Genomic DNA, 42,278 nt, shown 5'->3' on the forward strand with positions numbered 1-42,278 from the left:
GGGAAACGCCCGGTCCCATTCCGAACCCGGAAGCTAAGACCCACAGCGCCGATGGTACTGCACCCGGGAGGGTGTGGGAGAGTAGGTCACCGCCGGACACTATTTATGGCTCAGGCCCCGACAACGTATGTCGGGGCCTGAGCCTTTTAACGGCACCTCGACCGTTTTCGACATGCACAACCAGTGCAGGAACCGGACGCTCTCTCAGTTCCTGTCGCCCGGAACGGGACGCTCTCCCACCACCCGCACCCTTTTGCGGGACGCTCCCTCAGTTCCTGTCGCGTGGGACGGGACGCTCTCTCACTACCCGCACCTTTCCGGGCATCGCTCTTTCACCACCCCCGGCCGGGCACACCAAGCCACCACCCGCCGTCGTCACCGGCAGGAAGTGAGAGAGCGTCCGTGATTTACCCGCGGGAAGTGAGAGAGCGTCCGTGATTTACCTGTGGGAAGTGAGAGAGGGTTTCTCGACAGGCTCAACCAGCGCCTCACGTGCCAGGCGCCGAATACCGGCTGCGGCTATGCCAGGTAACCAGCGCTAAGTTCGACACCGTGAGCCCTACGTGTGCCGGTAGAGTTGGTGCCCATGGAAAACCTCTTCAGCCACGCCGCCGGCCCCGGCGCCAATGAGCCCGTCCCCGCCGAGAGCCTGGACCCGGTGATCTGCACCGTAGTAGTCCCCGGACCGGTGTCGCGTGCCTTCATGGGCTTCACTGATCACACGCACTTGTGGTGGCCGATGGAGACCAACAGCGTGTACGGCCCGGGCTCCTACGTGGAGTTCGAGGAGAACATGATCCTGGAGACCGCCGACGACGGCAGGAGCACCACCTGGGGAACGATTGATGACTGGCAGCCTCCGCTGTCCTTCCATGCCTCCTGGTACCCCGGCACCACGGCGCTGTGGTCGACGGAGCTCAGGATTGCGTTCCGGGCGGTCGATGGCGGCACGGAGGTCCGCGTGGTGCATGACGGCTGGGAAGGCGCCGAGGACCCGGCGGGCACGCGCGCCAGCTACGAGAAGGGCTGGCCGGACGTCCTGGAACGGTTCGTACGGTTCATGGGCGGCGAAGGCGCCTAGCCAGGAAGCCTAGGCCGGCGGCACAGCAGTGCTCGACCGGATGACGAACTTCGTCGGATACTCGGTGTCGAGCACCGCCTGGTCCGTTCCGCCGTCGAGCCCCTCCAACAGCAGGCGAACCGCCAGCGCGCCCTGGCCACGCGGATCCTGGTCAATGGTGGTCAGGCCGAACAGCGCGCCGAGTTCGTGCCCGTCCATTCCGATGACCGACAGGTCATCCGGAACCCGGAGCCCGAAATCACGGGCGGCGAGGATGGCGCCGATTGCCATCTCGTCGGAAGCGGCGAAGACGGCAGTCGGCCGCTCTGCAACGCCACCCAGCAGCGTGCGGGCTGCAGCGTAGGCACCCTGGACCGTGAAGTCCGCGGACACTGTCCACTCGGGCCGCACACTGAGCCCGGCGCCCTGCATGGCCTTTTCATAGCCGGCAAGGCGGGTGCGGGGGATCTTGAAGTCCTGCTCGTACACTGAATCCCCGGTCAGGTGCGCGATCCTGGTGTGGCCCAGCCGGATCAGATGGTTCACTGCTGCCTGGGCGAGGCCGTGATCGTCGATGCGGATGGTGGAGGCTCCCGGCAACGGCCCGCCGATTCCCACGATGGGGCGGTGGATCGCCAGCATCTGCGCGATCTCGGACTCTGTGAGGGCGAGCGTAACCGCAATGACTGCGTCAACGCGCTTTCGCAGGAGAAAGTCGTTAAGGACGCTCTGTCGGCGCGCGGAGGCCTCGGTGGTGTTGTACAGGGTCAGATCGTAGCCGGCATCCAGCAGCGCCGCCGAGACCCCCTCCACCACCGAGGCAAAGTACCAGCGCTGGACGGAGGGCACCACGAGGCCGATGTTGTAGTTCCGGCCGGAGGCGAGGCTCGAGGCCTGGTAGGACGGCACGAAGCCAAGGTCCGCGGCTGCCGCCTGGGCACGCGCACGGCTCTTCGGCGATACGTGGCCCCTGCCGCTCAAGGCACGCGAAACGGTGGCTATGGACAGCCCGGCACGTTCCGCGACTTCCTTGATGCCGGCCATGAACCTAGCTTTCCGAGTCCTCTGCTGAAATCCGCAACCAAACGGTCTCTCCAGAGCTTATTCCATGCCAGCCGTCGGCCAATTCACGGTCCGCGGAGGAGCTGCGGAGCAACACCTCGCCGGCTGGCAGTTCAAGGGACTCGGTGCCCATGTTCATGACCACCAGGACGTCGCCGTTGAGGAACGCCAGCGAAGAGCCCGTGCACCATTCTTCGGCCCAGGACAGGGAACCGCGCCCGAGGCCGAGTTCGCGGCGGGCCGCCAGTATGCGCCGATAGAGATTCAGGTGCGACGACGGGTCCGCCGCCTGGGCGTCCCGGGCCAGCTCCGTAAAGCTCTCCGGCTGCGGGAGCCAGGGGTGCACGCCGTCGCCGAAGCCGTTGTGCCGCTCCGAGGCACGCCAGGGCAGCGGGACGCGGCAGCCGTCGCGGCCCAGCCGTGTGCCGCCGGTCCGTGTAAACGTGGGGTCCTGCCGCTGATGGCCCGGGATGTCGATGCCGTCAGGCAGGCCGAGTTCCTCGCCCTGATAGAGGTAGGCGCCGCCCGGCAGGCCCAGCATGAACAAGGACGCGGCCGCGGCCCGGGACCTGCCCAGCGCGTGATCCGGCTGGGGGTCCGCCGGCCCGATCCCGTCGCCTTCGCGCGGACCTGACCAGCCGTAACCGAAGCGGGTGGCGTGCCGGACGACGTCGTGGTTGGAGAGCACCCAGGTGCTGGGGGCACCCACGGCATCCAGCGACGTCAGCGACTCCGTGACAATGGTGCGCAGCCGGTGCAGGTCCAGTCCGGCATGCAGGTACGGGAAGTTGAACGCCTGGTGCATTTCGTCGGGCCTGACCCAGTCGGCCAGCCGGGGAAGCGGGTCCACATTGGCTTCTGCGCAAAGGATGCGATCGGGTCCGTACTCCTCAAGGATCCGGCGCCAGGCCCGGTAGATGTCGTGCAGCGCAGGCTGGCCGAACATCGGTGCTTCATGGCCGGGAAAACCGTCTGAGCTGCTGCCGTCCGCGCGCCCGCCCCATGCCGGAAGCCCGGGCGCTTTAACCAGGGCATGGGCCACGTCCACGCGGAAGCCGGAGACTCCCCGGTCAAGCCAGAACCGCAGGACGCGCTCAAACTCGTGATGGACGGCCCGGTTGTCCCAGTTGAAGTCCGGCTGCGAGGAATCGAACAGGTGCAGGTACCACTGTCCCGGTTCGCCGTCTGGCTCGGTGATACGGGTCCAGGCTGAACCGCCGAAGTGTGACTGCCAGTTGTTGGGCGGCTGTTCGCCCGCGGGGCCGGTGCCATCGCGGAAGATGAACATGTCCCGTTCCGGGCTGCCCGCGCCTGCGGCCAGGGCAGCCTGGAAATCGCGGTGCTGGTCGGAGCAGTGGTTGGGGACGAGGTCCACGATCACCCGAAGGCTCAGCCGGTTGGCCTCCGCGATCAGTCCGTCGAAGTCGCCCAGCTTGCCGAACAGGGGATCGACGTCGCAGTAGTCACTGACGTCGTAGCCGGCATCGCGCTGTGGCGAACGGTAGAAGGGGGAGAGCCACACCGCGTCTATGTCCAGTTCTGCCAGCTGCGGGAGCTCCGCCGTGATGCCGGCCAGATCGCCGATGCCGTCTCCGTTCAGGTCGCGGAAGGACCGGGGGTACACCTGGTAGATGACGGCAGAGCGCCACCATCCGTGGGCGTGGTCGGCTGCATGAACCGGTGTCAGGGAGCCGGCAAGGGGGCTGGCAACGTGAAGCAATGAGTCAACAGACATTGGGCCAGCTTAGAGGGGCGCAATGGCGAAATGAAAGCGTTTCCAGTCCACAGTGCCATGACAGTTTCCGTAAAGAGACCTACAGCATGCCACTTATGGCACACGGAACTGGAAGCGTTTGCAGCCGATGTGGGAGGGCGCCTCAATGGTTTTCGTCAAGCTGCTGAGGGAAGGTTCCGTGGTTCCGGGGCCTGATAGAGGGTTCCGTCTCTGAGCATGGCGAAGAGGGCGTCTGGGCGGCGGCGTGCGAGGGCGATGAGGGCTTGGTTGTGCCGTTTGCCTTCGGCTCGCCGCGCCGTCGTTGAATGCGGGAGCGGTGTCAGGACCGTTACCCGGCAGCAGAGGGACCTTTGCTGCCGGGTAACCAACCCCCACCCGATTCCCGATTCGGTAATGTCGAAACGTGCGGCGGTGCCTCCGGTCGTGTCCAGCCATTCTGTTGAACACGGTCCGTGCGGGACGGGCGCCGGGGACTTGTCCGATCCTGTGAAATCGCCATTGCGTGAACCATCATCGGAGTCAGTCAGTGGCTGCCGGATTCTTCCGTGCCTGGAAGGTGAGGTCCAGGCTCCAGTCTTGGGGGGCTGAGGGACCGAGTTGCCAAACGTACTCGTTCTTGAGCTTCGCGCCGTCAGACCTGAACGGGCCTGTGCGTAGCGGATAGAACGCAACCGTGGGCAGGCTTGTGTCAGGTGATGTAAGGATTGCGTTGTTGAAATCGCCGTTCATGCCTCTAAGTTGCTCAAGGATGTATTTCCTGTAGGCAACCTCGTCCAGGGTGCGCTCGTGAGTGGCTTTCGCGGTGAGCTGCAGCGCGATGTGAAGTTGTCGGTTTCCCTGCTCGTCTTCGAAACTGACGAGGCGGTGGTTCTCTACCGCCGCAAGAAGGGTCCGGTCGCCGCTGAGGACGTCGCGCAGTGCATCCGGTGCGACGACGGCTCCGTTGAAGTCGACGGACAGGTCGCTCCTGCCGTAGTGAAAGAGCAGGGGGAGATCGAGGAACTGCTGCCGAATGATGTGTTCGAGCCCGAATTCCTTGAGCACGGCGTTGAGGTCGCGCACGCGCAGCACGTGCCCGCGGTCATGAATGTTGTATCGGATCCGCGGATTGACGTTCTCTTTCCGCACGATCGTGACGACCAGTTCTCCGTCCTCGTTTGTTTCTATGAGGTAGTCGTAGGGGTTGAACTGGAAGATCATCGGCAGCACACCGTACTCTGCCTGCCTGGTGAGCCGCGCCGACAGTGCGGGGTTGGCCGCGATGGCCTGTCGGAGCTCCACTGTGTAGTCCGTCTCGATAGCCAGGTTGATCTCAAGGTCGGAGGCCCCGTAGGAGCCGAAAGCGCTGTGGGCGTACTTTGTGATGTGCGCGCGCATGTTCTCGCTGATGCCCTCGCCGCCGAACGCCGCCACGATGTCGTAGGCTTCCCAGTTGATGCGGTCATCTTCGAACAAAGCCTTCAGGAAGGGCGGGTAACTGAGGATGATGTATGTGTAATCCGTCCCGAACTCGAGCATCGTGGCGATTACCTTGTCACGGTCCGGGCCAATGGATTTGATCATGGTGACGTCCGTGAGGGAAGTACTAACGTTCATTCCTGTCGCCCACGCTCCGAGCGAGAAGCAGTTGAGCACGAACGGCTGCTTCTTGAGGGTCTCCGCAGTGCGCGAGAAGCCAACCTGGAGCAGCTGTCGGGTGGCGAGGCGTTCGTCGAGGCCACGCACCCAGCTGGTGGGCACGCCTGAACTCCCCGAAGATTCATCGACAACGACACCGTGGCGGGGAAGAACGCCGTCGACGCTGCGGGCCGGAATGGTCCAGCGTCTGATATAGCTGTCTTTGTCCATCTCTGGCAGTGCGGCGAAGGCCTCCGCAAGTGTCTTGCCCTTGAGGGAAAGCTTTCCAGGTACACCACGTTCGAAGAGGAAGTCGCGATAGGCCGGTACGCGTTTGGCTGCCATCTCAAAGGTTCGCCAGGCCCTCCAGCGTCCGGCGGCCCACCGAAACGGCTCAATGCCGGGCATCAGCAGTATCCGATGAGTGGAGACCCTTGGGGTGAAAAGCCCGACAAACCTGTCCATCAGAAAGACAAATGCGAAAATGAACGTTTTACTCAAGGAGTAGCTCCTGTCGGGACGTGTCCCTCGGGCAAAAAACCGAGCAGCATCGAGGTGGCGGGGCGGCGGTGTGCTGTTGGAGGGCTGGAGCTGTAGCCGAATCTGAAGAGCATCCACGCCATTCTGTTCGCGGATTCGTGGATTCCGGCCTCCAAAACGAATTCGGCGTGCGAGGCCGGGTTGGTGATCACAGTGCCGAAGGGATGCAGGTACACGCCTCTTTCAGAGAAGAAGAGCCAGACCCGCATGAAGGTACGCCCGGCTTCGAGAAAGTGGGAAGGCTCGGCGAATGGGCCTTCCAGCCACCCGAGCTGTCGCACCCCGCGCATCGTGCGCAGATACATGGTTCTAATGAGGCCGCCGATTACCGGGAAGGACCAAAGACTGCGGTTCCGCATCGCGAAGCGAAGCACCCGACCAGGCATGATCATGGTTTCTGCACTCAGCCCGTCCGCCTTTGCGGCCGCTTCATCCTTTGAGAACCTCAACCACTGCATGATCTCGGCGTAGACCGCGTCATTGCGCAAATCAGAAAAAAGAGTCTTCTGATTGATCCGCACTAGCGAAGAGACCATGCGGGCATCCACCGTCGAGCGGAAATCGAATCCTTGCTCGGTGGCGATCGAAGAAGCTGCCGACAGAATCTCATCGCCCACGATCCTGCTGTCATAGGGCCGGCGGGAAGTCTGTCTAGACCGGAATGCAGCCAGCCGACGTTGAGCCGCGGACCGGGCCTCGGCATCCGCGTCGGTGGGTTCCAATCGCACTGTGCCAATAAGATGCAAACGGTCTACGGCATCGAAATCCATTTCGGAGTGGTCAAGGGCCTCGATGGTGCGGTAGCCGCGGGCGGCGGCGACCACAGACAACGACTCCAGGAAGACGCCTGCACAAACGTGGGCGAAAGGGATGCCAAACGATTCGGCAGGCAGCCCGAGGTCAAGGTCATAATAAACCCGTGCAGCTGTCTCGCTGATGGCCCTCAGCTTGATGGGCTGGGAGTTATGGGGCGAGGGATACCATCGGACGTCCTCGACGATATCGAGCCACAGAGCCCCAGCATCCTTAAACATGTCGCCAATCTATGAGACACCAGTAACGATAGCCAGCCACGGGGAGCACTTCCCTTCGGTAAGTAGTTCGGGGAAACCAGCGAACTGAGCCAATAAGTCAGTTCAGTGGAGGGGTACGGCCAGATCGGGATAAAAAGCCCCGGCCTGAGTACGGCAACTATTGCACTCTGCGCCCCTCAGGTGATGCCGTACCGGGTGGTGTCGCGGTAGATATTGCTCCGACATGGTTGGCGGATCATTTGCGGGGCAGATTCCGTGGTTCGGGATCCTGGTAAAGCGTTCCGTCTCTGAGCATGGCAAAGAGGACGTCTGTGCGGCGGCGTGCGAGGGCGATGAGGGGTAACGGGGTGCCCCGGCGCCAAAAGGCCCGCAAACCACGCCATCCCGACATCTAGACTGGGAGCCATACGTGATCGAAACGGGAGAGCTAATGGGCAGCATTGCTGACGAACTCACATCAGTCCTGGGGCCAGGAAAAGTACTCCAGGACGAGTCCGCCCTGGCTGCCTACGCGGTGGACCAGGCGCCGGTGCTGGATTACCAGCTGCCGCTTGCCGTCGTCTTTGCCGGTTCGGTGTCTGACGTGCAGGAGACTGTCCGAACGTGCGCAGCCCACAACGTGCCAATCGTGCCACGCGGGGCCGGGACGGGGGTCTCGGGCGGCGCGCACGCCAGCGAGGGATCGGTTGTTCTCAGCCTGGAACGGATGAACCGGATCCTGGACCTGAATCCGGACGATGAGACCGCCGTGGTTGAACCAGGTGTGGTCAATGCCGACCTTAACGACGCCGCGGCGCGGCACGGGCTGATGTTTGCTCCGGACCCGGCCAGTTTCCGGACGTCAACGATCGGCGGAAATGTTGCCACTAATGCCGGCGGGCTACGGTGCGCCAAGTACGGGGTGACCCGGGATTCAGTGCTGGCGCTGGACGTGGTGCTGGCTGACGGCAGCCTGATCCACACCGGCCACCAGACCTTCAAGGGCGTGGCGGGCTACGACCTCACGGGGCTGTTCGTCGGTTCCGAGGGGACGCTGGGGATTGTGGTGGGTGTGACGGTGCGGCTCAAGTACCTGTCACGCGAGGTGCACACCATTGCCGCGTTCTACCCGGACTTCCGGCAGGCCGCCGCCGGGGTGCTCGCCGTGGGCAGGTCCCGCGTGCAGCCCGCCATCATGGAACTGCTCGACGGCGGGTCCCTCACCCAGCTGGACGAGATCCACGGCTCGGACCTGGCCTCCCGGGGCGCCTCGCTGCTCCTGATCCAGACCGACGGCTTCGGCGCGGCGGCGGAGGCCGACGTCGTGCGCGAAGTCCTTGCCGCGGGCGGTGCTGTGGTCACCACCGAGGCCAGCGCGGAAGCCGAGGATCTGGTGGAACTGCGACGCAACAGCAGGGGCGTTGAAGTCGATGACCAGTACCGGGTGGGCGAGGACGTCGCCGTTCCGCGCTCCCGGCTCGTGGGCTATGTGGCCGCCCTCGAATCACTGGCGGAGGTCCACGACGTGAAGCTGAAGGTGGTGGCGCATGCGGGCGACGGAAACCTGCACCCCACCTTCTGGGTGGACCGCGTGAACGACCAGGTGGACGCGGACGCCATGCGGCGACTGAACAAGGCCCTCGACGCGTCAATCGCGGTGGCGCTGGACATGGGCGGCACCATCACTGGCGAGCACGGCGTGGGGCAGTACAAGCTGCGCTGGCTCGGCCTGGAGCAGCCCGAGCCCATCCGCGAGCTGCAGCACCGGATCAAGGAGCTCTTTGACCCTGCGGGTCTCCTGAACCCGGGCAAAGCCATCTAGATTCTGGTATTCCAAAACGAGCTGTCCTAAAACGGATGGTCGCATTCGCCTCCACTAAAACCCCGGTTTACTTTGATCCGCCGCGCCCCTAGTCTTATTTGGTATACCAAATGGGATTAGTGGGAGGCAATCAATGGGAGCAGCACGCCCGCCGCGCCGCAGTCTGACGGGGCACGCCAGGGGGTTCGCCGCGGCCGGGATGCTGGTTGCCCTGGTCCTTGTCTCCGTCAATCTGCGCCCGGCCATCACCACCGTTGCGGGAGTCATGGGACAGCTGGAAGGGGGCTTCCGGCTGGACCCGCACCTGCTCCCGCTGCTGGGCGCCTTGCCCGTGCTGGCGTTCGGCGTCTCGGCTCCTTGCGGTCCCTGGCTGGCCCGGCGCCTAGGGACCGGCCCGGCTGTGGCGTTGGCGCTCCTGGTGCTGGCTGTTGCGTTGGTGGGGCGTGTGCTGGTGCCTGGACTGCTGCTTCCCGGTACCTTCCTTGCCGGAGCCTCGATCATGACGGCCAGCGTCCTGGTGCCGCAGATCGTCAAGGCCAACCGCGGGACGGGGTGGTGGACGGGGCTTTGCACCATGGGCTTCGGACTCGGGGCCGCGATGGGGGCAGGGCTGGTCCAGCCGCTGCAGCATTCCCTTGGCGGGAGTCTGGCTTGGGCATTGGCGGTCTGGGCCATCCCGGCACTGCTGGCTGCCGTCCTGATCCGCGGCGCCGGTATCCGCGGCGCCGGTATCCGCGGCGCCGGCGTCCGCGGCGCCCGGGGCCGGCCACCGCAGGCCGCGGGGTCAGTGACGGGCGTTTCGCCCACGGATATCGCGACAGAGGCCGGCGTCCGCCTTCCGGCTGTCCCGCTGTGGAAGCAGCGGACGGCATGGGCGGTGACCGCGTTCTTCGGACTGCAGGCCTTGCTGTATTTCGCCATCACCTCGTGGCTGGCAGTGTTCCTGGTCTCAAAGGGCGTGACCGCGGAAGCCGCGGCGGGACTGCTGGCGTGGTTCAGCATTGCCGGCCTCCCGGCGAGCCTGCTGGCGCCGGTCCTCGCCGGGCGCGCATCGGTCCTGAAGTACATGGCTCCGGGGCTCGGGCTGCTGGTGGCCGCGGCGATGCTGGGTGTTCTCGCGGCCCCCGCCGAGCTGCAGTTTGTGACGGTCGGCGCGCTGGGGGTCGTCCAGAGCGCAGGCTTCGGGCTGGGCATGGCCCTGATGGTCATCCGGTCCGCCGGGCCACAAAGCGCAGGACGGCTCTCCGCCATGAGCCAGGGGCTGGGCTTCGCGCTGGCGTCCCTGGGGCCCTTGGCCGCCGGCTTCCTGCACGAGTGGTCGGGAGGCTGGAACGCCACGTTCTGGGTGCTGGCAGCGGAAGCGGTCCTGCTGGCCGGGGCCGGCTACCACGCCGTGCGCGGGGCTCCGGTGACCACTGGCGCGCCAGCCGGGGAACTCCCCGGCATGCCGGCCGCCGTCGGGCGCTAAAGCCCGCGGCGCCGTGCCCGCCGGCACAACGAAAAGTGGCCGGTCCCTCAGCGGAGGGGCCGGCCACTTTCGCATGGCAGACCTAGACCAGCTCCAGCCCGTCGGCGACAACCCTGCCCCGGTGGATCACGGTGCGGTCGGTGCCGCGGTCCATGACCGCGGAGGCCACCGTCTCGCCGTCGAGCAGCAGCAGCTCGGCAGGATCGCCCGCATCAAGGCCGGGGCGGTGCGCCGTGCCCTTGAGCCGCGTCGCCGACGGGTCCAGGACGCTCGCGCCGCCCACCGTGGCGATGGCCAGGCAGTGTTCGATCAGCTCGTCCTTGCGGAAGCCGTGCGTGAAGGCGAGCTGCCACGTGCGGTCCAGCATGTCCGTGTTGCCGTACGGGGACCAGTAGTCCCGCTGGCCGTCTTCGCCCAGGCCCACGCGGACACCGGCCTCGGCAAGCATCGGGAGCGGGAGCTGGCCGGCTGCTGCCGGCGCCACCGATGCCATGGAGATGTCCAGCTCGGCGAACTCCTCGATCAGCCGGCGCGTGGTGGCCTCGGAGACTCTGCCCAGCTGGTAGGCGTGGGACATGGTGACCTTGCCCTGCATGCCCAAGGCGCGGGTGCGCTCAAGCACCAGGTCGGTGCTGAAGACACCGAGTTCGCCGGGCTCGTGCAGGTGGATGTCGATGGGGACCTGGTACTTCTCAGCCAGCCCGAACACGATGTCCAGGTGCCGGGCGGGGTCGCGGTCCAGGCTGCACGGATCGATGCCGCCCATGACGTTCGCCCCGGCCTTCAACGCCTCCTCCATCAAGGGGACGGTGCCCTCCTCAAGCAGGAGGCCGGCCTGCGGGAACGCGATGATCTCGACGTCGGCCTGGTCCCTGAACTGGTCCTTGGCCGCGGCGACGGCCTCGAAACGCTCCAGGCGGCAGTCCACATCGACCTGGGCGTAGGAACGGACACGGGTGGTGCCCCGCGCAATCATCCGGCCGAGCGTGTTGTTGACGCGTTCCTGCAGCGGGACTTCGGCGTTGCGCCAGTTCAGCCGGTCGTTCATCATCATTGCCCACACACCCGGCCCGCCCGTGTGCTCGCGGAACGGCAGCCCGATACGGGTGGAGTCCAGGTGGACGTGGACGTCGGAGAAGGACGGCACCAGCAGCCGGCCGCGGCCTTCGACGACGGCCGCCGGCTCGCGCGCGGCGCTCGCCGCCGGTCTCGCCGGGTCATGCGGTTCGACGACGGCGATCTTGCCCTCCGTGATGAGGACGTCGCTCAGCGCCTGTCCCCAGGGCCGGACGGCGCGGATCAGGGTAGTCAATGTAGTGCTCCTTTGTTGTGGGTCTATTGCACACCCGCGGCGACGGCGGCTGCCAGTCCCGCGTGGTGGCACGCAGGTGCGGCCGGGCCGGCCGGTGCGGGGATCTCGCTGATGCAGTGCTGCTGCTGCTCTTCGGGGAGCGTCCCGATGAGGGGACAGCGGGTGCGGAAGACGCAGCCGCTTGGGGGATTGGCCGGTGACGGCAGATCCCCGCGGAGCCGGATCTTCTGCTGCCTCCGGGCAGCCCTGGGATCCGGCAAGGGGACAGCCGACAGCAGCGCCTGCGTGTAGGGGTGCCGGGGATCGCGGAACAGCTCGTCCCGGGATCCTTGTTCGACGATCTTGCCGAGGTACATGACGGCCACCTGATGGGAGATGTGCCGGACCACGGAAAGGTCGTGGGCGATGAAGATGTACGCGACACCGGTGTCCCGCTGGATCTCCTGCAGGAGGTTGACCACCTGCGCCTGCACCGAGACGTCCAGGGCAGACACGGGCTCGTCGCACACAATCACCGACGGGTTCAGCGAAATGGCCCGGGCGATGCCCACGCGCTGCCGCTGGCCGCCGGAGAACTCGTGCGGGAAGCGGTTGTAGTGTTCCGGCTTGAGGCCCACCTGATCCAGGAGCTCCTTGACCCGGTTCTTCAGCCCGCCGGCGGGGTTGATCCGTTGCGCCACCATGGGTGCCGCGATGGCCGTCCCCACGGTCTGCCGCGGATTGAGCGACGCGAACGGGTCCTGGAAAATCATCTGCACCTTGCGGCGGAAGTTGTACAGCTCCCGGCCGCGCAGCTGGCTGATGTCGGCGCCGTCGACCATGATCCTCCCGCCCGTCGGATCCAGCAGCCGGGAGATCATGCGGCCGGTCGTGGACTTCCCGCAGCCGGACTCACCCACGAGCCCCAAAGTCTGGCCGCGTTCCAGGCTGAACGAGACGCCGTCGACGGCTTTGACGGCTTTTGCTGCACGGCTGCTGTCGGGGGAGAAGAGGCCGCCTTTGACGGGAAAGTGCTTCTGGAGGTTCTCCACCTGGAGAATTGCCTGGTTGTCCATGGCGGGTCCTAACGCGAATTCCGGATGGTGGTGATCTGCGGGCCGCTGAGATGGCAGCGCGTCCCGTGGCCGTTCTCGGCTTGGAGGGCGGGCCTCTGCTCACGGCAGACGCCGTCGCCGGCCAGGGCGGCGTATTCGCAGCGCGAGCTGAAAATGCATCCCGCGGGCAGGTCAAGGAGCGACGGCGGCTGGCCCGGGATGGGGCTCAGCCGGCCGGAGGAGCTGTTGAGTGTGGGCATGGATTTGAGCAGCCCCAGGGTATAGGGGTGCCGGGTGTCGTAGAAGATCTCGTCCACCGCGCCGGACTCGACGCACTGGCCGCCGTACATGACCAGCACGGAATCGCACACCTCGGCCACGACGCCAAGGTCGTGGGTGATGAGGATGAGCGCCGAGTTGGTCTCTGCCTGGAGCTCGGCCATGAGGTCGAGGATCTGGGCCTGCACCGTGACGTCCAGGGCCGTCGTGGGTTCGTCGGCGATGAGCAGCTCCGGTTCGCAGATGAGCGCCATGGCTATCATGGCCCGTTGCCGCATGCCGCCGGAGAAATGGTGCGGGTATTCATCGAAGCGCTGCTCTGGGCTCGGGATGCCGACCCGGCCGAGCATCTCGACGGCGGCGGCCCGGGCCTGTTTCCTGGTGGCACTGTTGTGGACGAGGTAGGCCTCGGCGATCTGGTGGCCCACGGTGTAGAAGGGGTGCAGCGCCGAGAGGGGGTCCTGGAAGATCATGCCGATGTTCCGGCCGCGCAGCCGGCGCATTCCGGACTCCGGCAGCGTGACGAGGTCCCTGCCCTGGAACAGGGCCTGGCCGCTGACCTGTGCGGAGGTGCCCTTGAGCAGACCCATCAGGGCCTGGCTCGTGACGGACTTCCCGGACCCCGATTCGCCGACGATGCCCAGGGTCTGCCCGCGTTGGAGCGAGAAGTCCATGCCGTTGACGGCCGAGACCAGGCCGTCGTCCGTGGGGAACTTCACCGAAAGATTGCGGACGTCCAGGAAGGGGATTGCCTCCTGTTCGGTGGCCGGCGTGCTGGGCTGGAGCTGGGTCATTGGAGCCTCACTCGGGGATCGATGGCGGCATAGGCGAGGTCGACGACGACGTTCGCGACGATGACGAAGAATGCGGCCAGCATGGTGATGGCCATGGTGACGGGGAGGTCGCCGGAGATGGCGGCCCGGACGGCAGTGAATCCAAGCCCGGGGACCGAGAAGATCTGCTCGGTCAGGACGGCGCCGCCGAGCAGCAGCCCGATGTCCATGCCCAGCATGGTCACGACCGGCGTGATGCCGGCCCGGACACCGTGCTTGAACGTCACTGTCCTCGGGGCCAGGCCCTTGGCGCGGGCCGTGCGGATAAAGTCCTCGCCGAACGTCTCGATCATGTTGGTGCGGGTGACCCTGATGTAGGACGCGCTGAACAGCACGGCGAGGGCAATCCACGGGAGAAGATAGTTCAGCACCCACGCCCACGGTCCCTGCGGGCCCAGCGGGCTGGCAATCTCGTTGGTGGTGAACGGCAGGAGATGGAGCTGGTTGACGAACACCAGCAGGAGAAACAGGCCCGTGACCGGGATGGGCAGCGAGACCCCCACCGAGGCGGCGCCGACGATGAACTTGTCCGTCGCGCTTCCCTTGCGAAGGGCGGCCAGCAAACCGAGTCCGACGCCGGAAACCGTCCAGAGCACAAGGGCGCCGATGGCCATGGACAGCGTGTAGGGCAGGGACCGGCCAATGATGTCCGAGACGTCCTCGTTGGTCTGGAACGACTTGCCCAGGCACGGCCATTGGCAGACGGATTCGGCGCCGGGGGCGCCGATCATCCGCGGCGCGACGAGTCCGCGCATGTAGTCGGCGTACTGGACCAGGAACGGCTGGTCCATGCCGAGGGCGACGCGTGCCTCCGCGACGCGTTCAGGCGTGCACTCCTGTCCGCAGGCTGCGGACGCCGGGTCCGCAGGCCCCAGCTGGAACAGCGTGAAGGTGATGAAGCTGACGGCTATGAGAAGCAGGATCAGGGAGCCTGACCGGCGAAGTATGAATCTGATCATTGTGCTGGTTGCGGGCCGCCCGGGTGGTGCCGGGCGGCCCGCGTCTCCTTCTGGACGAAGCCCGGTTAGTGCTCGACGCCGACGATCGAGAGGTCGATGCCGCCGAAGAAGTAGCCCACCTGGGCGTTGCGGATGTTGGAGCCGACCACGCTGTTGGTGTGGCTGCGGATGAGCGGGATGATCGGGTAGGTCTTCAGGGCCTTGCCGAATTCCTCGGACCACTTCCTGCCCAGTTCCTCAGAGGTCCCCGAAGTGTTCCGGAGCTCGAACATGGCCCTGGAGACCTGCGGATCGAAATACCGCGAGGTGTTGGAGAAGCCGTAGCTGGTGCCGTCGTTGTTGGGTCCCAGGATGGGATCGGCCGAGGTCCGGACCGAGGCAGGATCGGCGCCCCCGCACCAGCCGGAGCGCCCGATGTCCGGCAGCTGGTCGCTGGCCATGATCGAGTAGTAGTTAGGGGCCGGAATCGGCACAAGCTGGACGTCGATGCCCAGCGCCTTGAGGTTCTGCTGGACCACGGTGCCGGTGTTCTTGTAGGCGTCGCGGTTGTTGGCGTAGCCGAAGGTGAGGGACTTGGGGTAGGTCTTGCCTTCGAGGAGCTTCTTGGCTTCGTCGAGCTTGGGCTTTCCGCTGGGATCAAGTTCCAATTCCTGGGCTACGTAGCCGCGCATCTTGGCGTTGAGCGGAGTCTGCGTGATTTCGCCGAAGCGGCGCCCCCCGTACTGCACCAGGATGGACTGGCGGTCCAGGGCGAGTGCGATGGCCTTGCGGACATCCGGATCGGAGATTTTTTCCGTGTTCAGGCTCAGGACGTCGTTGCAGCCGAGCAGGCCGGAGGCCACCCTGTCCTTGACCTGCGCGTCGGCAAGCTTGGCCGAATCGGAGGTCTGCAGTGCACCGTTGGAGTCCAGCGTGATGGCGTTGGGGTCCGAGTTGGCCAGGAGCTGCTGGCTGATGGTGGCCTGCGAAGTGGAGAGCGAGAAGCTGAACGTGTCCGGCAGGGCCGTGCGGTTGGGGTCTGTGGCGGGATCCCAGTGCGGGTTGCGGACCAGCTTGAGTGACTTGCCGCGGTTGTACGTTTCCACCATGTAAGGGCCGGAGGACACCGGGTGGTTGGTGTAGTCCAGCCTGGTGTCCTTGTCCTTCGGGACGGGCGCGGTGTTGGAGCGCGAGGCGAGGGCCGGGAATTCGGCGAACGGCTTCTTCAGATGGAATACGACCGTGCGCTCGTCAGGGGTTTCCACTGCCTTGAGCACCGCGGAGGGATCCTTGTACGGCCCCTTGTAGCCGCCGGCGTCGAGCGCTGCATTGAGCTCTTGCGGGGCCTGGGTGAAGACGTCCTGGGCGAAGGTGCGTTCGACGCCGTACTTGATGTCGGCGGAGGTGATGGGGCGGCCGTCCTCGAACTTGACGCCCTCCTGCAGGGTGAACGTCCAGGTGAGCCCGTCCTTGGAAACCTGGCCGGTGTCCGTTGCGAGGTCCGGAACGATGGTGGGCGGCTGGCCGGCCGTCTCCTTGGCCATGGTCAGGGTCCGGTAGTACAGCTGGCCGACGTTGGCCGTCTGCACGTAGTTGCTGTTTCCCGGGTCCAGGGTCTGGAAGTCGGACGACATCAGGACGTTGATGTTGCCGCCCTTGGCATTGAAACCGGATTTCACCACGTGCGCAGCGATGTCGGTGACGGAGCCTCCGGGTTTGGCGGTGCCGGGCTGGTTCTGGCCTGCCGCGCAGCCGGTGGCCGCCGTGGCGATCAGCACGGCAAGTGCCAGTGCTCTGGTGCGGGTTTTCATAGTGCTCCTCAGAGGGGTGGATGGAACGGAGTTCGAGGGGATGGGTTAGTGGCGGGAGGCTTTGGGGTCCAGTGCGTCACGCACGGCGTCACCGAGCAGATTGAATGCCAGGACGGTGACGATAAGCATGGTGCCGGGGACAGCCAGGAACCAGGGATCGCTGAGGTACCAGTTGCCTGATTGGGCGGCGTTGAGCATCTGGCCCCACGACGGCGTGGGGTCCTTGACGCCGACGCCGAGGAATGACAGTGCTGCCTCTGCGGAGATGTTGGTGGGGATGAGCATTGTGCCGTAAACCAGCACCACGCCCATGACATTGGGGATGACCTGCCGGAACAGGATGCTCAGGTGTGAGGCGCCGAAGGACCGGGCAGCCTCGACGAACTCGCGCTCGCGGAGGCTCAGCACCTGGCCGCGGACGATGCGGGCAAGGTACGCCCAGCCGAAGAAGCCCAGGATGATCACCAGCGACGCCATGGGAAGGAAACTGCCTTGGCCGAGAGGGGTGTCACGGAGCCGCGACTGCAGGATGGGAGTCAGCGAGAGCACCAGCAGCAGATGGGGGAAGGCCAGGAAGAGGTCCATGATCCGGCTGATGATCGCGTCCGTTTTGCCGCCGAAATACCCGGCCGCGGCACCGAGCACGGTCCCCAGGACCACGGAGACGGCAGTGGACAGCAGGGCAATGGTCAGCGAAACCTGGCCGCCGTGGGCCAGCCTGGCAAACAGGTCCCTGCCAAGTCCCGGTTCCACGCCAAGCCAGTGACCGGCCGAGGGGTACATGTAACCGGGGAGCGGCAGGCCGGGGGTTTCAAAATCGTCCAGCACCTCGGGGCTGGTGTTGGAAGTGAAGGGATCGTTGCCGGACACGGCGCTGAGGAACGGGGCGAGGATGGCGAACAGCACGATGGCCACCACGACGCAAAGGCTCAGCAGCGCGATCCTGCTCCGGCGGATTCGCAGCCAGGCCGTTGCGAGGAGCGATCTCGCCTCGACCGGGGCGGCCTCGCCTGCGGGCCCTGCCTTGGGGGCGGCTTTGCTCCGGCCGGAAGGGGCGCCGTTGCCGGCGGGGGATGAACTCGCAGCGCCAGGTTCGGCGGTGGACTGTAGCTGGGTCAACGGGGGTGCTCGATTCATGGTCCAAGGAGCAAGCTCCGGAACGTTTTGTATACCAAAAATAGAGTAGGGCACGTTTGGTGCGATGTAAATCACAAATAATGCCGTATTTGGAATACCAAACAGGTAGAATCGCAGAACTGCCACCTTAGAAAGGACCCGCTGTGATCACGAAGGTAAACGCCCGGCATGTGCTCGGCTACCGTAACGGCAGGCACGTCCTCCTGGACGACGCCTGCGTGGTGTACCGGAACGCCACCATTGAGTTTGTCGGCAGGGACTACCAGGGTGCCTTTGACGCCGAGCTGGACCTGGGGGAGTCCCTGATCACGCCGGGGCTGATCGACCTGGATGCCCTTACGGATATAGACCACCTGCTCCTGGATAGCTGGGCAGATCCGGAACTCGGCAAGGGCTACCAGTGGTCCGAGGACTACTTCCGCAGCCGCCGCGCGGATGTCTTCACGGCCGGGGAACGCCAGCAGATTCGCGAATATGCCCTGATCCAGCTGGTCCTGCACGGCATCACCACGTACGTGCCGATCGCTTCCGAGGTCCATTCCGAATGGGCGGAAACATTCGACGAGCTCGCGGGGATGGCCGAGACCAGCAGCCGGCTGGGGTTGCGCGGCTACCTCGGACCGGCCTACCGGGCCGGGGTCAACGTGGTGCTACAGTGCGGCGAACGCTCCGTGCTGTTCGACGACGGCCAAGGAGCCGCCGGATTCGCCGACGCCGTGGCGTTCCTGGACCACGTCCGCGGCCTGGCCGACCCCTTGGTGGAAGGAGTCCTCCTTCCCTGCCGGATCGAGACCCTTGGGCTGGAGCTGCTCAAAGCCACCGCACAGCTCTCGGCGGAGCGGAATGTCCTGGTCCGGCTGCACTCCCTGCAGGGCCTGTTGGAACGCCGGCTCATCATGGACGAACACGGCGTAACTCCGTTGGAGCTCATCGACCAGGTGGGCCTGCTCAACGGGAGGCTCCTCATTCCGCACGCCACGTACACGGACCGGAACCCTGCAGTCCATGGCGAGGACCGTGGCGACCTCGCCCGGCTGGCGGACTCCGGAGCCAGCATCGTCCACTGCCCGCTGACCTCCCTGCGCTACGGAAGCACGCTGGACTCATTCGCGGCCTACAAGGCCGCCGGCATCAACATTGCCCTGGGCACGGATTCCTTTCCGCCGGACCTGATCCGCGGCATCGACGCCGGAGTGCAGCTGGCCAAGATCCTGGCCGGGGATACCGGCGCAGGGGACGTGGCCGGATACTTCGATGCCGCCACGCTGGGCGGAGCCCGGGCGCTGCGGCGTCCGGACCTGGGACGGCTTGAACCCGGAGCGCAGGCGGACATGGTGGCTTTTTCGCTCGACGATGTCCGGGACGGCGTCCGTGATGATCCCTTCCGTACCCTCCTGCTGAACGGCACGGCCCGCCAGGCGGTGCTGTCAGTGGTGGCCGGGAGGACCATCATGCGGGACGGGGAGATCGACGGCGTCGACCTCGGCTTCTGGCGCCGCAGGGGCCAGGAACTCTTTGACAAAATGCGCTCTGCCTATTCGCTGCGGGACGCGTCCCGTAGGACTTCCGGCGAGCTGTTTCCGCCCGTGTATGCTCGGGAGGAACGCTGAGCGGCAAGGCCCGCCCGGCTCCTGGGGCGACTGCACAGATGGGAATGGGATAGTGGCCAAGCCGATGCCTGAGACGCTGAACGGCCGCGACGACGAAGCCCGCGCCGAACAGGTCTACCAGCTGGTCCTTGAGGGGATCGTGGCCGGAAAATACGCGCAGGGCATGCGGCTGCGCGAACGTGAACTGTCCGAGCTTTACAGCGTTTCGAGGATCCCCGTGCGGGAGGCCATCCAACGCCTCGAGCAGGACGGGTTCGTGGAGACGTTCCCCAGGAGGGGTGCCGTCGTACGGCAGCTGACCCTCACGGACGTCAACGAACTCTTCGACGTCCGGCTCTGCCTGGAAACCTTCGCGGCCCGCATGGCGGCCATCCGCGTTTCCGCGGGCCAGCCGGGCGGCCGTCTGCAGGAACTCCTGGACGAAACCCGGCAGGCGATCGACGACGAACGGACCGACGACGTGGTTCGCCTCAGTGCGGAATTCCATGCCGAGATCGTCCATCTCTCGGGCAACCGGCTGCTCATTGATTCAGTCAAGCCGCTCTTCGGCCGCATGCGCTGGATCTTCGGCCTGGCCCATAACCGCAGCAACGAGCTCCAGCGCGACGAGCACATGGAACTGTGCAAGGCCATCCTCGGCGGAAAGGCCGATCTGGCCTATTCGCTCGCCTACTCACACATCGAACTCGGCCGCGAGCCGGTGCTCGCGGGACTGGCGGCGTCGCTGGAGCCCTGAGTGCGGTGCCTCAGTCGTCGGCGTCGGGGTACTCGTCGATGGATTCCTCGGCGCCGTACCGTGATTCCTCGGTTTCCACTTCCAGGATCTTCAGCAGCCCGGTGTCCGGGTTCAGCATGATGGCGGCCTCGTCGCGGCGGTGGCGCAGGATGGAATCGATGTAGGACTGGACGGCTTCCGCCAGCGGGATGTGGCGTTCCTGCTTTTCGGACATGTACCAGCGGTGTTCGAGCACCTCGTGCACGGCCTCGGCGGGTTCGAGCTTGCCGGACAGGTCGCGGGGGATCGAGCGGACGATCGGCTCGAAGATCTGGCTCACCCAGAGGTGCGCACTGTACTCCTCGTCCATCTCCGGGTTGTTGTCCGCACGGAACGAGTCCATGTCATTGAGCAGGCGGCGGGCCTGGTTCTCCTGGGCATCCAGCCCGGTGAGGCGCAGCAGGCGCCGCATGTGGTGGCCTGCGTCCACGACCTTCGGCTGGAGCTGGATGGTGGAGCCGTTCTGGGTGGTCTTGATCGCGTATTCCTCGACGTCGAAGCCCAGCTCGTTGAGGCGCCGGATGCGGGCACCCACCCGCCAGCGTTCGCCGAGCTCGAACGATTCCTTCTCGGTCAGTTCCGTCCAGAGGCGGCGGTAGCTTTCCATGATGAGTTCGCTCGTGGCCACCGGGTCCACCTTCTCCTCGATCAGGCCGCCGTCCAGGAGATCCATGAGCTCCCCGGCGATGTTGACGCGCGCAATCTCGAGGTCATACTCGCGCTGGCCGGTGGAGAGGTCAGGATAGAGCTCGCCGGTTTCGGCATCGACGAGGTAGGCGGCGAAGGCGCCGGCATCGCGGCGGAACAGGGTGTTGGACAGCGAGACGTCGCCCCAGTAGAAGCCGATCAGGTGCAGCCGCACCATCAGCAGCGCCTGGGCGTCGATGAGCCTGGTGAGGGTGTCCTTGCGCAGCATCTGGGAGAAGAGCGCGCGGTACGGCATGGAGAACTTCAGGTGGCGCGTGACCAGCACCGGGTTCAGCGGCCTGCCGTCGGGCGTGGTGCGCCCGGTGATGACGGCGACGGGCTCCACGCAGGGAACGTCCAGCCGGGCCAGCTTGCGGAGCATGTGGTACTCGTGGCGGGCAACGTGTTCGGACGTTTCCTTGATGGCGATGACGGAACCGCCGAGGTGCGCGAAGCGGACGATGTGCCTCGAGATACCTCGGGGGAGCGCGGCGAGGTTCTCCGCCGGCCAGTCTTCGAGCGCGACGTGCCACGGAAGATCGAGCAGTTCCGGATCAGCGGCGGCGGCCGTGATGTTCAGCGAACTGGCGACCGAGGACATTTTCTCGTCATTGGCGCTGGCGGGCTCGAACCGCGGCAGTTTGCCGATCTGCCCGTAGTCGGTGGGTTCGTCGTGCCACTGGGCGCTGTATTCCTCGGTCATGGGGTCAATTCTTCCGTACGTTGGGGCAGCGTACCTAACAGGAGGCAGGCAGCCGGTGCTTAACGGCCGACGGCGGCCCTTCCGGTTGAGAAGGGCCGCCGTCGGTTGCGGTGCCTGGGCCCACGCCGGCAGGGTTCCCTGGCCGAAGCGGAGCGAGGTTAGGGAGCCGGTGGGGACTAGGCGCCCAGGCGCTCGCCGGTTTTGGTGTCGAACAGGTGTACGTGGCCGGACTGCGGACGGACCCAGATGGACTCGCCCTTCATCGGGGGGCGGCGGCCGTCGACGCGGGCCACGATGTCGTGGATCTTGCCGTCGAGCGTGGTGTGGCCGTAGACGTAGGCGTCGGCGCCGAGTTCTTCGACGACGTCGACCTCAACCTGCAGGCCTTCGCCCTGGGGAGCGGTCTCGAGGTCTTCGGGGCGGCTGCCCAGCGTGACGGTCTGGCCGTGCGCCTCTTCGAGGACGTCGCGGGGCACCGGGTAGACGGTGCCGCCGAACTGGACGCCGCCGTCGACGACCGGAAGCTCGAGCAGGTTCATGGCGGGGGAGCCGATGAAGCCGGCAACGAAGACGTTCTTCGGACGGTCGTACAGGTTGCGGGGGGTGTCCACCTGCATCAGCAGGCCGTCCTTGAGCACTGCGACGCGGTCGCCCATGGTCATGGCCTCGACCTGGTCGTGGGTCACGTACACGGTGGTGACGCCCAGGCGGCGGGTGAGGGAGGCAATCTGGGTGCGGGTCTGGACGCGGAGCTTGGCGTCCAGGTTGGAGAGCGGCTCATCCATGAGGAAGACCTGGGGGTTACGCACGATGGCGCGGCCCATGGCGACACGCTGGCGCTGACCGCCGGAGAGTGCCTTCGGCTTGCGGTCCAGGTACGGCTCGAGGTCCAGCAGCTTGGCGGCTTCCCGGACGCGCTCGGCGCGCTCTTCCTTGCTGACGCCCGCGATCTTCAGGGCGAAGCCCATGTTGTCCGCAACGGTCATGTGCGGGTAGAGGGCGTAGTTCTGGAAAACCATCGCGATGTCGCGGTCCTTCGGCGGAACGTCGGTGACATCGCGGTCGCCAATGAGGATACGGCCGGCGTTCACATCTTCGAGGCCTGCGAGCATGCGCAGGGAAGTGGACTTACCGCAACCGGAGGGTCCAACGAGGACCAAGAATTCGCCGTCGGCGATTTCGATGTTGAGCTTGTCAACAGCGGGCTTTTCTGTGCCCGGGTACAGACGCGTAGCGTTATCAAAAGTAACTGTTGCCACAGTTATCAATCCCTTCACCGGCAGGTACGTGCCGGACGATCCGTTGTGAATGGTTCATGTAATTCAGTTATGTACTGCTTGATGTACTCCCCGGCCGAAGCCGAGGAGTATCGCGTGACGCCGCACGGTTCCTGTGCGCCACATCACACCTAGAGTATGTCAGATTTATCTTTAATGGGTGCAAATGTTACGGCTGTCACATATGAGATCTCCCACAGCCCGGCACGGCAGGGCGCCTGCCGTGCGCATCAGGACGCCGGTTCCACTGCCTTCCGGCGTTCCCGCAGCAGCGACTCCAGCAGTTCGGCGACGTGCACCGGTGCCTCCACCCGGAACTCCGCCTGGGTGAAGTCGAGCCCCACTTTGACCCCGACGTCGTGCCGGCCCAGGCGGGCCAGGGCGTCCTCGTCAGTGGTGTCGTCGCCGGCAAAGAAAACGCCCGTGGCCCCGGTGGCCTGCCGGAGGAAGTCCACGCCCTCGCCCTTGGAAGCGTGGACCACCGAGGTTTCAAGGACCCTCTTGCCGTTCTTGAGGAAGACCCCCTTGCGGTCCTGCAGCGCGGCCCGCGCAGCGGATACGGCGTCCTCTGCCACATCGTCCTGCGCAAGCCGCGTGTGGAGGACGACGCCCGCGGGTTTGTCTTCCAGGACCGTTCCCGGGGCGAGGTCCACAATCTCCTTCAGGACGCTGCGGACCTCGGCCAGGAGTTCCCGCTGATCGGGGTCGAGCGTGAGCGGGGCCGAGCCTGGGCCCAGCCAGGCTTCGGCTCCGTGGCTGCCGATGAGCAGCGTCTCTTCCGGCGGCGAGGCGACAGCGCGCAGGCTGTCGAGCGCCCTGCCGGAGATGAGGGCCGTCGTCGTCCTCGGTAGGGCCGCGAGCTCCGAAAAAGCAGCCGCGGAACGCGGAAGGGGGCGCGCGTCCCCGGCATGGTCCACGAGCGGTGAAATGGTGCCGTCAAAGTCCATGGCGACCAGCAGATGCTCGGTGCCTGCGATGCGCCGTACGGCGTCCAACAGCTCGGGTGGAAGCGAAAGCCGGGCGTCGCCCGTGCCGGGGCGGTCTGCCTCACGAGTCATCGCGGATCACCTTTTCATTGAGTGCGTGCAGGAACTCGGCCGACCAGTAGTCGACGTCGTGGTCCAGGATCTGCTTGCGCATGGAGCGCATGCGGCGGGCCGACTCCTTGGGGGACATTCTGACGGCCCGCATTACAGTGTCCTTGAGGCCTTCGATGTCGTGGGGATTCATCAGCAGCGCCTGTTTGAGCTGGTCCGCCGCGCCGGCGAATTCGCTGAGGACCAGGGCGCCGTCGTTGTTGGTCCGGGCGGTGACGTATTCCTTTGCCACAAGGTTCATCCCGTCGCGGAGGGCGGTGACCAGCATGACGTCCGCGGCCAGGTACAGCGCCACCATTTCTTCGATCGGGTAGCTGTGGTGAAGGTAGCGGACCGCGGTGTTCTGAATGGTGTCGTACGTGCCGTTGATGTGGCCTACAGTGCCTTCCACTTCCTCGCGCAGCAGGCGGTACTGCTCGACGCGCTCGCGGCTGGGGCTGGCCACCTGGATCAGCGTGGCGTCGCCGACCTGGAGCTTGCCCTCGTTGAGGAGCTCTTCGTAGGCCTTGAGCCGGTGGCGGATTCCCTTGGTGTAGTCGAGCCGGTCCACGCCCAGCAGGATGGTCTTGGGATTGCCGAGGTCCTGCCGGATCTGGCGTGCCCGTTCGATGATCTCCGGTTTCCGGGCCAGTTCGCTGATCTGCTGGACGTCGATGGAGATGGGGAAGGCCTGGGCGCGGGCGATATGCGTGATGCCGCCGTCTGCGCCTTTGACGTGGACCTGCTGCTGCTTGACGCTGGCGCCGAGGAAACGCCTGGCCGAGCGCATGAAGTTGCCGGCGTCGCTGCTGCGCTGGAAGCCCACCAGGTCCGCGCCCAGCAGTCCGTCGATGATGGCGTGGCGCCAGGGGAGCTGGGCGAAGATCTCCGGCGGGGGAAAAGGAATGTGGTTGAAGAACCCGATCCGCAGGTCCGGACGCGCCTCCCGCAGCATCCGGGGCACCAGCTGGAGCTGGTAGTCCTGGACCCAGACGGTGGCGCCGTGCCCGGCGTGGCGGACGACGGCGACGGCGAACCTTCTGTTGACGCTGCGGTAGGCCTCCCACCAGGTTCGGTGAAACTCCGGCGGCGCAATGACATCGTGGTAAAGCGGCCACAGGGTGGCGTTGGAGAACCCTTCGTAATACAGCTCAACGTCGTCGGTGCTGAGCTGCACGGGGACAAGGTCCATGCCGCCGTGGCTGAACGGCTTGACCGTCTCGTCCGGAGCGCCGTGCCAGCCGACCCAGGCGCCTTCGGTCTTGGTCATCATCGGGGCAAGGGCGGTCACCAGGCCGCCGGGTGACCTGCGCCAGCCGGACCCGTCGTCGCCCGGTTCGCCCGGTGCGCAGCGGTCCACGGGCAGGCGGTTGGACACCACCATGAAGTCGTATTTCGCAGCGTCGGAGTGTTCGCCCGACGCCGCCCCGGTTTCCGTTTTAGTATCGGATTTATCGTGGTCAGGTCGTTGCATTGCGGCCCCCTGGGGTTGCTTGTGACTCTCACTCAACCCTAACGGGCCGGAATCTTCCGTGCTATTCGTCCGTTGGGCACGCTGAAGGAATGCTTGAAAGCGCAAGCTCTGGGGCTTCCCCCTAAAATGGGAGAGTTGCCCCCGGGTGGTCCGCACCTGTCCGATCGACACGAGGAACTAATGAGCCCCGCAAACGAACCCCGCAAGTCCAAAGCAGAACGCACGGCAGAGGCCCGCGAGAAAGCACGCCAGATTCGCGAAGAGCAGCTGAAAAAGGACAAGCGGAACAAGCTGCTGATCGGCTGGGGCATCGTCGTAGCAGTGGTTGCCATCCTCGCTGTTGTGGCGCTCGTGGTCAGCACCAGCCTCAAGAACAACGCTCCCGTGGCGGACCAGGGCCCGACTCCTGCCAACGCCAACGTCCATGGCGGCGTCACCCTCCTGAAGGGCTCAGAGGTAGCAAAGTCGGAGCCCGGCACGGTGAACATCGCCGACCTTCCGTCGGCGCCGGCAACTCCTCCCGCCACGGTGAAGGCTCCCGGTGCGGATGCTGAGGCCGGCAAGCCGGTGAAGGTGGTGCTGTACATCGACTTCATCTGCCCCGTGTGCAAGAACTTCGAAGCCCAGTACAACGAGACCCTTACGAAGCTCCGCGACGAAGGAAAGATCACCGTGGAATACCGTCCGCTGGGCTTCCTGGACAGCCGCTCCACCACCAACTACTCCTCCCGCGCAGCCAATGCCGCGGCGTGTGTAGTGAATGAATCCCCGGAGAAGTACTCGGATTTCGTCAACGCACTGTTTGACAAGCAGCCGGCTGAAGGCAGCGCCGGCCTGTCCGACGACGACCTGAAGAAGATGGCCACGGAAGTCGGCGCCAAGAGCATCGACTCGTGCATCGATCAGAAGACCTACCGTCCCTGGGTGAAGTACGCCACCCAGGAGGCGTCCATCATCGGCGTCTCGGGCACACCGACCGTCATGGTGGACGGCAAGCAGTGGGGCAAGGGCGACAGCGCGCAGACCGAATTCCCGGCCTTCGTCGAGGCAGCGATCAAGGCCAAGGCCTAACCGCCGGCGGCCTGCCCGAATGAGCCGATGGCCCGGTTCCCGGATTTCCGGGAACCGGGCCATCGCCGTTTTTACCAGCAGGCCGTCCTTGGGCTAACCTTATCTAGCGCCTTCGCGGCGCCAGCCCTGACGGGCGCGCCTCCTTAGCTCAGTTGGCCAGAGCACCGCTCTTGTAAAGCGGGGGTCGTCGGTTCGAATCCGACAGGGGGCTCCACAGCGGCCGGGACCGGCCTGCGGCATTAGTCCGCGTCAATCTGCTCCAGCAAATCCTTGGCCGCCTTGCGGATGTCCTCGTGATCGTGCTGCGCGGCCCGGCTCTCCAGCGAAATGACGGCGCAGCGGTGGACTTTCTTGAAGTCGCCGAACGGGAAGCTGCCCGCCAGCCCCGCCAGAGATTTACTCGGCGGAGACGCCGCCGAAACGTGGCCACAACACGGGGCGCCTAACTTTGCTCCATGACCACGACATTGACCCCGGCCAGAGCCCTGCTGGAGAGGCTGCGCGGCACCGTCGCGGACGCATTGTTCCTCGCCCGTCTTCCGGCCACCGAGGAGCAGGCCGCGGACGCCCTTTCGGAGGTCACGCGCTGGGCCTGGCTGCCTGCCCTGAGCGGGATTGCGGTCGCGGGAGACCACGCGCGAAAGGCCCATGACGCCGCCGCCGGCGGGGGAGCGGAATAGCCCTGACACGCTGGCAATGTCGCGTTGCGCACACTATTCTTCAACCTCCTGCTTAATGACCTAAACTGCTTCACTGAGGTGCCTGAAATGGCGCTGCGCAGCAACGAAAGTGAACAACGCTATGGCTACCGATTACGACGCCCCACGCAAGACAGAAGAAGAGTCTCCCTCCGAATCCCTGGAGGCCCTGCAGGCGTCTCGTGGCGGCGGCGCCCAGACCGCAGTTATCGACGTCGATGAGAACGACACCGCCGAGGGCATCGACCTTCCGGGCGCTGATCTTTCCGGCGAGGAACTGACGGTCATTGTTGTTCCCGAGCAGTCCGATGAATTCACCTGCTCCTCCTGCTTCCTGGTCCGTCACCGCTCCCAGGTGGCCCGCGAAAAGAACGGCATGAAGTACTGCCGCGACTGCGAAGGCTGATACTGCCCCCCCAGGCGCTCGCCCTTCCTTACAGCAAGCTACGCGAGACGCCGGCGGCCCCCTCAGGGGTAGCTGGCGCCTCGCTTTTTTGTGCCCTTTTCTTGTTCACCATGGCCGTTGCATTCCCGGTTGGAGGCGCTGTCCGCAAGTACAGTGCGGTCCCGGAGGATAACCTCCGTTATGAGCGATAACGGCCAAATGGAGGAACGGCCACAAACGCCTCTCGATGCCACTAAGAAAGCCCCGGGAATCACGGTCCTGTGATCGGCGTAGGGCGAGATTAACGGTTGCGCTCCGAACCGGATACACCCCTCGTTTGGGGGGTTCTGCGCTCCTACGCTTGAGCTATCCAATCACTCGAGGGGGTGGCCAAAAATGAAAAAAATTCACGCTTGGCTGACAGCTATCCTTATGGCTGTCGGACTAGGCCTTCTGGCTCCGGGGGCCGCCTCCGCAGCCTCTTACTGTGGACTGGTCTGGGGCTCGTTGGAGGAGTCCAACCAGACCATGAGCACCGCATCCGTATCCAATGTAAGGACGGGGCAGCACTATTGCTTCGACCGGCTGGTAATCGATCTCAAGGGAAAGGCCCAGGGCTACAACGTCCGCTACGTCTCCAAGGTGGTCCAGGACGGCTCCGGCCTGCCCATCAAAATGAGGGGCGGCGCGTTCCTGCAGATCACCGCCAACTCACCCGCCTATGACAATGAAACCGGCAAGGCCACCTTCATTCCGGCCAACAGGTCCGAGGTGACCAACGTTTCCGGTTACCAGACCTTCCGACAGGTTGCCTGGGCAGGAAGCTTTGAGGGCTACACCAGCCTGGGTCTCGGTGTCCGCGCGCGGCTTCCGTTCCAGGTATTCACCCTGGACGGACCGGGCTCAGGCTCCCGCCTGGTCATCGACGTTGCCCACTACTGGTGACATCCCGGCGTCGCGAGCCAACGGCGTCCCTGGACCGGCGACGCACTGACTAGCACAGCGAATGCCCCGCCCCCGGGAAACCGGGAAGCGGGGCATCGCTGTGCTGCTTTCTCTGAGCTGTGCTGCTTTTCTGAATCTGCTGCTATTCCGGAACCACAAGCGCCGGGGTGTCCTTGCGGATGGTTTCGCCGCGGAAGAACCCGGGGTGCCTCCGGGCTGCGACCAGCATCACCACCACACCCGCGGCCAGAATACCGATGCCCAGGATGAACACCAGCCCCACACCGAAGATCTCGGAACCGCTGCCGAAGTCGGGAGCCCAACTGTCAACCGCCGTCTGGAAGAACACCACGGTGAGCACCAGGCCGCCCAGGACCGGGAACAGCAGGCGCATCAGGAAGTTGCGGACGCTGGAGAACAAGCTGTGCCGGAAGTACCAAGTGCAGGCGAACGCCGTCAGGGCGTAGTAGAAGCAGATCATCAGGCCCAAAGCCATGATGGTGTCGTTGAGGACGTTTTCGCTGACCACCTTCATGATTGCGTAGAACCCGCCGGAGATCAGACCGGCCATGAGCGTGGCATAGCCGGGCGATCCGAACCGCTTGCTGACCGTGGCAAAGCGCGCCGGCAGGGCGCCGTAGTGGCCCATGGCCAGCATGCTGCGGGCCGGGGATGCCATGGTGGACTGCAGCGATGATGCGGTGCCGGACAGCACAGCCAGGGACATCAGGATGGCCAGCGGGCCCATTACCGGAGAGGCCAGCGCAGCAAAGACGTTCTGCTGGTTGTCCGGATTGTTCAGCCCGATGCTGTCGGCACCGACGCCGGCCACCATCATGGTTGCCAAGATCACCGCGATGTACAGGCCGAGAACGGCGATCGCCGTCGTCGTGCCAGCCTTGCCGGCAGTTCCCTTACCGCCCTTGGTTTCCTCGTTCACGGTCAGGCAGACGTCCCAGCCCCAGTAGACGAAGACCGCCAGGGACATGCCGGCAGTGAACTGTTCAAAACTTTCGATCTTCGCGGGGTTGAACCAGTCCCAGCTGAAGCTGATGGCGGTGGGGGAATCACCGGAGGTGGCGTGGGTGACGGCCATGACGATGAAGACCGCTAGGACGACAACCTGGAACCCGACCATGCTGTACTGCACGAGCTTGGTGGCGTGCAGGCCGCGGTAGCTGATCCAGACGGCCAGCGCAACGAACACCAGGCAGGTAGCGATGTTCAGCGCCTTGTTGGAGGTCAGGTCCGCGAGCTCGGGATTGCCGAACACCTGGGCCAGGAAGAGGTAGAAGAAGTCCACTGCGACGCCCGCCAGGTTGGACAGGACGATGATGTTCGCGGCGAGAAGCCCCCAGCCGCCCATCCAGCCCACGAACGGGCCGAAAGCCTTGGTGGCCCACGTGAACGTGGTGCCGCTGTCCGGGGAATCGGCGTTGAGCTCGCGGTAGGCGAACGCCACGAGGATCATGGGGATGAACGCGATGATGAAGATCGCCGGCAGCTGCACGCCCACGGCGCTCACGGCAGGCCCGAGCGAACTGGTCAGACTGTAGGCTGGCGCGACCGAGGAGATGCCAAGCACGACGACGGCGAGGAGGCCCAGCTGCCCGCCCTTGAGGCCCTTGCCGGTAATGCCGTGCGGGGCATCATCGGCCGTAACGGGTGCACCAGGCGTTGAGCTTTGGCGGATGGTTTGAGTCATGTCCGGCCCTTTCTGGGAGTGAACAGGTTCTAGGAGGCAGCAGGCTGCTGCTGGGTGATGCAGTGGATGCCGCCGCCCCTGGCGAAGAGTTCGCGGGCGTCGATGCCCACGATCCGGCGGCCTGGGTAGGCGTCTGCAAGGATGCGCAGCGCCTTCTCGTCATTGGGGTCCGAGAAGGTGCAGGCGATGACGCCGCCGTTGACCGCCACATGGTTGATGTAGCTGTAGTCCACGAAACCTTCCGGATCCGTGAGCGTTTCCGGGGCCGGAACTTCGATGATGTCCCACTCCCGCCCGGCGGCGTCTTTCGTGGAGGACAGGAAACTGATGATTTCGCGGCTGACGTCGAAGTCGGGATGTGCCGGATTCTGCTGCGAATGGACCAGCAGGGTGCCCGGTGACGGTATGGTGGCGACAATGTCCACGTGGCCCCGCGTGCCGAACCGTTCGGAATCGCGCGTAAGGCCGCGGGGAACCCAGATCACGTGCGTGGCGCCGATGGTCCGGGCCAGCTCGGCTTCGATCTCGGCCTTGCTGAGGCCGGGGTTGCGGCCCGGATCCAGCTGCACGGTTTCGGTGACCAGCACGGTTCCCTCCCCGTCCACCTGGATCCCGCCACCTTCGTTGACCAGCCCGGATACGAGGTGGTGGGCGCCGGACCTGCCGGCGACCTCGGCGGCGATGAGCGAGTCCTTGTCCCACCTGGCCCAGTCCTGCGCGCCCCAGCCGTTGAAGACCCAGTCCACGGCGCCGAGCCGGCCGCCGCCGTCCAGCACAAAAGTGGGGCCAATATCGCGCATCCAGGCGTCGTTCAGTTCGGCGGTGAGCACCTCAACGGCCGGATCCAGGTAGCGGGCGGCGGTCCCGACGTCGGCCGGGTCAACCACCACGGTGACCGGCTCAAATTCGACGGCGGCATTGGCAACTGCGGCCCAGACCGAACGCGCCGCGTGGGCCTCTTCCGCTGTGTCGCCCAGTGTGTAGCCGGCGGCGGGGAACGCCATCCAGAGCCGCTCCTGGCGTGCCGTCTCGGCGGGCATGCGCCAGTTGCTCATGCGGTCACCTCCGCGGGTACGTAGCCGGTGGTTGGGCTTGTCGAAATCCCGAACGGCGCATCGCGGCGGACCGGTTCGGTGAGCCGGGCGTAGGTGTCGGGACGCCGGGTGGTCAGGAAGGGGAACAAGGTGAGCCAGTCACGCCGCTGGTCCAAGTCAAGGTCCGCGACAAGCACTGCCGATTCGTCGCGCGGCGCCTGCACCAAAATCCGGCCGTAGGGATCGGAGATGAAGGAGGAACCGTAGAAGTTCAGGCCCCCCTCGTGGCCCCAGCGGTTGGGGACCACCATGAACAGCCCGTTTGCGATGCCGTTGCCCACGATGACCTGCTGCCACAGGGGCTGCGTATCGAAGTCCGGGAAGAGCGGCTCGGAACCGATCGCCGTCGGATATACGAGCAGTTCGGCACCGCCCAGCGAGTACATCCTGGCGAGCTCCGGGAACCATTCGTCCCAGCAGGTGGGCATCCCGAGCCGCGCGCCGCCGAGTTCGACGGGGGAGTGGACTTCGTAGGCGTCCCCGTCAGCCGGGCCCTGACGGAAGAACCTGTCCTCGTAGTAGCCGGCAGTCACGGGGATGTGGAGTTTGTGCGTCCGGGCCAGGAGCTCGCCGCCCGGGGAGACCAGAATGGACGTGTTCAGGCCCAGGCCGTCGTCCGTGCCGTCCGGGTTCTCGGCCCGCTGGTAGAGCGAGGCATGGACGCTGATGTTGTTCCGGCGGGCAGCTTCGGCGGCGAAGCGGAAGGTGGGGCCGGTGAGCAGGTCTTCGGCATTGTCCGAGGGACGCGGCCGGGTTTGTCCGGACCTGCCCAGGTCATTGTCCGGAACCTGGTCCGCCGGATAGCGGGACAGGGTGAGCTCAGGCAGGAAGACCACGGTGGCGCCGAGCCGGGCCGCGCGGTCGATGCCGTCGTTGAGTTCGGCGCGAAGGGCAGCGGCGCTGCTGTGCCAGCGGTGCTGCACAACGCCTACCCGCAGGGCGGGGCGCGTGGACGGCGTTGTCCGTGCGGGCGAGGCGGGCGAATCGAGGCGGGTGATTTCAATCATGATGACTACTCCAGTGAGACGACCGTCACTAAATGAATGACGTTCATTTAGTATGCACAGTGAGGATGCGTCTGGCAAGGGTTATGTGAATACCGTTCATTTATGACTGGATAGTAAGTAAGCTGATCGTGAAATTTGCAACGCGTCCTCCCCGCCCGCGGGGCCCCTGCGGTAGCGTCGAAACCACTGGACCAATCGAGGAGGATTCATGAAAGCTTCACCGACACTGACCAACAACATGCAGGCCGTGCTGGCCGATCTGATCGAGCTGCACCTTCAGGGCAAGCAGGCCCACTGGAACATCGTGGGAACCAACTTCAGGGACCTCCACCTCCAGCTGGACGAGATCGTCGACGCCGCGAGGGCGTTCGCGGACGACATGGCGGAGCGCATGCGGGCGCTGCATGCCCTCCCTGACGGCAGGAGCGAGACTGTGGCAAAGTCCACGAGTCTTGCCCAGTTCCCCCAGGGGCTCATCAATACCAAGGATGCGATCGACCGGATCGTGGCCGCGCTTGAAGCGGCCGTCGGCACCATGCGCAAGGTTCATGACGAGGTGGACGAGGAGGACCCCACCACGGCAGACCTGCTCCACGCCTTCATCGAGAAGCTCGAGCAGTACGCCTGGATGGTTGGCGCCGAGAACATGAAGGCTTCGGCGAGCGTCACGCGGCCTGACGGCAAGTAGCAGGCAGCAGCAAGCAGCCGTCAGCGGCGGGCAGGCGCTGCTGGCCGACATGCGGACGGCCCCGGAGTATCTCCGGGGCCGTCCGCATGTCCACTTAATCCCTTGACATCTCGCTCCTTCGGGGAATACTTAAGCATGTGCTTAACAATTCATCACCGGCAGACGCGGAGCTCGACGCCGTGTTCCAGGCGCTCGCCGACCCCACGCGGAGGGCGATCCTGATCCGCTTGTGCGAGGGCCCGGCGTCGGTCTCGGAGCTGGCCAGGCCCTTTGCCATGAGCCTGCCCGGAATTGTGCAGCACCTTCAGGTCCTGGAAGGCAGCGGCCTGGTGCGCACCGAAAAGATCGGCAGGGTGCGCAGCTGCAGCATCGTCCCGGCCACCGTCCGCCTCGCGGAAGGCTGGCTCAGTGCCCGCCGGACCGCCGCTGAGCGCCGGCTCGACCGGCTGGAGTCGTTCCTTGATTCAGATGATCCACCCACAACAACCAGGAGTACGTCATGAGCACCCCCATCACGCATGCCAGCTTCACGTTGTCACGCAAACTCAACGCGCCGCCGTCGCGCGTTTTTGAAGCGTTCTCGGACCCTGCCAGCAAGAAGAAGTGGTTTGCCGGGCCACCGGAATGGAGCCAGGGCGAATCAGGCCTTGACTTCCGGGAGGGCGGCAGCGAAACGGACGTCGGAGGTCCTGAGGGCGGCTTCGTTTCCACGATGCACGCCAGCTACTACGACATCGTTGAGAACGAACGGATTGTCTACACCTACGAGATGCTGCTGGACGGCAAGCGCACGTCTGTTTCGCTCAGCACGGTGGAGCTCCAGGCCGACGGCGACGGAACCCTGCTGACGCTGACGGAACAGGGCGCCTACTTCACCGAGGAAGATCAGGTGGCCGGACGCAAGGAGGGGACCGAGGGGCTGCTCGACGCCCTGCAGGCCTTCGTTGAAGGCGACTGAGAACCCGGCCCGCTGCGTCGGTCCGCCACCGCAGCCGCGGTGACGGACCGCCGTCGGGCAGTGCGCGCTTACTTGGCCTTCGGCACTCCCCGCAGCACGACGGCGGCGAGGGCCGCCGCTCCCGCCATCAGCACCAGCGCGATGGCCGCCGTGATGTGGACGCCGGAGTCGAACGCCGCGCGGGCCGCCGCCGCGAGGGCCTCCGAAAGCGGCGCGGGCAGCGTTCCCGCCAGCTCCATTGCGCCGGCGAGCGTTTCCCGGGCCCGCTCCGCGGAATCGCCCGGGGATGTTTGGGCAACGGCGTCGGGCAGCACCAGGTGCCGCTGGTAGGACGCGGTCAGAATAGATCCCAGAACCGCCGTCCCCAGGAGGGATCCCACTTCATAGCCGGTCTCGGAAATCGCCGCGGCCGCGCCGGACTTCTCCGGCGGGACGGCGCCCAGGATCAGGTCATTCGAGATGGTTTCGGCGGCTCCCACACCCAGGGCCAGGATGAGCAGGGCTCCCAGCAGCAGGGCCGGTCCGGCCGAATGATCGCCAAACGCCACGACGCTGTAGCCCGTCGCGCTCAGCGACAGGCCGCCGGCCACGACGAACCCCGGCCGGACCTTCCGCACCAGCGGCACCACGAGAAGGCCCGCCATTACCGTGGCGGTCAGGGCCGGGAGCATCGCGGTCCCCGACGCTGACGGTGACATCCCGTCGAGCAGCTGCAGGTGCTGCGCGAGGAACAGGATGAAGCCGTTGAAGGAGAACAGTGCCAGCACGTTTGCCGTGATGGCCGTGCTGAACACCCGGTTCCTGAACAGGGACATGTCCAGGAGGGGCGATTCCAGCCGCTGCTGGCGCCGGACGAAAAGGAACCCCATGGCAGCGCCGAGCGCGATGACGGCCAGCGGCTGCACGCCCGGGCCCTCGGTGGCCAGTTCCTTGATGCCGTAGACCACCGGCACCATGGTCAGCAGCGACAGGAAGATGCTGGGCAGGTCCACGCGGCCGGGGCTGGGATCCCTGGACTCCGGAATGAAGGAGGGGCCGAAGACAAGCAGCGGCAGCATGATGGGCACCGCCACGAGCAGCACCGCGCCCCACCAGAACTGTTCCACGAGCCAGCCGCCGAAAATCGGGCCGAGGGCAGCGCCGCCGGAGAAGCCGGCGGCCCACACCGCCACGGCCAGCCGTCGCCTGCCCGGATCCGGAAAAATGTTGCGGATCAGGGACAGCGTGGACGGCATGAGCATCGCGCCGAACAGGCCCAGCGCGGCGCGCCCGGCGATCAGCCATTCGGCGCTCGGAGCGAACGCGGTGGCGGCCGAAACCGCGGCAAAGCCCGTGGTGCCGATGAGAAGCAGCCGGCGGCGACCGATTCTGTCGCCCAGGCTGCCCATGGCCACCAGCAGGCCTGCCAGCACCAGGGCATAGGAGTCCACGATCCACAGCAGCTGCACTCCCGACGGGTCCAGGCTGCGGGCGATGGCCGGCAGGGCAAAGGTTAGTGCGGTGTTGTCCACGGCCACGAGGAGGACCGGGAACATGAGCAGTCCAAGGGCCGTCCAGTCGCGCACGCCGCCGTTGGCGGGGGTTGGGTGCCTGGTGTCGCCGGAGGTGTTCTGGCTGTGCTGATGAAGGAATGGGACGGTGGTCATCACATAACTATACCGTCTGGACGGTATAGTTATAAAGTCGCCTGCAGGAACAGGCATGATGGGAGCCATGGCCAGAAAACCAGTCGCCCGCGGCGCCGTCCTCGATGCCTTTGAATCGCTCCTCATTGAGGTGGGCGAGCGTGCTGCCACCCTGGACGCCGTCGCCGGCCGCGCGGGCGTGTCCAAGGGCGGGCTGCTGTATCACTTCCCGAACAAAGAGGCCCTGATCGGCGTCCTGCTGGACCGGCTGGACGAGTACACGGAGGCGGATACGCGGGCCATGGCCAAGGCGCCGGAAGGTGCCGCGGCCTACTTCATCAAATCGTCGGTGTGGGCGGACACCCCGCTGGACCGCGTCATCGTGGCAGCCACCCGCCTCGCCGAAGTGGCCCATGAGGAGACCCGGCGCCGTTTCGCCCACATCCAGCAGCGGTGGCTCGACGAGATCGCCAAAGACGTGGGCCCCGGCCTTGCGAAGGCGGTGCTCTACATGGGGGACGGTCTGTATTTCAATGCCATGCTGTCGATCGGGCCGGCGGCCACTCCCGCGGAGAGGGCTGCCGACGTCGAGAGCCTGCTCGCCGCGCTGGAACGGCTCCGCGGCTAGCGCCCACCACGCCGCCGGGCCCCTTCGAGACAGTTTGCGGAGGCCTTCCGGACGTAGGAGAATAGCCCCTGTGACTGTTGTCATCGCTAATTGAATATGCCTTTGATCTGCGGCGGGAGAGTTCTGCAAGTAGGTACAAGCAGGCGCCGTAGGAGCAAAGCCTCCCCAGGAATCTCACAGGCCCATGTACCGCCGCGGCAAGGCAACTCTGGAAAGCAGCAGGCTGCCCATCTGGAACGTTCCGTAACTACCTGGAACGTGTTCAGGGCATGCTGTGCTCACCGACGGTGCAAGCGGGGCTGTGCGAAAGCACGGCTGCGCGGAAACTCTCAGGTCCAATACAGAGCGGGGAGGAACCCGAATCAATGTGGCGTACCCTGCGTCGCCTTAGTTTATGGAGTTCCTTTTGACTGTCTACCCGGCCTCCGCCACCCCAGCCTCCACGTCCTTCGTTGACCGGCACATCGGCACCCGCCGTGCAGCCGACGTCGACGCCATGCTCAAGGCTGTCGGCTACGACACTGTTGATGCGCTGGTTGACACGGCAGTACCCAAAGACATCCGGCAGGATTCGCCGCTCCAGCTCGCCCCGGCATTGAGCGAAGTCGAAACGCTCGCCGAGCTGCGCAAGATCGCCGCCAAGAACAAGACGGCCGTGCAGATGATCGGCCAGGGCTACTACGACACCGTGACCCCGCCGGTGATCCGCCGCAACATCCTCGAGGCTCCGGCCTGGTACACGGCCTACACCCCCTACCAGCCGGAGATCTCCCAGGGCCGGCTCGAGGCGCTGCTGAACTTCCAGACCATGGTCCAGGACCTCGTGGGCCTGCCCATCGCCAACGCGTCGCTGCTGGACGAAGCGACCGCCGTGGCCGAGGCCGTGCTGATGATGCGCCGCGCCAACAAGAACAAGGAAGCCCACGACGGCAAGACCGTCCTGGATGCCGACTGCCTGCCCCAGACCATCGCAATCGTCAAGGGCCGCGCCGAAGCGCTCGGCTTCGAGGTCGAGGTTGCGGACCTGTCCAAGGGACTGCCCGACGGCGTCATCAACGGTGTGGTCCTGCAGCAGCCGGGCGTCTCCGGGCGCGTCTTCGACCACTCGGAGGTCATCGCCGCCGCCAAGGAACGCGGTGCGCTCGTGACCGTGGCCGCAGACCTCCTGTCGCTGACCCTCATCACGCCCCCGGGCGAACAGGGCGCGGACATCGCCGTCGGCTCGGCGCAGCGCCTAGGCGTTCCGCTCTTCTACGGCGGCCCCCACGCTGCCTACATGGCCGTCCAAAAGGGCCTTGAGCGGTCCATGCCGGGCCGCCTCGTTGGCGTCTCCAAGGACTCGGCCGGCGTACCTGCGTACCGCCTCGCGCTGCAGACCCGCGAGCAGCACATCCGCCGTGAAAAGGCGACGTCCAACATCTGCACCGCCCAGGCGCTGCTGGCCATCGTCGCATCCATGTATGCCGTCTACCACGGACCCGAAGGCCTGAAGGCGATTGCCGAAACCGCCCACGGCCACGCCAAGACCATTGCCGCCTCGCTGAAGGCTGCCGGGCTGGACGTCCTGCACACCAGCTTCTTCGACACCGTGACCGTGTCCGTCCCGGGCAAGGCTGCAGGCATCATCGCCGCGGCCGAGGCCCGGGGGATCAACCTCCGCAGCATCGACGCCGACACCGTGGGCATCTCCACCGATGAAACGACGACGGCGGCTATCGTCGAGGACGTCCTCGGCGCCTTCGGTGCCAAGGTTGTTGACGCGACGGACGCCTTCTCCCTGGACACCGCCGTCGAACGCTCTTCCGGATATCTGCAGCACCCGGTGTTCAACACCCACCGCTCCGAAACCCAGCTGCTGCGCTACATGCGCCGGCTCTCCGACCGCGACCTCGCGCTGGACCGCACCATGATCCCTCTGGGTTCCTGCACCATGAAGCTGAACGCCACGGCCGAGATGGAGGCCATTTCCTGGCCCGAGTTCGCCTCGATCCACCCGTTCGCGCCTGATTCCCAGACCGAGGGCTGGCGGGAACTGATCGCCGACCTCGAGGCACAGCTGACCGAGATCACCGGCTATGACCAGGTCTCCATCCAGCCGAACGCCGGGTCCCAGGGCGAGCTCGCGGGCCTGCTGGCCATCCGCGGCTACCACCTCTCCCGCGGTGACGCCCAGCGCAACGTCTGCCTCATCCCGGCCTCGGCCCACGGCACCAACGCGGCCTCGGCCGTCCTGGCCGGCATGAAGGTCGTGGTGGTGGCCACCGCCGCCGACGGCACCATCGACCACACCGACCTGAACGCCAAGATCGAGCTGCACAAGGACGCCCTGTCCGCCATCATGATCACCTACCCGTCTACCCACGGGGTGTACGACGCCGACGTGCGCGAGGTCTGCGACGCCATCCACGCCGCCGGCGGCCAGGTCTACATCGACGGCGCCAACCTCAACGCCCTCGTCGGACTGGCCCAGCCCGGCAAGTTCGGCGGCGACGTCTCCCACCTGAACCTGCACAAGACCTTCTGTATCCCGCACGGCGGCGGCGGCCCGGGCGTGGGCCCCGTCGCGGCCAAGGCCCATCTGGCGCCGTTCATGCCGGGCAACGCGGCAACGTGGACCGAGGGCAACGACGTGCCGATCTCCGCTTCGCGCTACGGCTCCGCCGGTGTCCTGCCGATCTCGTGGGCCTACGTGAAGCTCATGGGCGGCAGCGGCCTGACCGAGGCCACCAAGTCGGCGCTGCTCGCCGCCAACTACGTCGCGGCCAGCCTGAACGACTTCTTCCCGGTCCTGTACACGGGCGAGGGCGGACTTGTGGCGCACGAGTGCATCCTCGACCTGCGCGCACTCACGGCCAAGACCGGCGTCACGGCCGAAGATGTGGCCAAGCGCCTCATCGACTACGGCTTCCACGCGCCCACCCTGGCGTTCCCGGTTGCCGGCACTTTGATGGTTGAACCCACCGAGTCCGAGGACCTGGGCGAAATCGACCGGTTCATCAAGGCCATGATTTCCATCCGGGCCGAAATCGACCAGGTGGCAAACGGTGACTTCACCGTTGAAAACAGCCCGCTGCGCAACGCACCGCACACCGCCGCCGCCGTCATCAGCTCGGACTGGGCCCGCGAATACCCGCGGGAGCAGGCAGTCTTCCCCGTCCATTCCCTGAAGCAGGACAAGTACTTCCCGCCCGTGGGACGGATCGACGGCGCCGCCGGTGACCGGAACCTGATCTGCTCCTGCCCGCCCATCGAAGCCTTCGAAAGCTGAGGCCCGCACCATGTCTGAGAACTACACAGCCCTTTACGAAGAGCACAAGAAGCTGGGTGCGTCCTTCACCGACTTCGGCGGCTGGCAGATGCCGCTCAAGTACAGCTCCGAACTGGCCGAACACCACGCGGTCCGCAAGGCTGCCGGCATCTTCGACCTCTCCCACATGGGCGAAGTCTGGGTGACCGGCCCCGATGCGGCAACATTCCTGGACTATGCCCTGGTGGGCAAGATTTCGGCGATGGCCGTCGGCAAGGCCAAGTACTCGCTGATCTGCAACGAGGACGGCGGCATCATTGACGACCTCATCGTGTACCGCCGGCCGGCAGACGCCGAGGGCCACGACCGGTTCCTGGTGGTGCCGAACGCAGGTAACGCCAAAGTGGTGGCCGCGGCTCTTGCCCAGCGTTCGACCGGCTTCGAAGTTGTCGTCGACGACGTATCCGCCGGCACCTCGCTTATCGCCGTGCAAGGACCGAAGGCCGAGGAGATCCTCCTCCGGCTCGTTCCCGCGGCCCAGCACGAGCTCGTCACGGGCCTGAAGTACTACGCCGCCGTGGAGGTCCCGTTCCTGGTGGCTGGCGCCGGCCAGGAACTGCTGCTCGCCCGGACCGGCTACACCGGCGAGGACGGCTTCGAGATCTTCGTGAACAACGACGGCGCCGCCGCCCTCTGGCAGGCTATCGTCGCCATTGCGGATGAAGGGGAGCTGACGCCCGCCGGCCTCGCCTCGCGCGATTCGCTGCGCCTCGAAGCCGGCATGCCGCTCTACGGCAACGAGCTGTCGCTCGTAGGTGACCCGTTCGCCGCCGGCCTCGGTCCCGTCGTCGCGCTCTCCAAGGAAGGCGACTTCGTGGGCAAGGCGGCCCTGGCCGCCAAGAAGGAAGCAGGGGCCGGCGCCACGTCGGGCCGCAGGCTCGTCGGCCTCAAGGGCCGCGGCCGCCGCGCAGGCCGCGGGCACTACCCGGTGCTCAAGGACGGCAACGTTGTTGGCGAAGTGACCTCCGGACAGCCCAGCCCCACGCTCGGCTACCCGGTCGCCATGGCGTACGTCGACGTCGAGTTCACCGAGCCCGGCACTGCCCTGGACATCGACCTCCGCGGCAAGGCGGAGCCGTTCGAAGTGGTCGCACTGCCTTTCTACAAGCGCGCCAAGTAGCCCCGACTCCGCTGGTTGAGGCTGTCGAATCGGCACTTGGCCCCGTCGGGGCTGACATCCTCCGCGTGCTCGGTCGCGTGGACGCCCGCTGGGCGGACGTGACGCTCCCTTAGACGCACGCTTCCGGATGCCAGCCCCGAAGGGGGGCCGCAGCTCACCTTCGGACAAACGGAAAGGCAAGACCGCTCCGGCTTTGCCGCCTTCGAAAGCCAAAGGTGCTGGGGGGTGAAGCGCTTACCGGGGCTCGGCTCCACGCATAACCCAAAGCCACAGTTTCTTCCGGGGAACCGTTGGTTTCTCGGAAAACTGTTGGCCCCCAAGACTGAAACCGGCGGTCGGCGGGTGAGGGGATTCCGGAAGCGTGCGTCTGTCTAAGGGAGCGTCGCGTCCGCTCAGCGGGCGCCTTCGCACGCGGAGGAATTGCCTCTCCGCCACCCAACCCCACCGCGGTCGCCGCTTGACCCAGCCACAACTGATTTAGCACCAAGATTTCAAACGTAAGGAAAAAACATGGCAAAAGTTGCCCCTGAACTGCAGTACTCCGACGAGCACGAGTGGGTTGCGCGCGAGGCCGGGAATGTTGTGTCCATCGGCATCTCGGCCGTGGCCACGGACGCCCTCGGCGACATCGTGTATGTGGACCTGCCCGAGGTGGGCTCGGCCGTGACCGCGGGCGAGACGTGCGGCGAGGTGGAGTCCACCAAGTCCGTCTCGGACCTGTACGCCCCGGTGACGGGCGAGGTGGTCGAGATCAATGACGACGTTGTTTCGGATCCGGCGCTGATCAACAGCGATCCGTACGGTGCCGGCTGGCTGTTCAAGGTGGCAGCCGAGTCCGAAGGCCCGCTGCTCTCCGCGCAGGACTACGCCTCCAAGAACGGCGGCGAGCTGTGAGCGGGGTCGCTGCCGTAACGGCCGCGTTTGAGCAGGTTGTGTCTCCGTCCCTTGACGCGGAGTTGTCGGCGCTGGATCCGGAGATCGCGGCGAAGATCGATGACGAGCTGACGCGGCAGCGCAGCGGGCTGGAGATGATCGCGTCGGAGAACCACACCGCGGTTGCGGTGATGCAGGCGCAGGGCTCGGTGCTGACGAACAAGTACGCCGAAGGGTACCCGGGCAAGCGGTACTACGGCGGCTGCGAGCACGTGGACGTGATCGAGCAGCTGGCGATCGACCGGGTCAAGGCCCTGTTCGGCGCGGAATACGCGAACGTGCAGCCGCACTCCGGGGCGCAGGCGAACGCTTCGGTGATGCACGCGCTGATCAAGCCGGGCGACACCATCATGGGCCTGAACCTGGCCCACGGCGGGCACCTGACGCACGGGATGCGGATCAACTTCTCCGGCCGGCTCTACAACGTCGTTCCGTACCAGGTCCGCGAGGAGGACCACCGGATCGACATGGCCGAGGTGGAGCGCCTGGCCCTGGAGCACCGGCCGGCGCTGATCGTGGCCGGCTGGTCCGCCTATGCCCGGCAGCTGGACTTTGCGGAGTTCCGCCGGATCGCCGACTCCGTGGGCGCGTACCTGATGGTGGACATGGCGCACTTCGCCGGGCTCGTGGCCGCCGGGCTGCACCCGTCCCCGGTGCCGCACGCGCACGTGACGACGTCGACGACGCACAAGACCCTGGCCGGTCCGCGCGGCGGGATCATCCTGTCCAACGATGCCGACATCGCCAAGAAGATCAACTCGGCGGTGTTCCCGGGCCAGCAGGGCGGGCCGCTGGAGCACGTGATCGCGGGCAAGGCCGTGGCGTTCAAGATCGCCGCCTCGGCCGAGTTC

At 65.7% G+C, this 42,278-nt stretch carries 35 protein-coding genes, 1 tRNA gene, 1 rRNA gene, 1 pseudogene and 1 riboswitch; of the genes and pseudogenes, 19 read left to right on the plus strand and 19 right to left on the minus strand.

Going from position 1 to position 42,278, the window contains the following annotated elements; translation table 11 throughout:
* Both rrf and ASG92_RS10110 read left to right on the plus strand, forming a co-directional pair.
* A 5S ribosomal RNA gene (gene rrf / locus ASG92_RS10105) occupies positions 1-98 on the plus strand; the annotation flags it as partial.
* Between the two features lie 488 nt (positions 99-586).
* The gene (locus tag ASG92_RS10110; RefSeq protein ID WP_056627465.1) at positions 587-1,081 is read left to right on the plus strand and encodes an SRPBCC domain-containing protein; all 495 of its coding nucleotides are present in this window, start codon (positions 587-589) and stop codon (positions 1,079-1,081) included.
* Between the two features lie 9 nt (positions 1,082-1,090).
* Here the strand turns inward: ASG92_RS10110 and ASG92_RS10115 are convergent, their stop codons facing one another.
* The 5 genes and pseudogenes from ASG92_RS10115 to ASG92_RS10130 form a co-directional block, all read right to left on the minus strand.
* Positions 1,091-2,104 (minus strand): LacI family DNA-binding transcriptional regulator, encoded by a 1,014-nt coding sequence (locus ASG92_RS10115; protein ID WP_056627469.1) that lies wholly within the window; start codon positions 2,102-2,104, stop codon positions 1,091-1,093.
* A 4-nt stretch (positions 2,105-2,108) separates the two neighbouring features.
* Complete coding sequence (locus ASG92_RS10120; RefSeq protein WP_056627474.1) at positions 2,109-3,857, minus strand: glycoside hydrolase family 13 protein; 1,749 nt, start codon at positions 3,855-3,857, stop codon at positions 2,109-2,111.
* Between the two features lie 155 nt (positions 3,858-4,012).
* Positions 4,013-4,150 (minus strand): annotated as a pseudogene (locus ASG92_RS28245) (IS110 family transposase); the annotation flags it as partial.
* A gap of 226 nt (positions 4,151-4,376) precedes the next feature.
* Positions 4,377-5,819, minus strand: a complete 1,443-nt coding sequence (locus tag ASG92_RS10125; RefSeq protein ID WP_240987079.1) for a CoF synthetase — start codon at positions 5,817-5,819, stop codon at positions 4,377-4,379.
* 152 nt (positions 5,820-5,971) lie between these two features.
* A complete protein-coding gene (locus ASG92_RS10130) occupies positions 5,972-7,048 on the minus strand; it encodes a hypothetical protein (RefSeq protein WP_056627477.1) in 1,077 nt (358 codons plus the stop codon).
* Positions 7,049-7,478: 430 nt separating this feature from the next.
* Between ASG92_RS10130 and ASG92_RS10135 the strand changes: the two genes are divergently transcribed.
* Together ASG92_RS10135 and ASG92_RS10140 are read left to right on the plus strand one after the other, a co-directional pair.
* Positions 7,479-8,849, plus strand: coding sequence for an FAD-binding protein (locus tag ASG92_RS10135; protein WP_056627480.1), 1,371 nt, complete (start codon positions 7,479-7,481; stop codon positions 8,847-8,849).
* A gap of 133 nt (positions 8,850-8,982) precedes the next feature.
* A complete protein-coding gene (locus ASG92_RS10140) occupies positions 8,983-10,317 on the plus strand; it encodes an MFS transporter (RefSeq protein ID WP_240987080.1) in 1,335 nt (444 codons plus the stop codon).
* Positions 10,318-10,399: 82 nt separating this feature from the next.
* Here ASG92_RS10140 and ASG92_RS10145 read toward each other — a convergent pair whose 3' ends face one another.
* From ASG92_RS10145 to ASG92_RS10170, 6 genes are all read right to left on the minus strand, one after another.
* The gene (locus ASG92_RS10145; RefSeq protein WP_056627483.1) at positions 10,400-11,629 is read right to left on the minus strand and encodes an amidohydrolase family protein; all 1,230 of its coding nucleotides are present in this window, start codon (positions 11,627-11,629) and stop codon (positions 10,400-10,402) included.
* Between the two features lie 23 nt (positions 11,630-11,652).
* Positions 11,653-12,684: a dipeptide ABC transporter ATP-binding protein gene (locus tag ASG92_RS10150; protein WP_056627486.1), complete on the minus strand. Its 1,032-nt coding sequence runs from the start codon at positions 12,682-12,684 to the stop codon at positions 11,653-11,655.
* A gap of 8 nt (positions 12,685-12,692) precedes the next feature.
* Positions 12,693-13,736: an ABC transporter ATP-binding protein gene (locus ASG92_RS10155; RefSeq protein ID WP_056627490.1), complete on the minus strand. Its 1,044-nt coding sequence runs from the start codon at positions 13,734-13,736 to the stop codon at positions 12,693-12,695.
* A complete protein-coding gene (locus ASG92_RS10160) occupies positions 13,733-14,734 on the minus strand; it encodes an ABC transporter permease (RefSeq protein ID WP_056627493.1) in 1,002 nt (333 codons plus the stop codon). Before ASG92_RS10160 ends, ASG92_RS10155 begins: the two co-directional genes overlap by 4 nt.
* A 65-nt stretch (positions 14,735-14,799) precedes the next feature.
* The gene (locus ASG92_RS10165) at positions 14,800-16,524 is read right to left on the minus strand and encodes an ABC transporter substrate-binding protein (protein ID WP_056627496.1); all 1,725 of its coding nucleotides are present in this window, start codon (positions 16,522-16,524) and stop codon (positions 14,800-14,802) included.
* A gap of 45 nt (positions 16,525-16,569) precedes the next feature.
* Positions 16,570-17,643, minus strand: a complete 1,074-nt coding sequence (locus ASG92_RS10170; RefSeq protein WP_082579431.1) for an ABC transporter permease — start codon at positions 17,641-17,643, stop codon at positions 16,570-16,572.
* 161 nt (positions 17,644-17,804) lie between these two features.
* On the opposite strand from ASG92_RS10170, the gene ASG92_RS10175 reads away from it, so the two are divergent.
* Entirely contained in the window at positions 17,805-19,271 is a 1,467-nt protein-coding gene (locus tag ASG92_RS10175) for a chlorohydrolase family protein (RefSeq protein ID WP_056627498.1), read from the plus strand.
* Positions 19,272-19,335: 64 nt separating this feature from the next.
* A complete protein-coding gene (locus ASG92_RS10180; protein ID WP_240987081.1) occupies positions 19,336-20,007 on the plus strand; it encodes a GntR family transcriptional regulator in 672 nt (223 codons plus the stop codon).
* 10 nt (positions 20,008-20,017) lie between these two features.
* Here the strand turns inward: ASG92_RS10180 and ASG92_RS10185 are convergent, their stop codons facing one another.
* From ASG92_RS10185 to ASG92_RS10200, 4 genes are all read right to left on the minus strand, one after another.
* Entirely contained in the window at positions 20,018-21,436 is a 1,419-nt protein-coding gene (locus tag ASG92_RS10185) for a DUF4032 domain-containing protein (protein WP_056627504.1), read from the minus strand.
* Between the two features lie 176 nt (positions 21,437-21,612).
* The gene (gene ugpC / locus ASG92_RS10190; protein WP_056627507.1) at positions 21,613-22,695 is read right to left on the minus strand and encodes a sn-glycerol-3-phosphate ABC transporter ATP-binding protein UgpC; all 1,083 of its coding nucleotides are present in this window, start codon (positions 22,693-22,695) and stop codon (positions 21,613-21,615) included.
* A 248-nt stretch (positions 22,696-22,943) separates the two neighbouring features.
* A complete protein-coding gene (gene otsB, locus ASG92_RS10195) occupies positions 22,944-23,771 on the minus strand; it encodes a trehalose-phosphatase (RefSeq protein WP_056627510.1) in 828 nt (275 codons plus the stop codon).
* The gene (locus tag ASG92_RS10200) at positions 23,761-25,173 is read right to left on the minus strand and encodes a trehalose-6-phosphate synthase (RefSeq protein ID WP_240987085.1); all 1,413 of its coding nucleotides are present in this window, start codon (positions 25,171-25,173) and stop codon (positions 23,761-23,763) included. Before ASG92_RS10200 ends, otsB begins: the two co-directional genes overlap by 11 nt.
* Before the next feature lie 270 nt (positions 25,174-25,443).
* On the opposite strand from ASG92_RS10200, the gene ASG92_RS10205 reads away from it, so the two are divergent.
* The 5 genes from ASG92_RS10205 to ASG92_RS10225 all read left to right on the plus strand — a co-directional run bounded on the left by ASG92_RS10205 (position 25,444) and on the right by ASG92_RS10225 (position 28,362).
* Entirely contained in the window at positions 25,444-26,334 is an 891-nt protein-coding gene (locus tag ASG92_RS10205; protein WP_056627514.1) for a DsbA family protein, read from the plus strand.
* A gap of 137 nt (positions 26,335-26,471) precedes the next feature.
* Positions 26,472-26,548, plus strand: a tRNA-Thr gene (locus tag ASG92_RS10210).
* A gap of 241 nt (positions 26,549-26,789) precedes the next feature.
* The gene (locus ASG92_RS10215) at positions 26,790-27,014 is read left to right on the plus strand and encodes a hypothetical protein (protein WP_240987082.1); all 225 of its coding nucleotides are present in this window, start codon (positions 26,790-26,792) and stop codon (positions 27,012-27,014) included.
* Between the two features lie 121 nt (positions 27,015-27,135).
* Positions 27,136-27,438, plus strand: coding sequence for a DUF4193 domain-containing protein (locus tag ASG92_RS10220; RefSeq protein ID WP_056627517.1), 303 nt, complete (start codon positions 27,136-27,138; stop codon positions 27,436-27,438).
* 375 nt (positions 27,439-27,813) lie between these two features.
* The gene (locus ASG92_RS10225) at positions 27,814-28,362 is read left to right on the plus strand and encodes a hypothetical protein (protein ID WP_056627520.1); all 549 of its coding nucleotides are present in this window, start codon (positions 27,814-27,816) and stop codon (positions 28,360-28,362) included.
* A gap of 142 nt (positions 28,363-28,504) precedes the next feature.
* On the opposite strand, the gene ASG92_RS10230 is transcribed toward ASG92_RS10225, so the two are convergent.
* The 3 genes from ASG92_RS10230 to ASG92_RS10240 are packed head-to-tail and all read right to left on the minus strand — an operon-like array spanning position 28,505 to position 32,168.
* A complete protein-coding gene (locus tag ASG92_RS10230) occupies positions 28,505-30,067 on the minus strand; it encodes an APC family permease (RefSeq protein ID WP_056627523.1) in 1,563 nt (520 codons plus the stop codon).
* Between the two features lie 29 nt (positions 30,068-30,096).
* Positions 30,097-31,122 (minus strand): agmatine deiminase family protein, encoded by a 1,026-nt coding sequence (locus ASG92_RS10235; RefSeq protein ID WP_056627526.1) that lies wholly within the window; start codon positions 31,120-31,122, stop codon positions 30,097-30,099.
* Positions 31,119-32,168, minus strand: coding sequence for a nitrilase-related carbon-nitrogen hydrolase (locus ASG92_RS10240; RefSeq protein WP_056627529.1), 1,050 nt, complete (start codon positions 32,166-32,168; stop codon positions 31,119-31,121). Before ASG92_RS10240 ends, ASG92_RS10235 begins: the two co-directional genes overlap by 4 nt.
* Positions 32,169-32,376: 208 nt before the next feature.
* Here ASG92_RS10240 and ASG92_RS10245 point away from each other — a divergent pair, with 208 nt between their 5' ends.
* The 3 genes from ASG92_RS10245 to ASG92_RS10255 all read left to right on the plus strand — a co-directional run bounded on the left by ASG92_RS10245 (position 32,377) and on the right by ASG92_RS10255 (position 33,814).
* On the plus strand, positions 32,377-32,856 hold the full coding sequence (locus ASG92_RS10245) for a DNA starvation/stationary phase protection protein (protein WP_056627532.1): 480 nt from the start codon (positions 32,377-32,379) through the stop codon (positions 32,854-32,856).
* 137 nt (positions 32,857-32,993) lie between these two features.
* Positions 32,994-33,359 (plus strand): metalloregulator ArsR/SmtB family transcription factor, encoded by a 366-nt coding sequence (locus tag ASG92_RS10250; RefSeq protein ID WP_056627535.1) that lies wholly within the window; start codon positions 32,994-32,996, stop codon positions 33,357-33,359.
* Positions 33,356-33,814: an SRPBCC family protein gene (locus ASG92_RS10255; protein WP_056627538.1), complete on the plus strand. Its 459-nt coding sequence runs from the start codon at positions 33,356-33,358 to the stop codon at positions 33,812-33,814. The genes ASG92_RS10250 and ASG92_RS10255 overlap by 4 nt, the downstream gene beginning before the upstream one ends.
* A 68-nt stretch (positions 33,815-33,882) precedes the next feature.
* Here ASG92_RS10255 and ASG92_RS10260 read toward each other — a convergent pair whose 3' ends face one another.
* The gene (locus tag ASG92_RS10260) at positions 33,883-35,460 is read right to left on the minus strand and encodes an MFS transporter (RefSeq protein WP_082579432.1); all 1,578 of its coding nucleotides are present in this window, start codon (positions 35,458-35,460) and stop codon (positions 33,883-33,885) included.
* A gap of 67 nt (positions 35,461-35,527) precedes the next feature.
* Here ASG92_RS10260 and ASG92_RS10265 point away from each other — a divergent pair, with 67 nt between their 5' ends.
* The 5 genes from ASG92_RS10265 to glyA all read left to right on the plus strand — a co-directional run.
* Positions 35,528-36,067, plus strand: a complete 540-nt coding sequence (locus ASG92_RS10265) for a TetR/AcrR family transcriptional regulator (RefSeq protein WP_056627715.1) — start codon at positions 35,528-35,530, stop codon at positions 36,065-36,067.
* 103 nt (positions 36,068-36,170) lie between these two features.
* Positions 36,171-36,269: riboswitch (glycine riboswitch) on the plus strand.
* Between the two features lie 192 nt (positions 36,270-36,461).
* The gene (gene gcvP / locus ASG92_RS10270; RefSeq protein ID WP_056627541.1) at positions 36,462-39,335 is read left to right on the plus strand and encodes an aminomethyl-transferring glycine dehydrogenase; all 2,874 of its coding nucleotides are present in this window, start codon (positions 36,462-36,464) and stop codon (positions 39,333-39,335) included.
* Between the two features lie 10 nt (positions 39,336-39,345).
* Positions 39,346-40,494, plus strand: a complete 1,149-nt coding sequence (gene gcvT / locus ASG92_RS10275; protein WP_056627542.1) for a glycine cleavage system aminomethyltransferase GcvT — start codon at positions 39,346-39,348, stop codon at positions 40,492-40,494.
* A gap of 510 nt (positions 40,495-41,004) precedes the next feature.
* Positions 41,005-41,388 carry a glycine cleavage system protein GcvH gene (gene gcvH / locus ASG92_RS10280; RefSeq protein ID WP_056627545.1) on the plus strand — a complete coding sequence of 128 codons (384 nt, stop codon included), beginning with the start codon at positions 41,005-41,007 and terminating at the stop codon, positions 41,386-41,388.
* Positions 41,385-42,278 (plus strand): serine hydroxymethyltransferase (gene glyA / locus ASG92_RS10285; protein ID WP_277308759.1); only part of this gene is annotated, 894 nt, incomplete at its 3' end. The genes gcvH and glyA, both read left to right, overlap by 4 nt.

Source organism: Arthrobacter sp. Soil736, assembly GCF_001428005.1.
Classification (GTDB): domain Bacteria; phylum Actinomycetota; class Actinomycetes; order Actinomycetales; family Micrococcaceae; genus Arthrobacter.

Coding starts and splice junctions, on each gene's coding strand:
- ASG92_RS10230 (WP_056627523.1), bottom strand. CDS start 30,067: ATGACTCAAACCATCCGCCAAAGCTCAACGCCTGGTGCACCCGTTACG.
- ASG92_RS10205 (WP_056627514.1), top strand. CDS start 25,444: ATGAGCCCCGCAAACGAACCCCGCAAGTCCAAAGCAGAACGCACGGCA.
- ASG92_RS10235 (WP_056627526.1), bottom strand. CDS start 31,122: ATGAGCAACTGGCGCATGCCCGCCGAGACGGCACGCCAGGAGCGGCTC.
- gcvP (WP_056627541.1), top strand. CDS start 36,462: ATGGAGTTCCTTTTGACTGTCTACCCGGCCTCCGCCACCCCAGCCTCC.
- ASG92_RS10120 (WP_056627474.1), bottom strand. CDS start 3,857: ATGTCTGTTGACTCATTGCTTCACGTTGCCAGCCCCCTTGCCGGCTCC.
- ASG92_RS10150 (WP_056627486.1), bottom strand. CDS start 12,684: ATGGACAACCAGGCAATTCTCCAGGTGGAGAACCTCCAGAAGCACTTT.
- ASG92_RS10165 (WP_056627496.1), bottom strand. CDS start 16,524: ATGAAAACCCGCACCAGAGCACTGGCACTTGCCGTGCTGATCGCCACG.
- ASG92_RS10260 (WP_082579432.1), bottom strand. CDS start 35,460: ATGACCACCGTCCCATTCCTTCATCAGCACAGCCAGAACACCTCCGGC.
- ASG92_RS10125 (WP_240987079.1), bottom strand. CDS start 5,819: ATGGCAGCCAAACGCGTACCGGCCTATCGCGACTTCCTCTTCGAACGT.
- ASG92_RS10135 (WP_056627480.1), top strand. CDS start 7,479: ATGGGCAGCATTGCTGACGAACTCACATCAGTCCTGGGGCCAGGAAAA.
- otsB (WP_056627510.1), bottom strand. CDS start 23,771: ATGACTCGTGAGGCAGACCGCCCCGGCACGGGCGACGCCCGGCTTTCG.
- gcvT (WP_056627542.1), top strand. CDS start 39,346: ATGTCTGAGAACTACACAGCCCTTTACGAAGAGCACAAGAAGCTGGGT.
- ASG92_RS10245 (WP_056627532.1), top strand. CDS start 32,377: ATGAAAGCTTCACCGACACTGACCAACAACATGCAGGCCGTGCTGGCC.
- ASG92_RS10215 (WP_240987082.1), top strand. CDS start 26,790: ATGACCACGACATTGACCCCGGCCAGAGCCCTGCTGGAGAGGCTGCGC.
- ASG92_RS10160 (WP_056627493.1), bottom strand. CDS start 14,734: ATGATCAGATTCATACTTCGCCGGTCAGGCTCCCTGATCCTGCTTCTC.
- ASG92_RS10115 (WP_056627469.1), bottom strand. CDS start 2,104: ATGGCCGGCATCAAGGAAGTCGCGGAACGTGCCGGGCTGTCCATAGCC.
- ASG92_RS10220 (WP_056627517.1), top strand. CDS start 27,136: ATGGCTACCGATTACGACGCCCCACGCAAGACAGAAGAAGAGTCTCCC.
- ASG92_RS10140 (WP_240987080.1), top strand. CDS start 8,983: ATGGGAGCAGCACGCCCGCCGCGCCGCAGTCTGACGGGGCACGCCAGG.
- ASG92_RS10110 (WP_056627465.1), top strand. CDS start 587: ATGGAAAACCTCTTCAGCCACGCCGCCGGCCCCGGCGCCAATGAGCCC.
- ASG92_RS10240 (WP_056627529.1), bottom strand. CDS start 32,168: ATGATTGAAATCACCCGCCTCGATTCGCCCGCCTCGCCCGCACGGACA.
- ASG92_RS10155 (WP_056627490.1), bottom strand. CDS start 13,736: ATGACCCAGCTCCAGCCCAGCACGCCGGCCACCGAACAGGAGGCAATC.
- ASG92_RS10225 (WP_056627520.1), top strand. CDS start 27,814: ATGAAAAAAATTCACGCTTGGCTGACAGCTATCCTTATGGCTGTCGGA.
- ASG92_RS10130 (WP_056627477.1), bottom strand. CDS start 7,048: ATGTTTAAGGATGCTGGGGCTCTGTGGCTCGATATCGTCGAGGACGTC.
- ASG92_RS10255 (WP_056627538.1), top strand. CDS start 33,356: ATGAGCACCCCCATCACGCATGCCAGCTTCACGTTGTCACGCAAACTC.
- gcvH (WP_056627545.1), top strand. CDS start 41,005: ATGGCAAAAGTTGCCCCTGAACTGCAGTACTCCGACGAGCACGAGTGG.
- ASG92_RS10200 (WP_240987085.1), bottom strand. CDS start 25,173: ATGGTGGTGTCCAACCGCCTGCCCGTGGACCGCTGCGCACCGGGCGAA.
- ASG92_RS10180 (WP_240987081.1), top strand. CDS start 19,336: ATGCCTGAGACGCTGAACGGCCGCGACGACGAAGCCCGCGCCGAACAG.
- ASG92_RS10185 (WP_056627504.1), bottom strand. CDS start 21,436: ATGACCGAGGAATACAGCGCCCAGTGGCACGACGAACCCACCGACTAC.
- ASG92_RS10265 (WP_056627715.1), top strand. CDS start 35,528: ATGGCCAGAAAACCAGTCGCCCGCGGCGCCGTCCTCGATGCCTTTGAA.